The 46,081-nt window shown below is 73.9% G+C and carries 44 protein-coding genes, 2 pseudogenes and 1 riboswitch; of the genes and pseudogenes, 26 read left to right on the top strand and 20 right to left on the bottom strand.

Translation table 11 applies throughout. The annotated features are described in order from the left end of the window. On the bottom strand, positions 1–1,297 hold a 1,297-nt coding region (locus ACFF45_RS20385), incomplete at its 3' end, for a glycosyltransferase 87 family protein (RefSeq protein ID WP_381347843.1). A gap of 167 nt (positions 1,298–1,464) precedes the next feature. Between ACFF45_RS20385 and ACFF45_RS20390 the strand changes: the two genes are divergently transcribed. Continuing rightward, positions 1,465–2,607: a glycosyltransferase family 4 protein gene (locus ACFF45_RS20390; RefSeq protein ID WP_381347844.1), complete on the top strand. Its 1,143-nt coding sequence runs from the start codon at positions 1,465–1,467 to the stop codon at positions 2,605–2,607. A gap of 96 nt (positions 2,608–2,703) precedes the next feature. Here the strand turns inward: ACFF45_RS20390 and ACFF45_RS20395 are convergent, their stop codons facing one another. After that, the gene (locus ACFF45_RS20395; RefSeq protein ID WP_381347845.1) at positions 2,704–4,500 is read right to left on the bottom strand and encodes an AMP-dependent synthetase/ligase; all 1,797 of its coding nucleotides are present in this window, start codon (positions 4,498–4,500) and stop codon (positions 2,704–2,706) included. Positions 4,501–4,837: 337 nt separating this feature from the next. Here ACFF45_RS20395 and ACFF45_RS20400 point away from each other — a divergent pair, with 337 nt between their 5' ends. From ACFF45_RS20400 to ACFF45_RS20425, 6 genes are all read left to right on the top strand, one after another. Further along, positions 4,838–5,635, top strand: coding sequence for a metallophosphoesterase family protein (locus tag ACFF45_RS20400; RefSeq protein WP_381347846.1), 798 nt, complete (start codon positions 4,838–4,840; stop codon positions 5,633–5,635). 134 nt (positions 5,636–5,769) lie between these two features. Further along, positions 5,770–6,210: an SRPBCC family protein gene (locus tag ACFF45_RS20405; protein WP_381347847.1), complete on the top strand. Its 441-nt coding sequence runs from the start codon at positions 5,770–5,772 to the stop codon at positions 6,208–6,210. A 67-nt stretch (positions 6,211–6,277) separates the two neighbouring features. Next, on the top strand, positions 6,278–7,447 hold the full coding sequence (locus ACFF45_RS20410; RefSeq protein ID WP_381347848.1) for an ArsA family ATPase: 1,170 nt from the start codon (positions 6,278–6,280) through the stop codon (positions 7,445–7,447). Between the two features lie 57 nt (positions 7,448–7,504). Next, positions 7,505–8,023, top strand: a complete 519-nt coding sequence (locus ACFF45_RS20415) for a DUF5304 domain-containing protein (RefSeq protein ID WP_381347849.1) — start codon at positions 7,505–7,507, stop codon at positions 8,021–8,023. Positions 8,024–8,077: 54 nt separating this feature from the next. Further along, a complete protein-coding gene (locus ACFF45_RS20420; protein ID WP_381347850.1) occupies positions 8,078–9,031 on the top strand; it encodes an ROK family glucokinase in 954 nt (317 codons plus the stop codon). Positions 9,032–9,136: 105 nt separating this feature from the next. After that, the gene (locus tag ACFF45_RS20425; RefSeq protein WP_381347851.1) at positions 9,137–9,889 is read left to right on the top strand and encodes an endonuclease/exonuclease/phosphatase family protein; all 753 of its coding nucleotides are present in this window, start codon (positions 9,137–9,139) and stop codon (positions 9,887–9,889) included. Between the two features lie 155 nt (positions 9,890–10,044). On the opposite strand, the gene ACFF45_RS20430 is transcribed toward ACFF45_RS20425, so the two are convergent. Together ACFF45_RS20430 and ACFF45_RS20435 are read right to left on the bottom strand one after the other, a co-directional pair. After that, positions 10,045–10,692 carry a hypothetical protein gene (locus ACFF45_RS20430; RefSeq protein WP_381347852.1) on the bottom strand — a complete coding sequence of 216 codons (648 nt, stop codon included), beginning with the start codon at positions 10,690–10,692 and terminating at the stop codon, positions 10,045–10,047. Next, entirely contained in the window at positions 10,685–11,464 is a 780-nt protein-coding gene (locus tag ACFF45_RS20435) for an alpha/beta hydrolase (protein WP_381347853.1), read from the bottom strand. Before ACFF45_RS20435 ends, ACFF45_RS20430 begins: the two co-directional genes overlap by 8 nt. A 248-nt stretch (positions 11,465–11,712) precedes the next feature. Here ACFF45_RS20435 and ACFF45_RS20440 point away from each other — a divergent pair, with 248 nt between their 5' ends. From ACFF45_RS20440 to ACFF45_RS20460, 5 genes are all read left to right on the top strand, one after another. Then, positions 11,713–12,531: a lysophospholipid acyltransferase family protein gene (locus ACFF45_RS20440; protein ID WP_381347854.1), complete on the top strand. Its 819-nt coding sequence runs from the start codon at positions 11,713–11,715 to the stop codon at positions 12,529–12,531. Positions 12,532–12,556: 25 nt separating this feature from the next. Continuing rightward, entirely contained in the window at positions 12,557–13,771 is a 1,215-nt protein-coding gene (macS, locus tag ACFF45_RS20445; RefSeq protein WP_381347855.1) for a MacS family sensor histidine kinase, read from the top strand. Next, entirely contained in the window at positions 13,768–14,451 is a 684-nt protein-coding gene (locus ACFF45_RS20450; RefSeq protein WP_381347856.1) for a response regulator, read from the top strand. Before macS ends, ACFF45_RS20450 begins: the two co-directional genes overlap by 4 nt. A 125-nt stretch (positions 14,452–14,576) precedes the next feature. Next, positions 14,577–15,605 carry a 6-phosphofructokinase gene (locus ACFF45_RS20455; RefSeq protein WP_381347857.1) on the top strand — a complete coding sequence of 343 codons (1,029 nt, stop codon included), beginning with the start codon at positions 14,577–14,579 and terminating at the stop codon, positions 15,603–15,605. 96 nt (positions 15,606–15,701) lie between these two features. Continuing rightward, positions 15,702–16,697: a 2-hydroxyacid dehydrogenase gene (locus ACFF45_RS20460; RefSeq protein ID WP_381347858.1), complete on the top strand. Its 996-nt coding sequence runs from the start codon at positions 15,702–15,704 to the stop codon at positions 16,695–16,697. Here the strand turns inward: ACFF45_RS20460 and ACFF45_RS20465 are convergent. Together ACFF45_RS20465 and ACFF45_RS20470 are read right to left on the bottom strand one after the other, a co-directional pair. Continuing rightward, the gene (locus ACFF45_RS20465) at positions 16,649–18,529 is read right to left on the bottom strand and encodes an anthranilate synthase family protein (protein WP_381347859.1); all 1,881 of its coding nucleotides are present in this window, start codon (positions 18,527–18,529) and stop codon (positions 16,649–16,651) included. The genes ACFF45_RS20460 and ACFF45_RS20465 overlap by 49 nt on opposite strands. Before the next feature lie 101 nt (positions 18,530–18,630). Continuing rightward, positions 18,631–18,783 (bottom strand): trp operon leader peptide, encoded by a 153-nt coding sequence (locus ACFF45_RS20470; protein WP_381347860.1) that lies wholly within the window; start codon positions 18,781–18,783, stop codon positions 18,631–18,633. A gap of 20 nt (positions 18,784–18,803) precedes the next feature. Here ACFF45_RS20470 and ACFF45_RS20475 point away from each other — a divergent pair, with 20 nt between their 5' ends. Together ACFF45_RS20475 and ACFF45_RS20480 are read left to right on the top strand one after the other, a co-directional pair. Continuing rightward, on the top strand, positions 18,804–20,156 hold the full coding sequence (locus tag ACFF45_RS20475) for a class II 3-deoxy-7-phosphoheptulonate synthase (protein ID WP_381347861.1): 1,353 nt from the start codon (positions 18,804–18,806) through the stop codon (positions 20,154–20,156). A gap of 158 nt (positions 20,157–20,314) precedes the next feature. Continuing rightward, on the top strand, positions 20,315–20,566 hold the full coding sequence (locus ACFF45_RS20480) for a (2Fe-2S)-binding protein (protein ID WP_381347862.1): 252 nt from the start codon (positions 20,315–20,317) through the stop codon (positions 20,564–20,566). A 5-nt stretch (positions 20,567–20,571) separates the two neighbouring features. Here the strand turns inward: ACFF45_RS20480 and bfr are convergent, their stop codons facing one another. Then, positions 20,572–21,081, bottom strand: a complete 510-nt coding sequence (gene bfr, locus ACFF45_RS20485) for a bacterioferritin (protein WP_381347863.1) — start codon at positions 21,079–21,081, stop codon at positions 20,572–20,574. Between the two features lie 179 nt (positions 21,082–21,260). On the opposite strand from bfr, the gene ACFF45_RS20490 reads away from it, so the two are divergent. After that, entirely contained in the window at positions 21,261–21,893 is a 633-nt protein-coding gene (locus tag ACFF45_RS20490; RefSeq protein WP_381347864.1) for a sulfite oxidase-like oxidoreductase, read from the top strand. 28 nt (positions 21,894–21,921) lie between these two features. On the opposite strand, the pseudogene ACFF45_RS20495 reads toward ACFF45_RS20490, so the two are convergent. The 6 genes and pseudogenes from ACFF45_RS20495 to thiO form a co-directional block, all read right to left on the bottom strand. Further along, positions 21,922–22,126: pseudogene (locus ACFF45_RS20495) on the bottom strand (DUF4396 domain-containing protein); the annotation flags it as partial. A 147-nt stretch (positions 22,127–22,273) separates the two neighbouring features. Then, on the bottom strand, positions 22,274–23,149 hold the full coding sequence (locus tag ACFF45_RS20500) for a deoxyribonuclease IV (RefSeq protein ID WP_381347865.1): 876 nt from the start codon (positions 23,147–23,149) through the stop codon (positions 22,274–22,276). Between the two features lie 34 nt (positions 23,150–23,183). Next, on the bottom strand, positions 23,184–25,112 hold the full coding sequence (gene pknB / locus ACFF45_RS20505) for a Stk1 family PASTA domain-containing Ser/Thr kinase (protein ID WP_381347866.1): 1,929 nt from the start codon (positions 25,110–25,112) through the stop codon (positions 23,184–23,186). 111 nt (positions 25,113–25,223) lie between these two features. Then, positions 25,224–26,018, bottom strand: coding sequence for a thiazole synthase (locus ACFF45_RS20510; RefSeq protein WP_381347867.1), 795 nt, complete (start codon positions 26,016–26,018; stop codon positions 25,224–25,226). 3 nt (positions 26,019–26,021) lie between these two features. After that, positions 26,022–26,222, bottom strand: a complete 201-nt coding sequence (gene thiS, locus ACFF45_RS20515) for a sulfur carrier protein ThiS (RefSeq protein WP_381347868.1) — start codon at positions 26,220–26,222, stop codon at positions 26,022–26,024. Further along, positions 26,219–27,385: a glycine oxidase ThiO gene (gene thiO, locus ACFF45_RS20520; protein WP_381347869.1), complete on the bottom strand. Its 1,167-nt coding sequence runs from the start codon at positions 27,383–27,385 to the stop codon at positions 26,219–26,221. The genes thiS and thiO overlap by 4 nt, the downstream gene beginning before the upstream one ends. Beyond that, positions 27,383–27,495, bottom strand: a riboswitch (TPP riboswitch). (Overlaps the previous gene by 3 nt.) A gap of 52 nt (positions 27,496–27,547) precedes the next feature. Between thiO and ACFF45_RS20525 the strand changes: the two genes are divergently transcribed. From ACFF45_RS20525 to ACFF45_RS20550, 6 genes are all read left to right on the top strand, one after another. Next, entirely contained in the window at positions 27,548–27,898 is a 351-nt protein-coding gene (locus tag ACFF45_RS20525; RefSeq protein ID WP_381347870.1) for an avidin-fold protein, read from the top strand. Positions 27,899–27,930: 32 nt separating this feature from the next. Continuing rightward, entirely contained in the window at positions 27,931–29,148 is a 1,218-nt protein-coding gene (locus tag ACFF45_RS20530; RefSeq protein ID WP_381347871.1) for an NAD(P)/FAD-dependent oxidoreductase, read from the top strand. Positions 29,149–29,225: 77 nt separating this feature from the next. Next, entirely contained in the window at positions 29,226–29,591 is a 366-nt protein-coding gene (locus tag ACFF45_RS20535) for an Rv2175c family DNA-binding protein (protein ID WP_381347872.1), read from the top strand. A 136-nt stretch (positions 29,592–29,727) separates the two neighbouring features. After that, positions 29,728–30,387, top strand: coding sequence for a thiamine phosphate synthase (gene thiE / locus ACFF45_RS20540; protein ID WP_381347873.1), 660 nt, complete (start codon positions 29,728–29,730; stop codon positions 30,385–30,387). Between the two features lie 98 nt (positions 30,388–30,485). Further along, the gene (gene metF / locus ACFF45_RS20545; protein WP_381347874.1) at positions 30,486–31,409 is read left to right on the top strand and encodes a methylenetetrahydrofolate reductase [NAD(P)H]; all 924 of its coding nucleotides are present in this window, start codon (positions 30,486–30,488) and stop codon (positions 31,407–31,409) included. A 56-nt stretch (positions 31,410–31,465) separates the two neighbouring features. Beyond that, positions 31,466–32,374, top strand: a complete 909-nt coding sequence (locus tag ACFF45_RS20550; RefSeq protein ID WP_381347875.1) for an SCO2102 family sporulation regulator — start codon at positions 31,466–31,468, stop codon at positions 32,372–32,374. Positions 32,375–32,420: 46 nt separating this feature from the next. Here the strand turns inward: ACFF45_RS20550 and ACFF45_RS20555 are convergent, their stop codons facing one another. The 3 genes and pseudogenes from ACFF45_RS20555 to ACFF45_RS20565 form a co-directional block, all read right to left on the bottom strand. Then, positions 32,421–33,914, bottom strand: coding sequence for a phytoene desaturase family protein (locus ACFF45_RS20555; protein WP_381347876.1), 1,494 nt, complete (start codon positions 33,912–33,914; stop codon positions 32,421–32,423). Positions 33,915–34,475: 561 nt separating this feature from the next. Beyond that, positions 34,476–35,105, bottom strand: coding sequence for a TetR/AcrR family transcriptional regulator (locus ACFF45_RS20560; protein ID WP_381347877.1), 630 nt, complete (start codon positions 35,103–35,105; stop codon positions 34,476–34,478). A gap of 119 nt (positions 35,106–35,224) precedes the next feature. After that, positions 35,225–35,428, bottom strand: a pseudogene (locus tag ACFF45_RS20565) (hypothetical protein); the annotation flags it as partial. A gap of 154 nt (positions 35,429–35,582) precedes the next feature. Here ACFF45_RS20565 and ACFF45_RS20570 point away from each other — a divergent pair. The 3 genes from ACFF45_RS20570 to ACFF45_RS20580 all read left to right on the top strand — a co-directional run bounded on the left by ACFF45_RS20570 (position 35,583) and on the right by ACFF45_RS20580 (position 37,964). Continuing rightward, positions 35,583–36,200 (top strand): SAV_6107 family HEPN domain-containing protein, encoded by a 618-nt coding sequence (locus ACFF45_RS20570; RefSeq protein WP_381347878.1) that lies wholly within the window; start codon positions 35,583–35,585, stop codon positions 36,198–36,200. Between the two features lie 194 nt (positions 36,201–36,394). Continuing rightward, positions 36,395–37,222, top strand: a complete 828-nt coding sequence (locus tag ACFF45_RS20575; protein WP_381347879.1) for a methyltransferase — start codon at positions 36,395–36,397, stop codon at positions 37,220–37,222. A gap of 346 nt (positions 37,223–37,568) precedes the next feature. Next, a complete protein-coding gene (locus ACFF45_RS20580; RefSeq protein WP_381347880.1) occupies positions 37,569–37,964 on the top strand; it encodes an SCO2097 family morphological protein in 396 nt (131 codons plus the stop codon). A 135-nt stretch (positions 37,965–38,099) separates the two neighbouring features. On the opposite strand, the gene ACFF45_RS20585 is transcribed toward ACFF45_RS20580, so the two are convergent. From ACFF45_RS20585 to ACFF45_RS20600, 4 genes are all read right to left on the bottom strand, one after another. Continuing rightward, positions 38,100–40,595 carry a transglutaminase TgpA family protein gene (locus tag ACFF45_RS20585; protein WP_381347881.1) on the bottom strand — a complete coding sequence of 832 codons (2,496 nt, stop codon included), beginning with the start codon at positions 40,593–40,595 and terminating at the stop codon, positions 38,100–38,102. After that, positions 40,592–41,968 carry a DUF58 domain-containing protein gene (locus ACFF45_RS20590; RefSeq protein ID WP_381347882.1) on the bottom strand — a complete coding sequence of 459 codons (1,377 nt, stop codon included), beginning with the start codon at positions 41,966–41,968 and terminating at the stop codon, positions 40,592–40,594. Before ACFF45_RS20590 ends, ACFF45_RS20585 begins: the two co-directional genes overlap by 4 nt. After that, positions 41,968–43,005, bottom strand: a complete 1,038-nt coding sequence (locus ACFF45_RS20595; protein WP_381347883.1) for an AAA family ATPase — start codon at positions 43,003–43,005, stop codon at positions 41,968–41,970. Before ACFF45_RS20595 ends, ACFF45_RS20590 begins: the two co-directional genes overlap by 1 nt. A gap of 241 nt (positions 43,006–43,246) precedes the next feature. Then, entirely contained in the window at positions 43,247–43,795 is a 549-nt protein-coding gene (locus ACFF45_RS20600) for a beta-class carbonic anhydrase (RefSeq protein ID WP_381347884.1), read from the bottom strand. A gap of 442 nt (positions 43,796–44,237) precedes the next feature. Between ACFF45_RS20600 and rsmH the strand changes: the two genes are divergently transcribed. Both rsmH and ftsL read left to right on the top strand, forming a co-directional pair. Next, positions 44,238–45,194 (top strand): 16S rRNA (cytosine(1402)-N(4))-methyltransferase RsmH, encoded by a 957-nt coding sequence (gene rsmH, locus ACFF45_RS20605; RefSeq protein ID WP_381347885.1) that lies wholly within the window; start codon positions 44,238–44,240, stop codon positions 45,192–45,194. 384 nt (positions 45,195–45,578) lie between these two features. Then, positions 45,579–46,081 (top strand): cell division protein FtsL (gene ftsL, locus ACFF45_RS20610; protein ID WP_381347886.1); only part of this gene is annotated, 503 nt, incomplete at its 3' end.

Genomic DNA, 46,081 nt, shown 5'->3' on the forward strand with positions numbered 1-46,081 from the left:
GCGCCGCCTCCTCGGCCGGTGTCTCGCCGTCGGCCGGGTCTCCGTGCGCCGCCTCCCCGGCCGGTGTCTCCCCGTCCGCCGGGTCCCCGCCGGGGGCCGGGCGCCGGCCGGGCGGGTCCGGCCGCCGGGGGACCGACGTGTGCCACAGCTCGCGGGCCGCGGCGAGCGCGGCCAGGACCAGCAGGCCGTTGCGGACGAACAGCAGGGTGACGCCGAGGGCGTCACCGGCGACCACGTGCGAGAACCACAGCGGGAACTCCAGCGTCGTCACCAGCGACGCCGTCAGGACCAGGGCGGCCGGCACCCGCATGCCGGTACGGCGGAAGCCGAGGCAGACCGCCGCCAGCCCGACCAGCCACACCATGTACTGAGGGCTGATCACCCGGCTCGTGGCCGTGAACATCAGCACCGCCACGAAGGCGGCGTCCGCGAGCGTGCGCGGCAGGAACCGGGTGGCCGACAGCCGCCACAGCAGCAGCCAGCCGAAGGCGATCCCGCTCAGCGCCAGGGCGGCGGTGCTCACCACGCCCACGTACGGGCCGAGGAACTCCACCGAGCCGTAGTTGAGCAGCACCTGCCCGTCCCAGCCGAAGTGCCGCGCCACGTGGAAGACCAGCGCGCCCAGCGACTCGATCTCGGTGCCCCGGTCCCGCTGGAAGGTCAGGAACGCGAAGGCGCCCGGCATGGCCAGCGCGAACAGCGCCCCCAGGGCCCCGGCCGTCACCGCCGCCGCGGCCCACGCCCGGCGGCGCACGGCGCCGATCAGCAGCAGCACCGGCCACACCTTCAGCATCGCCCCGAGACCCGCCAGCGCCCCCATCAGCCGCGGACGGCGGGCACCCGCGAGCAGCGCGGCCACCGCGACGGCCGTGACCAGCATGTCGTAGCGGGCGTAGACCGTCGGCCCGAGCAGCGGCACGCCCGCCACCCACACCCAGGCGCCGCGCACCGTCCGGCCGGGCCGCCGGCCCGCGCCGCACAGCAGGGCCAGGACCGCGAGGTCGGCGAGGAGGACGAGGACGAAGAAGGCGTGCGCGTAGTCCAGGAAGGACAGCAGCGCCGGGGAGACGATCGCCAGGGCGGCCGCGGGCGGGTACTGCCAGGTGACGTCGTCCAGCGGGAACGTCCCGGTGCGCAGCACCTCGTACCAGCCCTGGTAGATCACCGAGACGTCGCTGGTGACGTCCGGGCCGGGGAAGACGTACACCTTGAACGCGAACAGGAGCAGCAGCAGCCGGGTCAGGCCCCACAGGGCGAGCGGCCCGGTCAGGGATCGCGTTCCGTCCGTCCTGTCCACCTGCGCCCCTGTTCGTCTCGCCGCGGCCTCCGGCGCGTGCCGGCTCGGTGCCGCCCGTCGTGCCGCCCGTCGTCCCGGGGAGCCATGATCCCCCGGCCGCCCGCGCGGGAGCGGTGCGGCACGGCCGTGCCGGGCTGTGAGTGTACGTTCGGTAGGGTCGGGTGCTGATGCGCAAGACCCTGATCGTCACGAACGACTTCCCGCCCCGGCCCGGCGGCATCCAGGCGTTTCTGCACAACATGGCGCTCCGGCTGGATCCCGACCGGCTCGTCGTCTACGCCTCCACCTGGAAGCGGAGCCGCGAGGGCCTCGAAGCCACCGCCGCCTTCGACGCCGAGCAGCCCTTCACCGTCGTGCGCGACCGCACGACCATGCTGCTGCCGACCCCCGCCGCGACCCGGCAGGCGGTCGCGCTGCTGCGCGCCCACGCGTGCACGTCGGTGTGGTTCGGGGCGGCGGCGCCGCTCGGGCTGATGGCGCCGGCGCTGCGCCGCGCGGGCGCCGAGCGGCTGGTGGCCACCACCCACGGGCACGAGGCCGGCTGGGCCCAACTGCCCGCCGCCCGGCAGCTGTTGCGGCGGATCGGCGAATCCACCGACACCCTCACCCACCTCGGCGAGTACACGCGCTCGCGGATCGCCGGGGCGCTCACCCCGCAGGCCGCCGCGCGGATGACGCGGCTGCCGCCCGGCGTGGACGAGAAGACCTTCCACCCCGGGTCCGGCGGCGACCGGGTGCGGGCCCGGCTCGGGCTCACCGACCGGCCCGTCGTCGTGTGCGTCTCCCGGCTCGTGCCGCGCAAGGGGCAGGACACGCTGATCCTCGCCATGCCGCGGATCCTGGCGAAGGAGCCGGACGCGGTGCTGCTGATCGTCGGCGGCGGGCCGTACGAGGGCGAGCTGCGCAGACTGGCGCGCGAGACCCGGGTCGAGGACTCCGTCGTTTTCACCGGGGCCGTGCCCTGGCCGGAGCTGCCCGCCCACTACGGCGCCGGTGACGTCTTCGCCATGCCGTGCCGCACCCGGCGCGGCGGGCTCGACGTCGAGGGGCTCGGCATCGTCTACCTGGAGGCGTCCGCGACCGGGCTGCCGGTCGTCGCCGGGGACTCCGGAGGCGCGCCCGACGCCGTGCTCGACGGCGAGACCGGGTGGGTGGTGCGCGGCGGCTCCGCCGAGGACACCGCCGACCGGATCGTCACCCTCCTCGGGGACGCCCAGCTGCGCCGCCGGATGGGGGAGCGGGGACGCGCCTGGGTCGAGGAGAAGTGGCGCTGGGACCTGCTCGCGGAGCGGCTGAAGGACCTGCTGTAGACGGACGCCGGCGCGGACCCCGCCGACCGGGACCCGCGCCGTGACGTCATGTCAGGCGTCCGTCTGTCGCCCGTCAGGCGCCCGCCGGACGAGCGGCTACTTCTGGTAGATCGCCTCGATCTCGGTCGCGAAGTCCTTCGCCACCACGTTCCGCTTCAGCTTCAGCGAGGGCGTGAGGTGCCCCGAGTCCTCGGTGAACTGCGTCGCCAGGACGCGGAACCTGCGGACCGACTCCGCCTGGGAGACCGCCGTGTTGCCGTCGTCCACCGCGGACTGGACCGCCGCCAGCAGGTCGGGGTCCTCGCGCAGGGACGCCGCCGTGGAACCGGCCGGTTTGCCGTGCTCGGCCGCCCAGCGGCCCAGGAACTCCTCGTCGAGGGTGATGAGCGCGCCCACGAACGGCCGCGCGTCCCCGACCACCATGCACTCCGCGACCAGCGCGTGCGCCCGGATGCGGTCCTCGATCACGGCCGGCGCCACGTTCTTGCCGCCCGCGGTGACGATGATCTCCTTCTTGCGGCCGGTGATCCACAGGTACCCGTCCTCGTCGAGGGTGCCGAGGTCGCCGGTGTGGAACCAGCCGTCGGCGAGGGCCTCCTCGGTGGCGCCGGGGTTGTTCCAGTACTCCTTGAACAGGTGCTCGCCGTGCAGCAGCACCTCGCCGTCGTCCGCGATCCGCACCACCGAGCCCGGCAGCGGCTGCCCGACCGTGCCGATCTTCTGCCGGTCCCAGGGGTTGAAGGCGGTGGCGGCACAGGACTCGGTCAGGCCGTAGCCCTCCAGGACCGTGAAGCCGATGCCGCGGAAGAAGTGGCCGAGCCGCTCGCCGAGCGGGGCGCCGCCGGAGATGGCGTACTCGCCGCGGCCGCCGAGGACCGCGCGCAGCTTGCCGTAGACGAGCTTGTCGAAGACCGTGTGCCTGATCCGCAGGCCCAGCGAGGGGCCGGAGGGCGTGTCCAGGGCCTTGCTGTAGGCGATGGCCGTGTCGGCGGCCCGGTCGAAGATCCTGCCCTTGCCGTCCGCCTGGGCCTTGGCGCGGGCCGAGTTGTACACCTTCTCGAAGACGCGCGGCACGCCGAGGATCAACGTCGGCCGGAAGGCGGCCAGTTCGTCGGTGAGGTTCTTGACGTCCGGGACGCAGCCCAGCTTGATCGGCGCCATCATCGGCGCCACCTGGACCAGCCGGCCGAAGACGTGGGCGAGCGGCAGGAAGAGCAGCACGCTGCACTCGCCGGTGCGGAACAGCGGACGCAGGCGCTCCACGACGTTGCCGCACTCCGCGAAGAAGCTGCGGTGGGTGAGGACGCAGCCCTTGGGGCGGCCGGTGGTGCCGGAGGTGTAGACGATGGTCGCGGGGTCGTCGGCCTTCGCCAGCGAACTGCGCTCCTCGACCGCCGCGTCGCTGACGTCCTGGCCCAGGCGGCCCAGTTCGGCGACGCCGCCGCCGTCGATCTGCCAGACGTGCTTCAGTCCGGGCAGCCGGTCGCGCACCGACTCGACGGCGGCCGCGTGGGCGTCCGTCTCCACCAGGCAGGCCGTCGCGCCCGAGTCGCTGAGGATCCACTGCACCTGCTCCGGCGAGCTGGTCTCGTAGACCGGCACGGTGACCGCGCCCGCGCTCCAGATCGCGAAGTCCAGCAGCGTCCACTCGTAGCGGGTACGGGACATCAGGCCGACCCGGTCGCCCGGCTGCACGCCGGAGGCGATGAGTCCCCTGGCGGCGGCCCGGACCTCGTCGAGGAAGGCGGTGGCCGTCACGTCCTGCCAGGCGGCGCCGGCCTTGCGGGCGATCACGGCGACATCGGGATGCTGCGCGGCGTTTCTGCGGACGATGTCCGTCAGGTTGCCGTCCGAGGGGACCTCGTACAAAGCCGGAAGGCTGAACTCGCGCAAGACTGCTGCTCCTCATAGGGCGCCGGCGCCACGACGTTGTGTGATGCGACGGTCCGGTCCACGGCTCGGGCAGGGTGCTCAGGCTCGGCGGGAGCCGGCGGATCCCACGGGTTGACGACCTGAGCACGACGTGACTGCCCGGACGTTACCCGCCGGTATGGCGACTACGACAGGGGGGTCCGTCGAGATGTTCGCTGCGTCACACGGATGGTGCTGCGTTGGTGTTTCTCCTGATGTTCCTGCGCGCACAGTAGTCGACTCGTTTCCCGACTGGCGAGTAAGCGCAGGCTGGGCCGCCCCTGGTCACGTCAGTCGCCCACGCTTACCCTTGATCGCCATGGCACCCACACCGGCCGGCGACCGCGGGACGCGGATCCACGTGGTCAGCGACGTGCACGGCAACGCGCGTGACCTCGCACGCGCCGGGGACGGCGCGGACGCCCTGCTCTGCCTCGGGGACCTGGTCCTCTTCCTCGACTACGCCGACCACTCGCGCGGCATCTTCCCCGACCTGTTCGGCGCGGAGAACGCCGACCGCATCGTCGAACTGCGCACCGCCCGCCGCTTCGAGGAGGCGCGCGAGCTGGGTACGCGGCTGTGGGCCGGGGTGGGGGAGGACCGGGCCGCGGTGATCGAGCGGGCGGTGCGCAAGCAGTACGCCGAGCTGTTCGCCGCCTTCCCGACGCCGACGTACGCCACGTACGGCAATGTCGACATGCCGCCGCTGTGGCGGGAGTACGCCGGGCCGGGCACGACGGTGCTGGACGGCGAGCGGGTGGAGATCGGCGGCTGGGTCTTCGGCTTCGTGGGCGGCGGCCTGCGCACGCCCATGCGCACGCCGTACGAGATCAGTGACGAGGAGTACGCGGCGAAGGTGGAGGCGGTGGGCGAGGTGGACGTGCTGTGCACGCACATCCCGCCGGAGGTGCCGGAGCTGGTCTACGACACGGTGGCCCGGCGCTTCGAGCGGGGCAGCCGGGCGCTGCTCGACGCCATCCGCCGCACGCGGCCCCGCTACTCCCTCTTCGGCCACGTCCACCAGCCGCTGGTGAGCCGGATGCGGGTCGGCGCCACCGAGTGCGTGAACGTGGGGCACTTCGCCGGGACGGGCCGGCCGTGGGTACTGCGGTGGTGAGGCGGTCCGGTCCACGAGGGCCGGTATCCGCAGGTGGGGGTGGTGGGAGGCGGGGCGCCGCGCGGTAGCCTTCACGCGGCACACACGTGCGCACGACCACCTCTTGCCGGACCGCATCTGGAGGAGCCACGGCGATGGCGGAACACACCAGCTCGAGCATCGAGATCGAGGCGGCCCCGGCCGACGTCATGGCGGTGATCGCCGACTTCGCGCGCTACCCGGACTGGACCGGTGAGGTGAAGGAGGCGGAGATCCTCGCGACCGACCCGGAGGGCCGCGCCGAGCAGGTGCGGCTGGTCATGGACGCCGGCGCGATCAAGGACGACCAGACGCTGGCGTACACCTGGAACGGCGAGCACGAGGTCTCCTGGACGCTGGTGCGGTCGCAGATGCTGCGGTCCCTGGACGGTTCCTACCTGCTGAAGCCGGCGGGCGCGGGCGGCACCGAGGTCACCTACCGGCTGACGGTGGACGTCAAGATCCCGATGCTCGGGATGATCAAGCGCAAGGCCGAGAAGGTGATCATCGACCGGGCGCTGGCGGGCCTGAAGCAGCGGGTCGAGTCCGCCCGGTAGCGCGCCCACCACGCCGTCGGGCCACAGGGGGCCGTCCCGCCGCGGCCCCGGGGTACGGTTCACCCTCATGCGCACCATCCTGATCACCGGTCCCGGCGGCAGCGGCCGTACCACCGTCGCCGCGGCCACCGCGCTCGCCGCCGCCCGGGAGGGCGTCCGCACGCTCGTCCTGGGCACCGACCGCGGCGACAGCCTCGGGGCCGCGCTCGGGACGCCGACCGGCCCGGCCCCCGTGGCGGTCGCGCCCGGCCTCACCGCGTGGCGTCCCGACGCCGCCGCCGGTTTCCGGGACGACCTCGCGGGCCTCCAGGAACGTGCGTCCGGGGTGCTGGACCTGCTGGGCGCCGGCCCGCTCGACCCCGAGGAACTCACCCCGCCCCCCGGCGCCGAGGAACGCGCCGTCCTGCGCGCCCTGCGCGACGCCGCCCTCGCCGAGGAGCACGACCTGCTCGTCGTCGACCTGCCGCCGGCCCCGCGGGCCCTGGCCCTGCTCGCCCTCCCCGAGGAACTCCGCCGCTATCTGCGCCGGCTGCTGCCGCCCGAGCGGCAGGCCGCCCGCGCCCTGCGCCCGGTCCTCGGCCGGCTGGCCGGCGTGCCCATGCCCGCCGAGTGGCTGTACGAGACCGCGGCCCGCTGGGACCTCGAACTCGCCGCCGTGCAGGCCGTCCTGGCGGACCGGGCCACCACCGTGCGGCTGGTCGCCGAACCCTCCCCGGCCGGCACCGACGCCGTGCGGAGCGCCGCCCTCGGCCTCGCCCTGCGCGGCCTGCGCCCGGACGCGCTGATCGCCAACCGGGTGCTCCCCGAGGAGGCCGGCGGCGGCTGGCTCGCCGGGCCGCTCGCCCAGCAGCGCAAGGCCGTCGACGACTGGGGCGCCACGTACGGCGTGCACCGCGTCCCGCACCTCGGGCGCGACCCGCGCGGCACCGACGACCTCGCCGCCCTCGGCGTCCCCGGGGCGGGGGCGGCCCCCGCCCCCGTCGACTGGCCCGTCGAGGACCGGCTCGCCGAGGACGGCGTGCTGGTCTGGCGCATCCCGCTGCCCGGTGCCGCCCGCGAGGACCTCGACCTCGTCCGGCGCGGCGACGACCTCGTCGTCACGGCCGCCGGGTTCCGCCGGGTCGTGCCGCTGCCCTCCGCACTGCGCCGCTGCCGTGTCGCCGGGGCGGGCCTGCGCGAGGGCGAGCTGCGCGTCCGGTTCGCGCCGGACCCCGGACTGTGGCCGCGGACGCCGTGAAACCGCCGCCCCCGTTCGGGTAACGTCGCAGGGACGACACGTAGTCAGGAGCCCGCCATGAGCGAAGAGCGCCCCCTCTCCGACGCCGCTCAGGAGCAGCCTGCCGGCGAGCCGCGCCCCACGGGTGACGCCGACGCGTGGGCGACCGCGTGCGCCGAGGACCTGGAGACGGAGCAGGCCCGCCGCCGGGAGCGGCACGGGCCGCCGCCCGGCTCCGCCGCCGAGGAACTGCGCCGGCTCGTCGACACCGTCGCGGACAAGCTGTCCGGCCTGCCGTCACCGCTGCTCGGCGCGGTCGCCGGGCCGGCCGCCCAGCAGATGGTGCAGCAGGTCGTCCAGCAGGCCAGGGCGGCCGTGGAACCCGTGCTCGAGCGGAACCCGGACGTCTTCGACCACCTCGCCGCGGCCGGCCACGAACTGCTCGCCGCCTACCGCTCCGCGGTGCAGGCCCAGGAGCGCCGCTGGACGGCCGGTGCGGACGCGGGCAGCGCCGCGGACGAGTTGAAGAACCTCGGCGAGTCCCGCCGCGACCCCGGTGAGGGCACGGGTCAGGGTCAGCGTATCGACTTGGACTGACCGCTGCTCGGGTACGGTTGGCCGTAGCGGGGCTCGACCGAAACTGAGGGATTCATGGGACTCACCATCGGCGTCGACATCGGCGGCACGAAGATCGCGGCCGGCGTGGTCGACGAAGAAGGCAACATCCTCTCGACCTTCAAGGTGCCGACGCCCACCACCCCCGAGGCCATCGTGGACGCCATCGCCTCGGCGGTGGAGGGCGCGCGCGCGGGGCACGACATCGTCGGCGTGGGCATCGGGGCCGCCGGATACGTCAACCGGCAGCGCTCGACGGTCTACTTCGCGCCCAACATCGACTGGCGCAACGAGCCGCTCAAGGAGAAGGTCGAGGAGCGCACCGGCCTGCCCGTCGTGGTGGAGAACGACGCCAACGCCGCGGCATGGGGCGAGTACAAGTTCGGCGCGGGCAAGGGTCACCGCAACGTCATCTGCATCACGCTCGGCACCGGCCTCGGCGGCGGCATCATCATCGGCAACAAGCTGCGCCGCGGGCACTTCGGCGTGGCCGCCGAGTTCGGCCACATCCGGATGGTGCCGGACGGGCTGATGTGCGGCTGCGGCTCGCAGGGGTGCTGGGAGCAGTACGCCTCCGGCCGCGCCCTGGTGCGGTACGCCAAGCAGCGCGCCAACGCCACCCCCGAGAACGCCGAGGTGCTGCTCAGCCTCGGTGACGGCACCCCCGACGGCATCGAGGGCAAGCACATCTCGATGGCCGCCCGCCAGGGCGACCTCGTCGCCGTCGACTCCTACCGCGAGCTGGCCCGCTGGGCCGGCGCCGGTCTGGCCGACCTGGCCTCGCTCTTCGACCCGTCCGCGTTCATCGTCGGCGGCGGGCTGTCCGAGGAGGGCGAGCTGGTCCTGGGGCCGATCCGCAAGTCGTACAAGCGCTGGCTGGTGGGCGGCAACTGGCGGCCGGTCGCCGACGTGATCGCCGCGCGGCTGGGCAACAAGGCCGGCCTGGTCGGCGCCGCCGACCTGGCCCGGGAGCCCGACCCGATCATGTGACGTCCGGCCGTGGGGGTGCTGCGCGATGCGGGCCGCGGGTCCGTCGTGGCCGGTCGCGCAGTTCCCCGCGCCGTCGGGGCCGGCGTGGTCCCGTATCTTGACCGCATGGCGACCCTGTTGCTGCCCGGTTCCCGTACCGAACCCGACGGTTCCGCCGTCCTGCGCGTCCTCAGTTACAACATCCGCTCGATGCGCGACGACACCGCCGCGCTCGCCCGCGTGATCAGCGCCTGTGCCCCCGACCTGGTCCTGGTGCAGGAGGCCCCCCGCTTCTTCCGCTGGCGCAAGAAGCTGGCCCGGCTCGCGGCCGCGTCGGGGCAGACGGTCCTCTCGGGCGGCGCCACGGCCGCGGGGCCCGCGCTGCTGTGCTCGCTGCGGGCCACCGTCGAGCGGACCGAGGACGTGCTGCTGCCGCTCACGCCGGGACTGCACCGGCGGGGCTTCGCGACCGCGGTGGTCCGCTTCGGCGGCGCTCGCCTGGGGGTGCTGAGCTGCCACCTCTCGCTCCAGCAGGACGAGCGGTACGAGCAGGGCGGCATGCTCCTGGACCGGCTCGCCGGCCTCGGCACGGAGCAGGTGATCGCGGGCGGCGACCTCAACGAACGCCCCGGCGGACGCACCTTCCGGCGCCTGGCCGGAGAACTCCAGGACTGCTGGGCCACCGCTCCCTGGGGCGGCGAGTACACCTCGACCCCGGCCGACCCGCACCAGCGCATCGACGCGATCTTCGCGACCCCGGGGATCGAGGTCCTCGGCTGCGGGGTGCCGCACGGCCACCCCGGTGTGACGGAGCAGGACCTGAGGGCGGCCACGGACCACCTTCCGGTCCTGGCCGCCCTCAGAGTCCCGGCGAGCTGAGCGGGGCGGCCCGGCGGCGGGGCCGGCCGGGGCGACTCGGCCGGGCGGGGTGGGTCGAGCGGGCTGGGCGAGCCGACCGGCCGGGGTGAGCCGACCGGCCGGCGTCGACCGGCCGGGGTGAGCCGGCCGGCCGGGACAGCCGGCTGGGCGGGGTGTCAGACCACCGCGCCCCGCCCCGGATCGTCGTCGCCCTCCTCGTCCGTGCGCATCCGTACCACCAGCGTCGCGAAGCCGCCCAGGAAGCCGCCGATGCCCAGCGTGGTCAGCCACCAGGTCATGTCCCAGCCGAGCAGCACCGCCAGCAGCAGCAGCACCGGGCCGCCCAGCACGCCCAGCCACGCGAACTTGGCCGTGGCGTCGGCGGCGGGCAGCGGCGGCGGCTCCGGCGGTACGAAGTGGCCCTCGTCGTCCTCGCCGAGGTCGTCGTCGGACGGCTCGGGCGCCGTGTAGTCCCGGGGCCCGCCGCCCACGCCCGGCGCGAAGGTCACCGAGCTGCCGAGCGGCTCGGGGGTGCCCTTCGCCGGCTCGGGCTTCGGCTCGGGCTTCGGCTCGGCCGCCTCGCCTCCGCCGTCGTTCGGCTCGGCCTCCAGCAGCGCCAGATCCTCGACCGACTTGAACGGCTTGGCCCCCGGCGGGTCCGGCGGCTCCTCGCCGAACCCGGCCACGATCGCCGCCCAGGCGGCCTCCTCGTCGAACGGCACCTGCTGCTCACCGGGCTCGCGCCGCTGCCCGCCGCGGGCCTGCGGGTGCTCCCGGTCCTCCCGCTCCTCGCGGTCCTCGCGCTCCGAGTCGTGCTCAGCCACCTGCGGCCGTCCCTTCCTTGCCGACACTGGGTGCGAGCCGGCCGATGAACGCGAGACTCTCCTCGAAGATCCGGTCCGCGTCGTAGTCCAACGTTGCGACGTGGTAGCTCTGTTCCAGGGGCACCTCGCGGACGTCCGTGGAGGACACCCGGCTGAGGACGCGGGCCGGGTCGGCCGGCGGGACCACATGGTCCTGCGGGCTGTGCAGCACCAGCAGCGGCTGCGTGACCTGGGGCAACTCGCCGTCGACGAGCCGGAAGAAGGTCCGCAGGGAGTGCGCGGCGTGCAGCGGGACCCGGTCGTAGCCGATCTCCGTCACGCCGGGCCTGGCGATGTCGCTGGTGATGCCCCGGGTGGTGCGCACCAGGTGCCGGGCGACCGGCAGGGCGTACGCCGACAGTCCGTGCACCTTGTTCGCCGGGTTGACGACCGCGACGCCGCTGACCGCGTCCCCGTGCCGGGCCGCGAGCCGCAGCGCGAGGGCGCCGCCCATGGACAGGCCGAACACGAACACCTGCGCGCACCGCCGGCTGAGCGCGCGCAGCTCGCGGTCCACCTCGGCGTACCAGTCCTGCCAGCCGGTGAGCGCCAGGTCCTCCCAGCGGGTGCCGTGCCCGGGCAGCAGCGGCAGCGTCACGGACAGACCGTGCTCGGCCAGGTACTCCGCCCAGGGGCGCAGCGACTGCGGGGAACCGGTGAAGCCGTGGCACAGCAGGACGCCGACCTCCCCGCCGTCATGGCGGTACGGCTCGGCTCCAGGAAGGACCGGCACCTTCGGTCTCCTGTTCATGTCAGAGGGGCGTTCATGTCAGAGGGGCGTTCGTGTCGGGGGAGCGTTGATGTGCGAGGAGCGGTGACGTGCGAGGGGCGGTCAAGGGCGAGAGGCGTGCGAAGAGTCCAGGTGTGCTTCACCGTACGCGACCGCACTGACACCGACCAGGGTCGTCGGCTCCTTTGCCCGGCCGCCGGGTTATGGTCTGATCGACAGACACAGGAGGCACTCGGTTGTTGTACGGCGCGATGAAGGTTTCCGTCGGGGGGCCGCTGAAGCTCGTCTTCCGGCCCTGGGTGGAGGGCCTGGAGAACGTTCCCGCCGAGGGCCCCGCGATCCTGGCGAGCAACCACCTGTCCTTCTCCGACTCGTTCTTCCTGCCCGCGGTGCTCGACCGGAAGGTCACCTTCATCGCGAAGGCCGAGTACTTCACCACCCCCGGCCTCAAGGGCCGCCTGACCGCCGCGTTCTTCAAGGGCGTCGGCCAGCTCCCGGTGGACCGCTCCGGCGCCCGCGGCGCGGGCGAGGCCGCGATCCGGAGCGGGACGGAGGTCATCGAGCGCGGTGAGCTGTTCGGCATCTACCCCGAGGGCACCCGCTCGCCCGACGGCCGCCTCTACCGCGGCAAGCCCGGCGGCCTCGCGCGCGTGGCGCTCGCCACCGGCGCGCCCGTCATCCCGGTCGCGATGATCGACACGGAGAAGATCCAGCCGCCCGGCAAGGTGATGCCGAAGCTGATGCGGCCCGGCATCCGGATCGGCCGGCCGCTCGACTTCAGCCGCTACCAGGGCATGGAGCACGACCGCTTCGTGCTGCGCGCGGTGACCGACGAGGTCATGTACGAGATCATGAAGCTCTCCGGCCAGGAGTACGTCGACGTGTACGCGACCGCCGCCAAGCGGCAGATAGCGGAGGCGGCCAAGGCGGAGAAGGAAGCGGCCAAGGCGGCCAGGGCCGCGCTCGCGCAGGCCGAGAAGGAACAGGCGCAGAAGGAAGCCCAGCGGCTGGAGGAAGAGCAGCGCCGGGACGGGCAGCGGGAGCAGCGGGAACGGCGGGCCGGCCCGTAGCGGCGGGCGGACGGGGGCGGGGGGCATGGCCAGGCGCGAGAGAGTCATGAGGATGTCGGTCGAGCAGCCGCTGTGGCATGCGCTCACCGGCTACCGCGTCCTGACGATGGTGTACGCGATCGGGCTCTTCGCCAGCGCATACGACGAGGTCGCCCGCCCGCGGGTCGCCCTCGCCTACTTCGCCGTGCTGGCCGTGTGGACCCTGGCCACCCTGCCCAAGGTCGCCAACGCCGCGAGCTGCACCCGGCCCTTCCTCGCCGTCGACCTCGCCGTCGCCCTGGCGGGAATCCTGCTCACCCGGGTCGCCGAGACACCCGAGCGGATCGACGCCGGCGCCCCGACCCTGCCGTCGATATGGACGGCCGGCGCCGTGCTGGCCTTCGCCGTCAAGGGCGGCTGGCGGTGGGCGGCGTTCGCCTCCACCCTGGTCGCCGCCGCCAACCTGGTGCACCGCTCCGGCGTCCCCACCCGCGACACGGTCCACATGGTGCTGCTGGTCTGGATCGCCTCCATCGCCATCGGGTACGTCGTCGAGGTCGCCCGCGCCTCCGAACGCACCCTGGCCCGGGCGCTGGAGATCGAGGCCGCGACCCGTGAGCGCGAACGGCTCGCCCGGGACATCCACGACGGCGTGCTCCAGGTGCTGGCGATGGTGCAGCGGCGCGGCGCGGTCCTCGGCGGTGAGGCGGCCGAACTGGGCCGCATGGCCGGAGAGCAGGAGGTCGCCCTGCGCACCCTGGTCTCCGGCGGCCTGGTGCCCGTCGCCCGGGTGCGCGAGGACACCGCCGAGGGAGCGGTGGTCCGCGCCGTGGAGGAGCCGGACGACGACGCCGGCCCCGTCGACGTGCGCGCGCTGCTCGCCCCGTACGCGGCTGCCCGGGTCAGCCTCGCCGAGCCGGGCGCGCCCGTCCTGCTGCCGCCGTCCGCCGGGCGGGAGCTGGCGGCCGCCGTGTCGGCGGCCCTGGACAACGTCCGCCGGCACGCCGGCGCGGACGCCCGGGCCTGGATCCTGGTCGAGGACGAGCCCGACGCGGTGATCGTGTCCGTCCGCGACGACGGCCCGGGCATCCCGGAGGGCCGCCTCGCGCAGGCCGAGGGCGAGGGACGGCTCGGCGTGGCGCTGTCGATCCGGGGCCGGCTGCGGGACCTGGGCGGCACGGCCGAGCTGATATCGACGCCCGGACAGGGCACGGAAGTCGAGCTGAAGGTACCCAAACGGATGGCACGGGGGCGGCGATGAGCGAGCGGCAGGGCCGGATCACGGTGATGGTGGTCGACGACCACCCCATGTGGCGCGACGCGGTCGCCCGCGACCTGGCCGAGTCCGGTTTCGAGGTGGTCGCCACGGCGGGCGACGGCGACCAGGCGGTGCGCCGGGCCAAGGCGGCCGCCCCCGACGTGCTGGTGCTCGACCTCAACCTGCCCGCCAAGCCCGGCGTCCAGGTGTGCAAGGAGCTCGTCGCCCACCGGCCGGCCCTGCGTGTCCTGGTGCTGTCGGCGAGCGGCGAGCACGCCGACGTGCTGGAGGCGGTGAAGTCCGGCGCGACCGGCTATCTGCTGAAGTCGGCGTCCACGCAGGAGCTGCTGGACGCGGTCCGCCGTACCGCCGCCGGCGACCCGGTCTTCACGCCCGGCCTGGCCGGTCTGGTGCTCGGCGAGTACCGGCGGCTGGCCTCCGAACCGGTGCCCGGCGCCGCGCCGGACGCCGACGAGGCCAAGGCGCCCCGGCTGACCGACCGCGAGACCGAGGTGCTGCGGCTGGTCGCCAAGGGCCTGAGCTACAAGCAGATCGCCGAGCGGCTGGTCATCTCCCACCGCACGGTCCAGAACCACGTGCAGAACACCCTGGGCAAGCTCCAGTTGCACAACCGGGTGGAACTGGTGAGGTACGCGATAGAGCGCGGCCTCGACGACGCGTAGGGACCGGCCCGAAGCAACCATTGGCCGACTCACCGGAATTGCCCTTACGGGCCATGCCGTAGTGACGTGAGTCACCATTAGCGTGCTCGTACGGCACACGGCAACCGCGGCGAAGGGACATTTCCATGCGGGTCGGAGTACTGACCGGAGGCGGCGACTGCCCCGGGCTCAACGCCGTCATCCGGGGCATCGTCCGCAAGGGCGTGCAGGAGTACGGCTACGACTTCACCGGCTTCCGGGACGGCTGGCGCGGCCCGCTCGACGGTGACGTCACGCGCCTCGACATCCCGGCCGTGCGCGGCATCCTGCCCCGCGGCGGCACCATCCTCGGCTCCTCGCGCACCAACCCGTTCCAGCGCGACGGCGGCGTCGCCCGGATCAAGGAGAACCTCGCCAAGCAGGAGGTCGACGCGCTCATCGTGATCGGCGGCGAGGACACCCTGGGCGTCGCGGCACGCCTGTCCGACGAGTACGGCGTGCCCTGCGTCGGCGTCCCGAAGACCATAGACAACGACCTGTCCGCCACGGACTACACCTTCGGCTTCGACACCGCCGTCGGCATCGCGACCGAGGCGATCGACCGCCTGCACACCACCGCCGAGTCCCACATGCGCGTGCTGGTCGTCGAGGTGATGGGCCGCCACACCGGCTGGATCGCCCTGCACTCCGGCCTGGCCGGCGGCGCCAACGTCATCCTCATCCCCGAGCAGCGTTTCGACGTCGACCAGGTGTGCGCCTGGGTGACGTCCCGGTTCGGGGCGTCGTACGCCCCGATCGTCGTGGTCGCCGAGGGGGCCGTGCCCAAGGACGGCGCCATGGTCCTCAAGGACGGCTCCCTCGACTCCTTCGGGCACGTCCGGCTGTCCGGGGTCGGCGAGTGGCTGGCCAAGGAGATCGAGCAGCGGACCGGCAAGGAGGCGCGCACGACCGTCCTCGGGCACGTCCAGCGCGGCGGCACGCCCAGCGCCTTCGACCGCTGGCTCGCCACCCGCTTCGGCCTGCACGCCATCGACTGCGTCCGCGACGGCGACTTCGGCACGATGGTCGCGCTGCGCGGCACCGGCATCGTCCGGGTCCCGATCACCGAGGCCACGGCCCGGCTGAAGACGGTCGATCCGGCGCTGTACGAGGAGGTCGGGGTGTTCTTCGGCTGAACCGGCGTTCGGTGCGGGTGGGGGCCGTATAGTCGACCCGTACCCGCACCCGTATCCATACGGAACGGCCGACGCCCGTACAGAACGGGAGACATCGTGGAGATCCTGGCCTTCGGTGTGCAGGCCGACGAGAGGCCCCTGATCGAACGGGCCTTCCGCGGCCACCACGAGGTCCGCTGCCTGGACGTCTTCCTCACCGAGGACACCGCCCCCATCGCCGCCGGCCACGAGATCGTCTCCACCAGCGTCAACGCCGACCTCGGCGCGCCGGTCCTGGCCACCCTGGCGTCCGGCGGGACCCGGATGGTCGCCCAGCGCTCGACCGGCTTCAACAACATCGACCTCGGCGTGGCCGAGCGGCTCGGCATCACGGTGGCCCGGGTCTCCTCCTACTCGCCGTACGCGGTCGCCGAGTTCGCCTGGGCGCTCGCCCTGGCCGTCAACCGCCGCGTCGTCCGCGCCTCCACCCGCACCCGCGACTTCGACTTCCGGCTCGACGGACTGATGGGCCGCGACCTGAACGGCCGCACCGCCGGCGTCCTCGGCACCGGCAGGATCGGCGAGGCGTTCGCCCGGATCGCGCACGGTTTCGGCATGCGGCTGCTCGGCTGGGACGTCGCCGAGAATTCCGTGTGCCGGCAGCTCGGCATGGCGTACGTCCCCAAGGAGCAGCTGCTCGCCGAGTCCGACCTGGTCACCCTGCACGTCCCGCTGATGCCGGAGACCCGGCACCTGATCGACGCGGACGCCCTGAAGACGATGAAGGACGACGCGATCCTGGTCAACTCCAGCCGCGGCGGCCTCGTCGACACCGCCGCCCTGGTGCGGGAGCTGCGCGCCGGCCGCTTCACGGGCGTCGGCCTCGACGTGTACGAGGCGGAGGCCGGGCTGTTCTTCCTCGACAAGTCCCTCCAGCCCGTCGAGGACGACACCCTCGCCCGCCTCGTCCCCTTCCCGAACGTCCTGGTCACCTCCCACCAGGCGTACTACACCGAGGACGCGGTCGGCCAGATCGTCGACACCACGGTGCGCAACGTCCTCGACTACACCGCCGGCCGCCGCTCGGAGAACGTGCTGGTGCCGCGCAGCTGACCGACCAGCTCCCGGACGACGCCGGCGCCGTTCAGCGACAGCACCGACTCCGGGTGGAACTGGACGCCGGCGAAGCCCGGACCGCGCAGCGCGTGCACCTCACCGGTGCCGCTCCGGCTGACCTCGATGCCGTGCGCGGCCAGCTCCGCCGCCGTCCCGTCGTCGCAGCGCGCCACGAAGCTGTTGTAGAAGCCGACGGTCTCGGCCCGCCCGAACAGGTCGATCGTCGTCTGCGCCCCCTGGTAGGGCACCTCCTTGCGCACCAGGTCCAGCCCCAGTTCGGCGGCGATCAGCTCGTGGCCCAGGCAGACGCCCAGCACCCCGTGCCGGTGCCCGCGGAGCGCTTCGGCGGTGAGCTCGCGCAGCAGGCGCATCTTGGCATCGCCCGGGTCGGACGGGTCGCCCGGGCCGGGTCCGACGACGAGCGGACCCTCGTGCGCGAGCACGGCCCCGCGCAGGCCGGGCTCGTCGTACCGGCGGACGGTGACGGTGAGGCCCGAGGAGCGCAGCACGTGCGCCAGCATCACCGTGAAGGTGTCCTCGCCGTCGACGACCAGGGCGTGCCCGGTGAGTTCTCCGGTCCGCTCCTGCATCCGCAGCCAGAAGGGGGCCAGGGCGGCCCGGCGCCCGTCCAGCGCGGCCCGCACCCGGGGGTCGTCGGCCAGCCGCGGCCGGCCGGCCTCCTCGCGCGGCCGCCGCTCCCGCACGCCCAGCGCCGCCAGCACGCCCGCCGCCTTCGCGTGCGTCTCGGCGACCTCGCCCGCCGGGTCCGAGCCGCGGACGAGCGTGGCACCCACCGGCACCCGCAGCCGGCCGGCCGCGTCGATGTCGGCGGTGCGGATCAGGATGGGGGAGTCCAGCGTCTGCGCCCCGCCGGCGTCCCGGCCGAGCAGGGCGAGGGCCCCGCCGTAGTAGCCCCGACCGCCCCTCTCGTGCCGCTCGATGACCCGGCAGGCGTTCTGCAGCGGCGAGCCGGTGACGGTCGCCGCGAACATGGTCTCCTTCAGCACCTCGCGCGCGTCCAGCGAGGAGCGGCCGCGCAGCTCGTACTCGGTGTGCGCCAGGTGCGCCATCTCCTTGAGCCGCGGCCCGACCACCACCCCGCCCATGTCGCCGACCGCGCACATCATCTTGAGCTCCTCGTCGACGACCATCGACAGCTCCTCGATCTCCTTGCCCTCGGCCAGGAAGCCGAGCAGGTGCTCGGGGGTGGGCCCGCCGGCCGGGTAGCGGTACGTCCCGCTGATCGGGTTCATCACGACCGTGCCGCCGGACATCCGCACGTGCACCTCGGGGCTGGCCCCGACCAGCGTGCGCTCCCCGGTGTGCACCACGAAGGTCCAGTACGCCCCGCGCTCCCCGAGCAGCAGCCGCCGGAACAGCGCCAGCGCGTCGGACCGGCCGAACCCCTCGATCCGCCCCCGGTACGTCCGCCGGATGACGAAGTTGGCACCCTCGCCCCGCCCGATCTCCTCGTCCAGCACCCGCCCGACGATCCCGGCGTACTCCTCGTCCCCGACGTCGAAGCCACCGCCCTCGACCCGCACCTCGTGCGCCGGGAGCTGCCGCAGCGCCTCGGCGAGCGGGACGGCGTACGACTCCTCCGGGACCAGCGCCAGCAGCGGGGTGCCGTCGTCGTGGACGTCGAAGCCGCGCTCCCGGATCTGGCGGTGCGGGACGACCGCCAGGCCCTCGTCGGGCAGGTCGGCGAGGCGGTCGTACGCCGTCACCGGGCCGAGCAGCAGCTCCACGGTGTCGTGGTCGTGGCCGGGGGCGCGGCGGCGCAGCAGGGCGAAGGGGCGGGGGTCGTCGAGCAGGCCGAGCAGGTTCATGGGGCGGGTTCCTTCCCTGGGGGTCTGTGGAGAGGAACGGCCCCGGAAAACACCGAAGGCCGCCCCTCGGGCGGCCTTCGCGAAGTCTTGCGTACGCGCAGTCAGTGGGCCGCCGGAGAAGCGGTCCACCACCAGTTCTGGGTCGAGTGCGCGAACATGCCCCGCACCCTACCCCATGTCCGCGGGGCGGGTCCGGTGTCCGCGGGGCGTATCCGGCGTCTCATTTTCTGGGCACGGGAAGGAGGCCGCCACATCACCCCGTACTGTTGAGAAGGTGACCGTGAACGCTAAGACCAGCGCGAGCGCTGGCAACACCTGGCGAGACCTGCCCGCGGCGCAGCAGCCCGAGTACCCCGACCTTGAGGCTCTGCGCGCAGTGATCGCGGACCTCGAGTCGTATCCGCCGCTCGTCTTCGCGGGCGAGTGCGACCAGCTGCGCGCCCGGATGGCGGCCGTCGCCAAGGGAGAGGCGTTCCTCCTCCAGGGCGGCGACTGCGCCGAGGCCTTCGACGCGGTGTCCGCGGACCAGATCCGCAACAAGCTCAAGACGCTGCTCCAGATGGGCGCCGTGCTGACGTACGCCGCCTCCGTGCCCGTGGTGAAGGTGGGCCGGATCGCCGGCCAGTACTCCAAGCCGCGCTCCAAGCCGACCGAGACCCGCGACGGCGTGACCCTGCCGACCTACCGCGGCGACTCCGTCAACGGCTTCGACTTCACCGAGGCCGCCCGGGTCCCGGACCCCGAGCGGCTGAAGCGGATGTACCACGCGTCCGCCTCCACGCTGAACCTGGTGCGCGCCTTCACCACCGGCGGCTACGCCGACCTGCGCCAGGTGCACGCCTGGAACCAGGACTTCGTGAAGTCGTCCCCGTCCGGTCAGCGCTACGAGCAGCTCGCCCGCGAGATCGACAACGCGCTGAACTTCATGCACGCCTGCGGGGCCGACCCGGAGGAGTTCAAGACGGTCGAGTTCTACTCCTCGCACGAGGCGCTGCTGCTCGACTACGAGTCGGCGCTGACCCGCGTCGACTCGCGCACGGGGCAGCTGTACGACGTCTCGGCGCACATGGTGTGGATCGGTGAGCGCACCCGGCAGCTGGACCACGCGCACGTCGAGTTCGCGTCGAAGATCCGCAACGCGATCGGCATCAAGCTCGGCCCGACGACCACCGCGGAGGAGGCGCTGCAGTACATCGAGCGCCTCGACCCCGAGCGGGAGCCCGGCCGGCTGACCTTCATCGTCCGGATGGGCGCCGACAAGGTCCGCGACAAGCTGCCCGAGCTGGTCGAGAAGGTCACCGCGTCCGGTGCGACGGTGGCCTGGGTGACCGACCCGATGCACGGCAACACGTTCGAGGCGGCCTCCGGGCACAAGACCCGCCGCTTCGACGACGTGCTCGACGAGGTCAAGGGCTTCTTCGAGGTGCACAAGGCGCTCGGCACCCACCCGGGCGGCATCCACGTCGAGCTGACCGGCGACGACGTCACCGAGTGCGTGGGCGGCGGCGACGAGATCTTCGTCGACGACCTGCACCAGCGGTACGAGACGGCCTGCGACCCGCGGCTGAACCGCAGCCAGTCGCTGGACCTGGCGTTCCTGGTCGCGGAGATGTACAGGGACCAGTAGCGGGTCCGGCCGTTACCGAAGCGTGCGATGGGGCGCGGATCACAGACGATCCGCGCCCCTGCACTGTTGCGCCCCGGACGAGCCGGGTAAGGTTAGGTTTGCCTCACCGATCAACGGGGACGGCACCATCAATCGACCCCGGCGGGAGGTGGGACCGCGTGTACGTCTGCAGTTGCTTCGGCGTCACCGAGCAGCAGGTCAAGCAGCACGCGGCGAACGGTGCCTGCACCCCTCGCCAGATAGCCTCCGCATGCAAGGCGGGGACGGACTGCGGCGGCTGTGTGCGCCGGATCCAGGCGCTCCTGGGCCGCGGCAACTGCCCGCGCCGGGAGCCGGCCGAGCAGGGCGAGTCGCCCCTGGCCGACGTGGTGCGGCCGTCCGCCGGGCCGGTGTCCGCAGAAGCCGTCTGAGCGCCTCAGCCGCCGTACTTGCCCGCATCGCCGGAGTCCGGCTGGCTCTGCTCGATCACCGTCGACAGGTAGAGCGACTCGCCCAGCTTCTCGATCAGCTCCAGCTGCGTGTCCAGGTAGTCGATGTGGTGCTCCTCGTCGGCGAGGATCGCCTCGAAGACGTTGGCCGAGGTCGCGTCGCCCTTGGCGCGCATGATCTCCACGCCGCGCCGCAGCCGGTCGATGGCCTCGATCTCGATCTGCCGGTCCGCCTCGAACATCTCGGTCACGGTCTGGCCGACGCGGACGTGGAACAGCCGCTGGTAGTTGGGCAGGCCGTCCAGCAGCAGGATGCGGTCGGTGAGCACCTCCGCGTGCCGCATCTCGTCGAACGACTCGTCCCGGGTGTACTTGGCGAGTTTCGTCCAGCCCTTGTGGTCCTGCAGCTTGGAGTGCAGGAAGTACTGGTTGATCGCGGTGAGCTCTGCGGTCAGCTGCTCGTTGAGCAGTTCGAGCACCTCGGGGTCGCCCTGCATGAGTGGGCTCCTTCCACGTCGGGAGATCGAAACGGGAGGTTGCCGCCGCATGATTGCACCGGTGTCGAAGATCGTCCAGTAAGTGGGGGCTTAGTAAGTTAGCGCATGCTTAGTGCTAGTTGCCCTATTCCGTACGGAGCGGGTCCTGTGCACCGTCCGCCGTCTGTCAGGATGGAGTCATGGGTCACCCGGTGGAGCGCGAATCTGGAGCAGCGGCATCGTTCGAGCTTCCGCCGGGGCAGCGAGTGCAGCGCGGCTGGCCCGTCACGCACTACGGCCCGGTGCCCAAGTTCCGGCCGGAGCGCTGGGAATTCAGGGTGTTCGGCGCCACCGCCGACGGGGAGAAGCGCTGCTGGACCCATGAGGAGTTCACGGCCCTGCCCTACACCACCGTCGTGGCCGATCTGCACTGCGTCACGAAGTTCAGCATGCTCGGGGCGGAATGGGGCGGCATCCCCGCCCGGACCGTCCTGGAACTGGCGCCGCCCGCCCCGAACGTCACCCATGTGATGGTGTGGGCGGAGTACGGCTTCAGCTCCAATCTGCGGCTGTCGGACTTCGCCGCCACGGGCACGATCTTCGCCACCCACAAGGACGGCGAACTCCTCACCGCCGAGCACGGCTTCCCGCTCCGCCTGGTCGTTCCGCACCTGTACGCCTGGAAGGGCCCGAAGTGGGTGCGCGGCGTCGAGTACATGACCGCCGACCGCCGGGGCTTCTGGGAGGAGCGCGGCTACCACAACATCGGCGATCCGTGGAAGGAACAGCGCTACTCGTACCAGGAGGAGCCCGGGGACGGCCCCGAGCTCTGACTCCTGCCCCGCGCGCCCTCCGCGCGCGTCAGTGGTGGTACTGGTGCACGACCGCGTGTCCCCTGCCGCGGCCGGTCATCCACGGGTTGACCGGGACGGTGACCCCGAAGACGACGGCCGGGGCGATCGCCAGGACGATCCGGGACGATCCAGAAGAGCGCGCTGTCGAGCCCCGCGTCCGTCGCGCCCGGCCAGAAGGCGATCACGCCGTTGCCGGCCGGTTCCCTCACGGCCGGCCGGGCGGGAAGGTGCCCGTGCGGGTCGCCGCCGTGTGCGCGGCCGCTGTGCGCGGGCCGCGTCCGCGCCCCGTGTCGGGTGATTTTCCCGCATCGAGCAGGAACCACATACCCCCGGGGGTACTCCGGGTCGGGCGGGGCCCGTCAGGAATCGCGCAGCTTCTTCAGCCGGGCCACGTCCGCCGCGTGCCCCTCCCTGCCGCCGGGCGTCTCGATGACCAGGGGGACGCCCTCGGTGGCGGGGTGGGACATCAGGGCGCGGAACGGGTCCTCGCCGATGTGGCCGGCGCCGATGTTCTCGTGGCGGTCCTTGTGGGCGCCGGCCACGTCCTTGGAGTCGTTGGCGTGGATCAGCTTCAGCCGCCCCTCGCCGACCGTGTCCACCAGCAGGTCCAGCGTCCGGCGCATGCCGTCCGGGCCGGTCAGGTCGTGCCCGGCGGCGAAGACGTGGCAGGTGTCGAGGCAGACGCCCAGCTTCGGATGGGCGTCCAGGGCCGCGAAGTACGGCCCGAAGTCCCAGGTGCGCGAGCACAGTGAGGCCCCCTGGCCCGCCGTGGACTCCAGCAGGAGGAACGGGTCGTCGTCGGTGAGCTCGTCCAGCAGCGGCAGCAGGTACTCCCGGACCTGCTTGAGCGCCACCGACCACTCCCGCCCGCCGGTCGCGCTCCCGGTGTGCACCACCACGCCGAGCGCGCCGATCGCCCGCCCGCGCCGCAGCGAGTGCCGCAGCGACTCCACCGACCGCTGGACGGTGGCCTCCGTGTGCGAGCCGAAGTTGATCAGGTACGGCGCGTGCACGTACGCCGGGATCGACTCCTCGGCGCACGCCGCCCGGAACGCCTCGTCCTGCCGTGGATCGCCGGCCGGCGTGGCCCAGCCGCGCGGGTTGGCGACGAAGACCTGCACGGTCTCGGCCTTGAGGTCGTGGGCGTAGGCGAGGCCCACGGAGTGCAGGCCGCCGGCCACGGGGACGTGACCGCCGACGGGGTTGCGGGAGGGACCGGGGCGCTGACTGTTCACCTGTTCAGGGTGTCATGGGGTCCGGGGTGCCCCGTCAGCGGATCTCGATGGTGATCGTCGAGCCCTCGGGAGCGGTCTCCCCGCCCTCCACGGACTGCTCCCGCACGGTGTCGCCGAACAGGCCGAGCAGCCCGCGGTCCTCCTCGACCGCGAAACCGGCGTCCTCCAGCCGCTGCCCGGCCTCGTCCGCGCTGTCGCCCACCACGTCCGGGACCTCGACCATCCTCGGCCCCTGGGACAGCGTCAGCGTCACCGTGTCCCCCTCGGCGGCCCGGCCGTCGGGACCGGGGCTCTGCCGGGCCACCTGGCCCGCGTCGAGCTCCGAGTTGATCCGCTGCGCGGCGATCCGCACCGTCAGGCCCGCCTCCTGCAACCGCTGCCTGGCCTCGTCCGGGCCGCGCCCGGTGACGTCCGGGACGTCCACCGGGGCGCCCTTGCTGACGGTGAGCGCGATCGCCGTGCCCGCGCGCGTGGTCGTGCCCGTGCCCGGGTCCGTGCCGATCACGGAGCCCCGGGAGATGTCCTCGCTGAACGCCCGGGTCACCATGCCCGGCTCCAGCCCGCTGTCCTCGAGCACGCTGCGCGCCTTGTCCAGCCGGTAGCCCGCGAGATCCGGCACCTGCACCGTCTCGGGGCCGTCCGAGACGGTCAGGGACACGGAGTCGTTGTGCCGGATCCGCGCGCCCGGTGCCGGGTCGGTGCTGATGATCGTGCCGCGCTTCACCGTGTCGCTGTGGGCGTGCTCGACCTGCCCGACCTCCAGCCCGGCGTCCGCGAGCCGGTCCTCGGCCTGGGACTCGGTCTTCGCCAGCAGCGGCGGGACCTCGGTGAACTGGCCGGAGTTGATGTACCAGACGCCCACCCCGAGGCCCAGCGCCAGCAGCACGGCGGCGACGACCGTCCCGACCGTGCGCGGCTGCCGGGACCGGCGGCGCGGGGCGGCCGGGGGCGGCGGCGACTCCAGCCGGCTGGTGCGCTCGTAGCGGGACGCGTCGCCGTCCTCGCCGACGGGCGGCCGCCGCAGCGCGGTCAACGCGCGCGGGATGACGCTCGTACGGTCCTCGGCGTTGTCGTGCGCCTCGGCCGTCGCCTGCGGGGGCACCGTGTCGAGCTGGCTCTCGCTCAGCGCGGCGCGCGCCTCGCGGGCCCGCGCGAGCAGCGCCACGGCGTCGTGCGGGCGGGTCTCCGGGCGACGGGCGGTCGCCGCGGCGACCAGCTCGTCCAGCGCGTACGGCAGGCCGGGGACGGTGGCCGAGGGCGGCGGGACGTCCTCGTGGACGTGCCGGTAGAGCACCTGGGCCGGGGAGTCCCCGGTGTGCGGCTTGGCGCCGGTCAGCATCTCGTACAGCACCACCCCGCACGCGTACACGTCGACGCGGGGGTCGGCGCTGCCGTGCTCGATCTGCTCCGGGGCGAGGTAGGAGACCGTGCCGAGGACGGACCCCGTGGTGTGGGTGACCGTGTCGACGGCCCGGACCAGCCCGAAGTCGGCGACCTTGACCCGGCCGTCGTCCCCTATGAGGACGTTCTCCGGCTTCATGTCCCGGTGCACGAACCCGGCGCGGTGCGCGGCGCCCAGCGCGGCCAGGACCGGCTCCAGGATGTCCAGCGCGGCCCGCGGCTGGAGCGCCCCGCGCTCGCGCAGCACGTCGCGCAGGGTGCACCCGGAGACGTACTCCATGGCCAGGTAGACGTACGACCCGTCGGCGCCTTGGTCGAACACCTGGACGACGTTGGGGTGGGCGAGCCGGGCCACCGACTTGGCCTCGCGGATGAACCGCTCGACGAACGAGGCGTCGGCGGCCAGGGGCGGGTGCATCACCTTGAGCGCGAGGACGCGGTCGAGGCGGGTGTCCACGGCCCGGTAGACCGTGGCCATCCCGCCGACCGCGATCCGCGCGTCGACGTGGTAGCGGCCGTCGAGCAACCGCCCGGCCAGAGGGTCCTGAAGGGTCGTGTCCACGCAGGTGAGTGTACGAGCCGGCGCCGACAGCCCTCCCCGGTTCGCGCGGCCCCGGGGCCGGAATGCAGCAGACCTGTGACGCAGGCCGCGGGGCTGCCCGGCGGCCGGGTCCTAGAACGCGGGGCGCTCCGGGTCCAGGCGGGCGCGCCCCTCGGTGGGGGAGGAGGCCTCGGCGAAGTGGCGGCGGGGGATCCGCCCCGCCCGCCGGGCCAGCCGGCCCGCCTCGACGGCGTGCTTCATGGCCTCCGCCATCAGCACGGGCTCCTGCGCCCGGGTCACGGCCGAGGCGAGCATCACACCCGCGCACCCCAGTTCCATCGCGAACGCCGCGTCCGACGCCGTGCCCGCCCCCGCGTCCAGGATCACCGGCACGCGCGCGTGCTCGACGATCAGCTGGAAGTTGTGCGGGTTGCGGATGCCGAGCCCGGAGCCGATCGGCGACCCGAGCGGCATGATCGCGGCGCAGCCCACGTCCTGGAGCCGGCGCGCCAGCACGGGGTCGTCGTTGGTGTACGGCAGCACGGTGAACCCGTCGTCCACCAGCGTCTCCGCCGCCTCCAGCAGCTCGATCGGGTCCGGCAGCAGGGTGCGCTCGTCGGCGATGACCTCCAGCTTGACCAGGTCGGTGCCGAGCGCCTCGCGCGCGAGGCGGGCGGTCAGCACCGCCTCGCCGGCCGTGAAGCAGCCGGCCGTGTTGGGCAGCACCCGGATGCCCAGCCGGTCCAGCACGGACAGCACCGAGCCGTGCACGTCGGGGTTGACCCGCCGCATCGCGACCGTGGTCAGCTCGGTACCGGACGCGACCAGCGCCCGCTCCAGCACGTCGAGGCTGGGGGCGCCGCCGGTGCCCATGATCAGCCGGGAGGTGAAGGTCGTACCCCCGAGGACGAAGGGATCGTCGGCCATGGGTCAGCCTCCTTGGACAGCGGTGAGGACTTCGACGCGGTCCCCCTCGGACAGGGGCGTGACCGGCCACTGCGCGCGCGGGACGACGGTTTCGTTGAGGGCGGCGGCCACCCCGGAGGGCGCCGCGGTGAGGGTGCGTACCAGGGCGTCGAGGGCGGTGCCGTCGGCGATCCGGCGGGGCTCCCCGTTGACGGAGATGATCATGCGGGCTGCTCCGTGAGTGCGGCGCTGAAGCGCTTCGGCGTGAAGGGGCGGGCCTCGTCCGGGAGCTCCCCGGTGGTCAGCACGTGCGCCATGGCGTCGCCGGTGACCGGGGTGAGCAGGACGCCGTTGCGGTAGTGGCCGGTGGCCAGCAACAGGCCGTCCAGTGCGGTCGGGCCCAGCAGGGGCGCGTTGTCGGGCGAGCCGGGGCGCAACCCCGCGCGGGTCTCCGTCAGGGGCAGCTCGGTGATGCCGGGGACCAGCTCGTGCGCGTCGCGCAGCAGCTCGTACACGCCCCCGGCGGTGACCGTGGTGTCCCAGCCCAGCTCCTCGCTGGTGGCGCCGACGACCAGCTCGCCGCTGACCCGCGGCACCAGGTAGACATGGCTGCCGCGCACCACCGCGCGCACGGTGCGGCTCAGGAACGGCGCGAGCGGCGGCGGCACGGTCAGCCGCAGCACCTGCCCCTTCACCGGCCGCACGGGCGGCAGCACGGCCTCCGGGACGCCCGCCAGCCGCCCGCTCAGGCTCCCGGCGGCCAGCACCACCTGCCCGGCGGCCAGCTCGGCCCCCGCGCGCGTGACGACCCCCGTCGCGCGGTCCCGGCCGACCAGCAGGCGCTCGGCCCACTCCCGGTGGAAGACCACGCCCGCCCGCTCGCACGCGGCGACCAGCGCGGCCGCCAGCCGCCGCGGGTCGATCTGGTGGTCCCCGTCGACCCGCAGCCCGCCGCGCACCCCCGGCGCCAGCATCGGCTCCAGGCGGCGGCAGTCCCGGCCCGACAGCCACTCGGAGTCCAGTCCCGACTGTCGTTGCAGAGCGTGCAGATCGCGCAGGTGAGCGCGGTCGTCGGCGTCCAGCGCGACGGCGAGCGTGCCGCACCGGCGGTAGCCGAGGCCGTGGCCGGTGAGCTCGGTGAGCTCGGCCGCGAAGTCCGGATAGCGGCGGGCCGAGGCGAGGTTCAGACCGAGCAGGGTCTCCTCGCCGTAGTGCAGTTCGGTGACGGCGGCCAGCATGCCGGCCGCCACCTGGGCGGCCCCGCCGCCCGGTTCGGGGTCCACGACGGCGGTGGCCAGCCCGCGCTGCGCGGCCCGCCAGGCCGTGACCAGGCCGATGATCCCGCCCCCGATGACGAGGACGTCCGACGTTCGTGCGGAAGACGACACAGGCGCTCAGCCCCTCCCTTCGCCGGCATGACCCGGATCAGGTTCGTACGGTCGGAGGCCGCCCAGCCTCCCTCTCAGCCCGGTGCGTCCGGGCTCCCGCGAGTGCTCTACGGTGGCCACCCTAGCTCTTGCCGCCCCGCCTCTGTAAGGGAGCCTCCCCGCGTGCCTCGCTCACTCGACGGCCTCGTCCTCGCCCCGGTCGCCGATCAGGCCCCGGGTCAGGTGGGGACGCGCACCCGGTTCACCTACCACGAGCAGGACGACGAGATCTGGGCCGAGTACGCGGGTGGGGACGTCGTCCGCGGGTACCTGGTGGGAACCCGCGAGGGCGACCTGCTCGACTTCCGGTACGTGCAGCTGAGGCGGGACGGGACGACGTCCTCGGGGCACTGCGCGTCGGCCGTCGTGGAACTGCCGGACGGGCGGCTGCGCCTGGAGGAGAGCTGGGAGTGGGAGTCGCAGGCGGGCGGCGGGACCAGCGTGGTGGAGCAGATCGCGCGGTCGGCCCCCTGACTGACGTCCCGTCAGGTGTCTATGGTGATCAGGTGAGCGAGCAGACGAGCGCGAAGGCGCGGCGCGTGGTCGTCGCGGGTGCGGGCATGGCCGGGGTGCAGACCGCGGTCGCCCTGCGGGAACAGGGCTTCACGGGGACGGTGACGCTGATCGGCGCCGAACCCCATCAGCCGTACGACCGGCCGCCGCTCTCCAAGGCCGTCCTGCTGGGCACCGCCGAGGGCTCCGCCTTCGACGTCGACTTCGAGGCGCTCGGCATCGACCTGCACCTCGGGCGCGAGGTGACCGGCGTACGCGTCGGCGACCACGCGCTGGACACCGAGGCCGGGCCGGTGCCGTACGACGTCCTGGTCGTCGCCACCGGCGCCGAACCCGTCTCCCTGCCGGGCGCGGAGGGCGTCCCCGGGGTGCATCTGCTGCGCACCCTGGACGACGCCGAGCGGCTGCGGCCGGTACTCGCCCGGCAGCACGACATCGTGGTCGTCGGCGCGGGCTGGATCGGCGCGGAGTTCGCCACCGCCGCCCGGGAGGCGGGCTGCACGGTGACCGTCGTGGAGGCCGCGGACCGCCCCCTCGCCGAGGCGCTGCCCGCCGAGGTGACCGCGCCGATGGCCGCCTGGTACGCCGACAGCGGGGCCGAACTGCGCACTCGCGCGCGCGTGCGGCGCGTCGAGCCCGGCGCGGTCGTCCTGGACGACGGCACGCGGGTGCCCGCCGGCGCCGTCGTGGTCGGCATCGGCGCCCGGCCCGCCACCCGCTGGCTCACCGGCTCCGGGATCGGGCTCGGCGCGCACGGCGAGGTGGTGGCCGACGACCACCTGCGCACCTCGGCGCCGGACGTCTACGCGGTCGGCGACTGCGCGTCCTTCCCGTCCCGGCGGTACGGCGAGCGGCTGCTGGTGCACCACTGGGACAACGCCCTGCAGGGCCCCCGCACGGTCGCGGCGAACATCGTCGGCGAGGCGCCCGCGCCCTACGACCCGGTGCCGTACTTCTGGTCCGAGCAGTTCGGCCGGTTCGTCCAGTACGCCGGGCACCACACGGGTGCCGACGCCGTCGTCCGGCGCGGCGACCCGGCCGGGCCCGCCTGGTCGGTCTGCTGGCTGCGCGAGGGCCGGCTGGCCGCCCTGCTGGCCGTGGGCCGCCCGCGCGACCTGGCGCAGGGGCGGCGGCTGATCGAGGCCGGTACCCTGCTGGACCCCGAGCTGCTGGCCGACCCGGCACGCCCGCTCAAGGCAGCCGTGGCCTAGCGTGTCGTCGCAGGTGAGCGCGGTCGGCGGGCGGGGCTGGCTTCCGACTGTCAGTGGGGGATGGCAGGCTTGTTCCCGTGACCGAGAATGACGCAAAGATCGATGCTCTCGTCCCCGCCTGGCTCACCCTGCCCGACATCGCCGAGATGCTCGGTGTCGAGGTGACGCGGGTGCGGCAGCTGGTGAAGGAGGGCCAGCTCATCGCCGTACGCCGCGGGGAGAACCGCGCGCTGCACGTCCCCGCCGCCTTCATCGACGAGGACAAGGTCGTCAAGGGCCTGGCCGGGACCCTGACGCTCCTGCGGGACGACGGCTTCACGGTCGAAGAGATGCTGGAGTGGCTCTTCACCCCCGACCCGACCCTGCCCGGCACGCCCGCGCAGGCGCTCAGCGAGAATCGCGGCACGGAGGTGAAGCGGCGGGCCCAGGCGCTCGCCGTCTGACCACGGCCCGACCGGACGACCGCCCGGCGTACGGGCCGCGGCCCGCGGGCCGCGGCGCCCGGCCGACCGCGCCCGACGCGGCCCGTACGCCGCCCACCGCCACACCCAGAGGCACCTAACCCGGGGGGACCCACCCATGTCCGACACCGCTGCCACCGCCGCCCGCGCCCGGCTCGCCGACGCCCGTGTGTACCTGTGCACGGACGCCCGCACGCGCCAGGGCGACCTGCCCGAGTTCCTCGACGCGGTCCTGGCCGGCGGGGTCGACATCGTGCAGCTGCGCGACAAGGGCATGGAGGCCGCCGAGGAACTGGAGCACCTGGAGGTCTTCGCCGACGCCTGTGCCCGGCACGGCCGGCTGCTCGCCGTCAACGACCGGGCGGACGTCGCCCACGCCGCCCGGGCCGGCGTGCTCCACCTCGGACAGGGCGACCTCCCGGTCCCCGCGGCCCGGGCGATCCTCGGCGACGACGTCCTCATAGGCCGCTCCACCCACGCGGAGTCCGAGGCCGAGGCGGCCGCCGTCCAGCAGGGCGTGGACTACTTCTGCACCGGCCCCTGCTGGCCGACCCCCACCAAGCCCGGCCGCCACGCCCCCGGCCTCGGCCTGGTCCGGCACACGGCCGCGCTGGGCACCGGCCGCCCCTGGTTCGCCATCGGCGGCATCGACCTGGGCAACCTCGACGAGGTGCTGGACGCGGGCGCCCGCCGGGTGGTCGTGGTCCGCGCGATCACCGAGGCGGAGGACCCGGGCGCCGCGGCGGCGGAGTTCGCGAAGCGGCTGCGCGGGGCGTGAGGGCACCGGCTGTCCAAGGGATGGACAACAAACCGATAAATCGGGCGAATCTCATGCATCCGGTTGGGGGACGCGCAGCCCCTGGCTAACCTGCCCGTATGGCCCTCGGAACCGCATCCACCAGGACTGACCGCGCACGGACCGTGCGTGACATGCTCGCCGCCGGCAAGACGACGTACTCGTTCGAGTTCTACGCGCCGAAGACCGCCAAGGGCGAGCGCAGTCTGTGGAACGCGTTGCGCAGGGTCGAGGCGGTGGCGCCCGACTTCGTCTCCGTGACCTACGGCGCCGGCGGCTCCACCCGTGCGAGCACGGTGAAGGAGACGCAGCAGATCGTCGCCGACACCACGCTCACCCCGGTCGCCCACCTCACGGCCGTCGACCACTCCATCGGTGAGCTGCGCAACGTGATCGGCCAGTTCGCCGACGCCGGAATCCGCAACATGCTCGCGCTGCGCGGCGACCCGCCCGGCGACCCCATGGGCGCGTGGGTGCCGCACCCCAAGGGCCTGACCTACGCGGCCGAGCTCGTCCGGCTCATCAAGGAGTCGGGCGACTTCTGCGTCGGCGTCGCGGCGTTCCCGGAGATGCACCCGCGCTCCGCCGACTGGGACACGGACGTCGAGCACTTCGTCGACAAGTGCCGGGCGGGCGCGGACTACGCGATCACACAGATGTTCTTCCAGCCGGAGTCCTACCTCCGCCTGCGCGACCGGGTCGCCGCCGCCGGCTGCGAGACGCCGGTCATCCCCGAGATCATGCCCGTGACCAGCGTCCGGATGCTGGAGCGGCTGCCGCAGCTCAGCAATGCTCATCTCCCGTCCACCTTGAAAGAGCGGATCCTCACAGCGAAAGACAATCCGTCCGCTGTACGCTCCTTGGGGATCGAGTTCGCCACGGAGTTCTGCGCACGGCTGCTGGCCGAGGGAGTGCCGGGTCTGCACTTCATCACGCTCAACAACTCCACGGCGACCCTGGAAATCTACGAGAACCTGGGCCTGCACCACCCACCGCGGGCCTAGACCGGTCGCACGCTCATACGACACACTGCGTAGCGGCCACTGGGAGAGGGGCGTACATGGGCTGGACGGTCCTCTACATCGCGTTCGGCGTCGTCGCGCTGTGGCTGCTCGGTGAGGTCCTGCTGCAGTACAAGGCGCGGCTGCGCTGGCGGCTGCTGGCGTTCGGCGGGTTCCTCGGTGTCGTCGTCGGTGTAGTGATCCCGTCCGTCATCGTGATCGGACTGGGCGCGGCCGCCTTCGCGGTCGGGCAGACGTACGTCACGCTGTCGTTCCGCCGGGGCTTCGCCGCCGGCTGGGCGGTCACCGGCCGGCCGAGCCTGGGCGGCAGCAAGCGCCGCCGCGGGGAGCCGGACCGCTCCGGCCTGGAGGCGGCCGACTACGGCGACGGCGGCACCGCACCCGGTCCGGACGGCTACGGCCAGGACGACCACGACCGCGACGACGTCTTCACCCCCGCCCGCCCCGCCCCCTCGGCCGCCGCGACCACCGCCGTCCACGCGCCGCAGCCGCTGCCCGACGACACCGGCTCCTACGGCGTGTACGGCGACACCGGCGCCTTCCCCGCGCAGGGCCAGGACCAGTACGCGACGGCCGCCCGGGCCGCCGACCAGTCCCCCGCCCACGACGGCTACTCCGGCCACGGCCAGCAGCACTACGGCTACGACGCCGCGGGCCAGCAGCAGTACGCCGCCTACTCCGACCCGTACATCGGCACCCAGACCTACAGCGGCGGGTCGTACGACCCCGGCTACGGCCAGTCGTACGGCCAGCAGGGCTACGGCCAGGACCCGTACGGCACCGGGGGCTACGGGGGCGAGACCCCGGCCGGGGGCGTGTGGGTGCCGCAGCAGCGCAGCACCGACGACCCGTACGGCGCCGAGCTGCCGCCGGAGCAGCCGTACCCCTACCAGGGCGACGGTCAGGCGCAGCAGGGCAACGGCTACGACGAGCGGTACCGCTTCTGAGCCGGGGCGGCCCGCGCCCGCTCACCGGGTGAGCCCGCGCCCCTGTTCACCGGGAGCCGCGGAAGTCCGGACCCTCCACGATCAGTCCCGCCACCAGCGCGCCCGACATCCCGGCGTGCGGCAGACCGCCGCCCGGATGGGACCAGCCACCGGCGGTGAACAGGCCGGGCAGCGCGGTGCTGTTGGCCGGGTGCAGCAGTGCGCCGCCGGCCGCCGCCAGGGCCGGGGCCGGGACGGCTCCGCCCGGCGCGCCGGTCGCCCCGGCGACGTCCGCCGGGGTGCGCGACTCGTGCCACAGGAGACGGTCGCGGAGGTCCGGCAGCGCGCGCTCGGCGGCGGTGATCATCGCTTCGGTGCGGTCGGCGCAGGCCTGCGCCGACGCCGCGGCGGGCACGGTGGCCGTGAGCGTGACCGCCTCGTGGCCGGCGTCCGGCACCAGCCGCGGGTCGTCGGGGCGCAGCACGGTGACCGTGGGGCGCGGGGCCGTGGCCCCTTGGCCGCCGGAGCCGAAGAGGGACTCCAGCTCGCCGTCCCGGTCGGGGGTGTGCACCACCGTGCGGTGCGCCGTCCCGGCCGGCCGGGGGCCGCGCAGCGCCAGCAGGACCGTCAGACGGCTGGGCAGTCCGCGCTGGGGCGGGACCTCGCCGACGGCCGGCGGCGGCACGTCCGGCAGGGCGCCGGGCGCGACACCGGCGACCACGAAGTCGGCCTCCGCCACCGTGCCGTCGGCGAGCCGCACGCCCGCCGCGCGGCCGTCCTTCTCCCGCACCCCGGTGACCTCGGCGCCGAAGCCGAACTCGACCCGGCGGGCCAGGCACCGCTCGTACACCGCGCGGGCCAGCTCCCGGATGCCGCCGCGTACGTACCAGGTGCCGAAAGCGTGCTCCAGGTACGGCAGCACGGCCGCGCTCGCCGGGGCGACGCGCGGGTCCAGGCCGTACGCCAGCGCGTGGCCCTCCAGCAGGGCGGTCAGCCGCGGGTCGCGCAGCTCCCAGGCGCCGACCTCGGCGAGGGTGCCGGCCCGGCGGGTGCGCAGCAGCCGCTTGTGCGGGACCGCGGGATAGGGCTCGCGCTCGGCCAGCACCGGCCAGTTGGGCCACAGCGGCTCCTCCAGAAGCGGCCGGCGCGTCCGGTCCCAGGCTTCCCGGGCCCGCACCAGGAAGTCGCCCCAGCGGTCGCCCGCGCCCGGGCCCAGCGCCGCGTCCAGGGCGGCGACCACGCCCGCGCGTGAGGCGTTCGGCAGGGAGACCTCGGTGCCGTCCGCGAAGACGTGCCGCGCCGCCGGATCGACCTGGGTCAGCTCGACGCACGCCTCCAGCGGCTCCTTGCCGGTCTTGAGGAACAGGTCCCGCCAGACCGCCGGCAGCGGCAGCACGCCGGGACCGGTGTCGAAGGCGAACCCGTCCCGCTCCAGCCGCCGCACCGCTCCGCCGTACGTCTCCGTACGCTCGTACACCGTCACCCGGTGGCCCGCCACGGCCAGCCGTGCGGCGCCCGCCATGGCGCCCATCCCGGCGCCGATCACCGCAATCCGTGCCATGCGTGCGACTTTATCGGCTGCCACCGACACTCCGTCCCCCGGCCCGTGACCAGCGGCGGGACGCACGGCGGCCCGACCGCCGCCGACGCCGGCGAGCACGTCGCCGAAGGGCTTCGGCGCGTGCGCCTCGGGGCGTTGCGGGCGAGGGGGAGTACGCACACGGACGCGATCGTCACCAGCGGGCGGCGGCGCGCCCTGGGGGCTGGTGCGCACGGTTGAGTACGCGTACCTAGGCGGGGAGATGAGTACGCGCGCGGATGGGGCTCGACCTGCGCTGACGAGAGAGTGGAGGCACGGAAAGGGGCCCCGCGCCGGCACCGCCGGCACGGGGCGGCGGAACGGCGCGGCCCTGGACCGCTCCTTCCGCCGGCCCAGGCCGGCGGGAGCGAGGCACGGGGGAGCCCTGGGGGAGGGACGACCGAACGGGGGAGCAACGGGGGAACGGGGGGAGCGACGGGGGATCGGGGGAGCACAAAGAGGCGCCGGTCCGGTGTGGCCCGCGGGGGACGCGGCCGCTGTCCGGACCGGCGTTTCCCGTCTGCTCGGGGGCGTTCCGTCCGCTCAGGGGCGTCCGCTCACCCGGCCTTGCAGCAGCCGCGACAACGCCGCGTGGACGTCGTCCAGGGAGCGTTCCGGCTGGAACGCCTGCCAGTCCAGCGCGGCCACCAGCACCATGCCGACCAGCGCCGCCGCCGTCAGCGGAACGTCGATCTCCCCGCTGAACTCATCGTGGTCGATGCCCGCGCGCAGCACGTCCTCCACGACCGCGACCGCCTCCTGCCGGACCACCAGCAGCGTCGACTGCCAGGCCCGGTTGGTGCGCCACAGCTCGGCCACGTACAGCTGGGTGAAGGCCGGGTAGCGGTCGATGAACACGAGCCCGGCCCGGATCATCGCGTCCAGCGCGGCCACCCTGGTGCCGCCGTCCTTCGCCGTCCGCTCGGCCGCCTCCCTCAGGGAGGCGGCGAGCAGGCCCACGCCGTGCCGCAGCAGCTCCTCGAAAAGGACGGACTTGCTGGCGAAGTTGTAGTACACCGTGCCCTTGGCGACCCCCGCGCGCTCGGCGATCTCGTCCACCGTGGTGGCGGAGAAGCCCTGCTCCGCGATGAGCGTGACCGCCGCCTCGTAGAGCTTCTGCCGGGTCGCCTCGCGGCGCGTGCTCGCCCCCGACGTGACGCTGCTGCTTTCCATGGCCCTGATTGTCACAGGAAGCGCCTCCGCGCGGACGCCGTAGGGGAGGTCACAGGCTCTCTCAGCTCCGGATGCAGCCGGTCCGGCGTCCACACCTGGCGGCGGCGGGCCGGCAGCGCGGTCGGCGCGAGGGCGCCCGGGAGGAGGCTCGTACCGCCCGGGCCGGACGGGCCCGCGGCCGCGATCAGCGAGCCGGGCTCCGCGGCGCAGGCGATGCCGCGGAAGGCCCAGCCGCGGGGTCCCCTCAGCCCGGGGCCGCGGGCGGTGACGGCGAGGCCCGCAACGGTCTCCCCCGGGGTGCCCCCGAGTGTTTCTCCGTTCAACTATTCGGACCGACTGGTCAGTGCAGAAACTGGCCCGAACCTTCGATCGAGGCAAAGCCCCTGGTCAGAACGGATTGTCAGTGCCATACCTCACGATGGGCACATACGGCACACCTGTGAGGGCGTGCCGTCAACAGACGACAGGAGGTTCGTCATGGCCAACTCGTCCGCAGCCGCCGCCCGCCGGCGCCGCGCCAACGGCCCTGCCCCCTCACTGACCGGCCCGGCGAGCGACGTGCACCCCGTGCTCCGCCGGGCCACGGCCCCGCCCGCCGCCCTCGACCTGCTCGCCCAGGCCCGCGCCGGCCTCGACGAGGCAGCAGTCCTCGAGACACCGAACGAGCGCTACGCCACCGCCCACCTCGCCGCCCTGCGCACCGCCGCCGCCGTGCTGGCCGCGCGGGGCCGCCCCGAACCCAGTCCCCGGCGCCGGGCCCGCATCCGCAGCGCCTGGGAGGTGCTTCCCGAGATCGCGCCCGAGCTCACCGAGTGGAGCGCGCTGTTCGCCTCGGGGGCCCGGCGCCGTGCCCGGGCCGAGGCGGGCATCCAGGGCGCGGCCAGCCGCCGGGACGCCGACGACCTGATACGCGACGTGGCGATGTTCGTCCGCCTCGTCGAGCGGATGCTGGTGCTCCAGCCGGCCCTGCCCCAGCCCCGCCCGGACGCGGACGCGGACGAGGCCCGGGACCGTGGAAACGGCCACGGCCACGGCCACAGTTCCGGACGCGGCTCCGGCGCGGACCGCGACCGGGACATGCCGGACGCCGGCTGACGGACGGATGGCCGCGACATGAATCGGGCCCTGACATGGAGGGATGGGCGGTCACCGCGGTGACCGCCGGGCACGTCGGAGGCAATAGGGTGGAAGGCGCCTGAAGCCTTCCACCCGCTGCCCCGGGTCGGCAAGGCAGCCCGTTTCGCTCCGCCCCCGCACGAGGGCGGTGCCGCGCCGAGGAGTCAACTGCCGTGTCGGACCCGATGCGCCCGCCCGTCTCCCACCACCACCCTCGGACGACGTCGCTGCGCTCCGACAGCCCCCGTCCGCGCGCCGCCCTCCGTACCGCCGTGGTGTGGGAGGTCCTCCAGGACGTCCTGGACCGCCGGGTCAAGGCCACGGGGCGGGAGTCGCTGGACGTCCTCGACACCGGGGGCGGCAGCGGCAAGTTCGCCGTGCCCGTCGCCGGACTCGGTCACCGGGTCACCGTCGTCGACCCCAGCCCGAACGCGCTGTTCGCCCTGGAGCGCCGCGCCGCCGAGGCCGGCGTCGCCGACCGGGTGCGGGGCGTGCAGGGCGATGCCCATGGCCTGTTCGACGTGGTCGAGCGCGGCGGCTACGACGCCGTCCTGTGCCACGGCGTCCTGGAGTACGTGGACGACCCCGCCGAGGGCCTGCGCAACGCGGTGGCCGCCCTCCGCCCCGAGGGCGTCCTCAGCCTGCTCGCCGCCGGACTGGGCGGCGCCGTGCTCGCCCGCGCCCTCGCGGGCCACTTCACGGAGGCCAGGCACGCCCTCGACGACCCGGACGGGCGCTGGGGCTCCGGCGACCCGATGCCGCGCCGTTTCACCGCCGAGCAGCTCACCGGCCTGGTGCGGGACGCCGGCCTCGCCGTCGGCGCCGTGCACGGGGTCCGGGTCTTCGCCGACCTGGTGCCCGGAGTCCTGGTGGACACCGAGCCCGGCGCCATGGACGCCCTGCTCCAGCTGGAGGCCGCCGCGGCCGAACTGCCGGCGTTCCACGCGGTGGCCACGCAGATTCATGTGCTCGGTGAGACGCGGGTGACCGCTGGGGCCTGAGCCCCTGGAGCTCAGGTGGCTGCCGTGGCCTGAGTAACGACCGGTGGCCTGAGCGATCTCCGGAGCGTGAGTGGCTCGTGTGACAACGCGCTGATCAGCGCGTTGGTTGCGGATGGAGTACGCCACAGGCCCCCCGATCGGGGCCTTCCCACCGTATGATCGAGGGAGACCGCCCGGCATGACGGGTCGGCCGCCGGGGAATGTGAACTTCAGCCGGTCGGTCCACTCATGGCGGGTTCCGGTTGGCCAAATGGCGCAGAGGGGCGGGTTTCACGGGGGCGATTCCCTGCCTATCCTGAAGAGACCCCCCGGGTCGCCCCGGCGACTGCACGATGAGGAGGACTCCGTGCCGCTCTCAGAGCACGAGCAGCGCATGCTCGAGCAGATGGAGCGAGCGCTGTACGCCGAAGATCCCAAGTTCGCGACAGCGCTTGAGGGAAGCGGGCTGCGTACGTACACCCGGCGACGGGTCTACCAGGCGGTCGCGGGCTTCCTCGTAGGTATCGCGCTCCTCATGGCCGGAATGGTCGCCAAGCAGGTCTGGCTCAGCGTCGTGGGTTTCCTCGTCATGCTGGGCTGCGCGGTACTCGCCGTGACCGGTTGGCGCAAGGCACCCAAGCCGGGTGAACAGCCCGCCGCGGGTGATCCGCACGCCGGCCGCCAAGGACATCAGCGCCGCTCGATGATGGACCGTATCGAACAGCGCTGGCAACGACGCCGCGACGAGCAGCAGGGCCACTGACTCCCACCCCCGGCTCCCCCTGACCGACGTGAGGGGCCACCGCCCACCGGGCGGTGGCCCCTCACGCATGTCGTTCACGGCATCATGTGTTCCGGGCAGGGCGTGCGCCGCCCCCGGCCTGCGCGGTGCGGCCTCTCAGCCGCCGCGCTGGCCGGAGGGGCGGCGCACCAGGGCCGTCCAGCCGGCCGCCGTGCGGGCCCGCGCGGCCGTCCACCGGTCGCCGAGGTCCCACACCGCGCGGACGGCCGAGCGCGGTGCCACGACCGCCCGGACACGGGTCCGCCAGCCGGCCCGGGACCGCAGCGCCGACCGCAGCCGGCGCACGTCGGCGGCCAGCCCGGCCTCCGCCCGCGGCCGCGGGGCGAACAGCACCTGCTCCACCGCACCGGCCACCCGGTGCACCGACCGGGCCGTCGGCTCGTCCAGCTGCCCGAGCCGCACGATCCGCGCGGCCGCCTTGCGCGGCGTCAGCGCGTCGTCCGGCGCGATGCCGTAGTCCCAGGCGGTGTCGGTGAGTTCGCGCCAGAGGGCGAGCACATGCCCGGTCACCACCTCGGCGACCTGCCGCTCGTCCGGCTCCACGGCCAGGGCGGTCACCTCGACGCCGTCGCCGCTGCCCGTACCGCCGCGCCCCCGGGTGATCGCACCCGGTACCGCGGGGCCGGTGCGCCCGACCGAGGCCAGCCGCACCGACCGCCGTCGCAGCCGCCACAGCATGGGCAGCAGCGGCAGGACGATCACCGCGAGCGCCAGCAGCGCCCAGCCCGCCGTCCGGTACCAGGAGCGCCCCTCGTCCTCCGGGCCGCCCGGGTCCAGCGGCAGCGCCCCGCCGCACTCCTGCACCCGCCTGTCCTCCGCCGAGCAGCTCGCGCTCGTGGACGGCTCGGCCGAGGGCGCCGTGTCCGCCGGACGCGAGGCCTCCGGCAGGTCGGGGACGCTGCTGCCCGGCACCTCGGGCTGGGTGTACGGGGGTGTGTAGCCCCGGTTGGGCGTGGGTTCGAAACGGGTCCAGCCCACGCCCTCGAAGTACAGCTCGGGCCAGGCGTGCGCGTCCCGGAGCCCCACCGCCACCGAGCCGTCCCCCTGCGTCGTCCCGGGCGCGAAGCCCACCGCGACCCGGGCCGGTATGCCCAGCGTGCGGGCCATCGAGGCCATCGCGAACGAGAAGTGCACGCAGAAGCCCCGCTTGTCCCGCAGGAAGCGGGCGATGGCCTGGGAGCCGCTGCCGACCTCCACCTCGGTGTCGTACTGGAATCCGCCGGTCAGGGCGAAGTACTCCTGGAGCCTGACCGCCTGCTCGTACGGGCTGTCCGCGCCGGCCGTGATCTCCCGGGCCGTCCGCGCCACGACGCCGGGCAGGGAGTCCGGCACCTGGGTGAACTCGCGTCTGAGCGCGGCGGGCGGCTCGGGCGCCGAGGCCAGCTGCTCCGCCGTCGGCCGCACGTCGAGGCTGGTCACCTCGTAGGTGGCACCCCGGGTGGTCTGGCCGTGGTCGCCGACGAGCGCCATGCCGACCGGTTCGTAGCGCCAGTTGCCGTCGATCCGCACGTCGCTCGGCGGGTACGGCATGGGCAGCCAGTCCTGCGCGTACCAGTCGGCGGCGGCGATGCGGGTGCGGACCTCGGAGCGCCGGACGTCCGGGCTCAGACCGACGGGGGCCGGGAGCTCGTCCGGCACCGAGACGATGTTCCGCCGGGCGGGCTTCCAGGTGGTGCCGTCGAAGTCGTCCAGGGACACGATCCGCAGATAGGTGCCCGAGGCCTCGCCCGCGCTGGTGCGCAGGGTCAGGACCGTGCGGTCCTCGTCCATGTTCAGGCTGTCGCGCAGCGACACCAGCGGGTTCACCGCGGAGATCGTGCCGCCGCCTCCGCCGCCCGTGCCGACGCCCCTCCCGGCGGTGTCCAGCAGGCCGCCGTTCATCGCGGGCAGGGCCAGCGGCACGACCAGCGCCGTGCCCAGGGCGACCACGCCGATCCGCCGCCCGGTGCGCACCGGCGCCACCGGACCGCCCGGCTCCCCGCCCGGACCGCGCGGCGCCCCGCCGAACACCCGGCCCCACTGCGACAGCCGGTCCCGGCTCTCGGCGAGCAGCAGCATCAGATAGCCGACCGCGGCTATCAGGAACCACACCCAGCCCCCGGCGCCGTCGGACAGCCCCGCGGCGACCGAGTACAGCGCGAGCAGCGGCAGCCCGGCCGGGGCCGCGCTGCGGAAGGTCACCGCCAGCACGTCCACCGCCAGCCCGATCACCAGGACCCCGCCGACGAGCATCAGCCTGATGCCGTCGGACAGCGGCGCCGGGATCGCGTACCGCCCGACGTCCTCGGCGCCCAGCTGGAGCAGGTCGCCGAAGCGCAGGAACGCGTCCGGGCCGGGCAGCACGCCGACGAAGGCGTACTCCCGGGCGAAGACCAGGGTCAGCAGCATCAGCGTGACCAGGGCCTGCACGCCCACCGTCAGCGGGCGGGCCAGCGGCACCCGGCGGGCCGCCGCGCCCACGCCCATCTGCATCAGCAGCAGCACGGCCGCCTGAAGGAACCAGGTGACCGGATCGACCAGCGGCAGCAGGGCGCAGGAAGCCATCAGCGTCGCCGCCGTGGCCGACAGCGCCATCCGTGCCTGACCGCTCATGACCGCCCCTCCCCACCGGTCGTGCCGCCCGCCGTGACGACGCCCGTGCGCTCCCGCTCGGCCTGGCGCCACATGTCCTCCAGGGAGGCGCCCCGCGGCACGCGCACGGCCGTCCAGCCGGCCTCGCGCAGCACCCGCAGGCGTTCCTCCCTCCCGTCCAACGGCCCGGGCGGGTCGGCCGGTTCCCCCACCCAGTCGGCGCCGTCCAGGACGAAGGCGACCGCGCCGCCGGTACGCTGGCGCATCCGGGCGGCCACCGCGGCCTGCTCCTCGTCCAGGTCGCCGAAGAAGGCCACCAGCAGTCCCTCGTGCCCGCCGTGCAGCACGTCGCACGCCGGCGACAGGTCCGTGCCGTCGGAGTGGTCGATCACCGCGAGGGTGTCCATCAGCAGCCCGGCCGCGTCCGCGGACTCCTGGCTCACGCCGGTGAAGCCGTCCGCGCCCTCGCCCGGCACCGAGCTGCCGGTGTCCGTCAGGAACCGTACCGAGAAGCCCCGTTCGAGCATGTGCACCAGCACGGACGCGGTGCCCGCCACGGCCCACTCGAAGGCCGAGTCCGGGCCCGCGCCCGCGAAGGCGGTGCCCCGGGTGTCGAGCAGCACCGTGCAGCGCGAGCGCTGCGGCTGCTCCTCGCGGCGCACCATCAGCTCGCCGTAGCGGGCGGTGGACCGCCAGTGCACGCGGCGCAGGTCGTCGCCGTAGCGGTACCCGCGCGGGATCATGTCGTCCTCGCCGGCCAGCGCCAGGGAGCGCAGCCGCCCGTCGCCGTACCCCTTCGCCTCGCCGGTCAGCCGGACCGGCGGCAGGGGCTCCACGTGCGGGATCACCGTCAGGGTGTCGTGCGCCGAGAAGGACCGGGTCAGCTCGCACATCCCGAACGGGTCGGTCAGGCGCAGTTGCAATGGGCCCAGCGGATAGCGGCCGCGCAGGTCCGAGCGGACGCGGTAGGACACCTCGCGGCGGCCGCCCGGCTCGACGCGGTCGAGCACGAAGCGGGGGCGCGGGCCGAGCACGTACGGCACCCGGTCCTGGAGCATCAGCAGGCCGGTGGGCAGCCGCGAGACGTTGTCCATCCGCAGGTGGACCCGGGCCTCGGCACCGGCGGGCACGCGCGCGGGCGAGAGCCGGCGGCTGCCGGCGACGCGGTAGCGCGTGCGGTACAGCACGGCCGCGCACACCAGGGGCAGCACCGCCAGCAGCAGCCCGACCCGGAGCAGGTCGCTCTGGCCGAGGACGTAGGCGCAGACGGCGGCCGCGACCCCGGCGGCCAGGAAGGAGCGGCCGCGGGTGGTCAGACCGGCCAGGGCCGTGCGCACGCCGCCCTGGTCGCCCCGGTCGGCGTCGGCGGGCGCGGGGTCCGCCGGGGAGGTCATCACAGCCTCCGCGGCGGCTGCTGGCCGTACCCCGACGAGCCGTGGCCCAGACCGCCGAAGGCATTCTGCTGGGGCGTCGCGGGCACCGGCGTGTGCTGCAGGATCTCCTGGATCACCTGCTCCGCCGTACGGCGGTTGAGCTGGGCCTGGGCCGTAGGCAGCAGGCGGTGCGCCAGCACCGCCCCGGCGAGCGCCTGCACGTCGTCCGGCAGGGCGTACTCCCGGCCGCTGAGGGCCGCGGACGCCTTCGCCGCGCGCAGCAGGTGCAGCGTCGCGCGCGGGGAGGCGCCGAGTCTGAGGTCGGGATGGGTGCGGGTGGCGGCGACCAGGTCCACCGCGTACCGCCGGACGGTGTCGGCGACGTGGACACCGCGCACCGCCTCGATCAGCTTGACGATCTCGTGCGCGTGCGCCACCGGCTGGAGGTCGTCCAGCGGGCTCACCCCGCCGTGCACGTCGAGCATCTGCAGCTCGGCCTCCGGGCTCGGATAGCCGATGGAGACGCGGGCCATGAAGCGGTCGCGCTGGGCCTCGGGGAGCGGGTAGGTGCCCTCCATCTCGACCGGGTTCTGCGTGGCGACCACCATGAAGGGGCTGGGCAGTTCGTAGGACTGCCCGTCGGTGGTGACCTGGCGCTCCTCCATCGACTCCAGCAGCGCGGACTGGGTCTTGGGGGAGGCGCGGTTGATCTCGTCGCCGATCACGATCTGGGCGAAGATCGCGCCCGGCTTGAACTCGAAGTCCCGGCGCTGCTGGTCCCAGATCGACACCCCCGTGATGTCCGAGGGCAGCAGGTCGGGGGTGAACTGGATGCGCCGCACCGAACAGTCGATGGACCGCGCCAGCGTCTTGGCGAGCATCGTCTTGCCCACCCCGGGAACATCCTCGATCAGCAGGTGCCCCTCGGCGAGCAGCACGGTCAGCGAAAGCCGCACGACCTCGGGCTTGCCCTCGATCACTTCCTCCACCGAACTGCGGATCCGCTCCACGGTGGCAGTCAGATCAGTGAGGCTCGCTCGATCGTCATAGGTCGTCACCCGGCCCTCCTCGGCCCGCTCTTTCTCACGGGCCGCCGCTCTGCGATGCGTATCCGGCCCACCCCGAAACACGGACACCACGCGTGAAAAGTTCCGCGCGACGCCCCCACCCGCATTCTTGCTGCCGTTACCGATTCGTGTCACTCGCCTGTGGACAACTGGCCGTGATACGTCAGGTCTTACGGCAGTTCGTTCCGTCCTGTGCCCGGGAGTCCCGGTGAACGAGAGTCCCGGGCGGGGGTCACGCGGGGTCGACCTCGTGCAGCAGGCCCGTCCGCACGTCGAGCACGAAGCCGCGCACGTCGTCGGTGTGCAGCAGGAACGGCGAGGTGCGCACCCGGCGCATCGACTGCCGCACGTCCTGCTCGACGTCCTTGAAGGACTCCACCGCCCACGCCGGGCGCTGGCCGACCTCCGTCTCCAGTTCGGTGCGGAAGTCCTCGGTGAGGGTCTCCAGGCCGCAGGCGGTGTGGTGGACGAGAATCACGCTGCGGGTGCCGAGCTTGCGCTGGCTGATGGTGAGCGAGCGGATCACGTCGTCGGTGACCACGCCGCCCGCGTTGCGGATGGTGTGGCAGTCGCCGAGTTGCAGACCGAGGGCCGGGTAGAGGTCGAGCCGCGCGTCCATGCAGGCCACGACGGCGACCTGCTGGACCGGAGGGGCGCCCAGGCCGGGGTCGCCGAAGCCCGCCGCGTACTGCTTGTTCGCCTCGACCACACGGTCGGTGACGGTGCCGACGCGGGCTATGGCGTCCTCGGAGCCGACGGAAACCGATGCAGAAGTCGTCATGGTGATGACGTTACTGGTCACGAGCGATCGGGTCCTGTTGTGGGAGAGGACAAAGAACACCAACAGGCCTTGTTGTGACCTAACCCACAAGTGTGGCGCGCGTGCCCCCTTCAGGGTGAACCTCACCGGTCCGCCGGTTGCTTCCGTCCGCCGCCGCGACGCGCAGGCCGGTTGATTGACCGCGACAGAGGGTGGACTAAAGTGACGCGAAGCGGGAGGCGAGGCTCTCCCCGCTGCATCGAATCCCCCGAGGACTCCGGCCCAGCCGCCGGAGCTCCCCCACGTGCGCGGCGCGTACGTACGGCTCGGCCTCCACCCGCTCCCGGCCGGCTGACGCTTCCGGCGCCGGCAGGCCTCCCCTTCACCGGGGACGCACCCGGTTCGCCGGGAGAAGGGTGGGGACCCGGCGGTGCGTGCGGCCCGCCGGACCTGAGAGGGCCCCTTGAGCCAGAGTCGACACGTCCCGGTGATGCTCCAGAGGTGCCTGGACCTGCTGGCACCCGCTCTGGAACGGCCCGGAGCCGTGGTCGTCGACTGCACCCTCGGCCTCGGCGGGCACAGTGAGGCCCTGCTCGCCCGCTTCCCCGAGGCCCGCCTCGTCGCCCTCGACCGGGACAAGGAGGCGCTGCGCCTGTCCGGTGAGCGGCTCGCGCCCTACGGGGAGCGCGCCACCCTGGTGCACGCCGTGTACGACGAGCTGCCCGAGGTGCTGGACCGGCTCGGCATCGCGCGCGTGCAGGGCGTGCTGTTCGACCTCGGGGTCTCCTCCATGCAGCTGGACGAGGCGGGCCGCGGCTTCGCCTACGCGCAGGACGCCCCGCTCGACATGCGCATGGACCAGACGACCGGCATCGGCGCCGCCGAGGTCCTCAACACCTACCCGGCCGGTGAGCTGGTGCGCATCCTGCGCGCCTACGGCGAGGAGAAGCAGGCCAAGCGGATCGTCGCCGCCGTGGTGCGCGAGCGGGAGAAGGAGCCGTTCAGCAACAGCGCCCGGCTGGTGGAGGTGATCCGGGACGCGCTGCCGCAGGCCGCCAAGCGCACCGGCGGCAACCCGGCCAAGCGGACCTTCCAGGCCCTGCGCATCGAGGTCAACGGCGAGCTGTCCGTGCTGGAGCGGGCGATCCCGGCGGCGGTGAAGGCGCTGGACGTGGGCGGGCGGATCGCGGTCCTGTCGTACCACTCGCTGGAGGACCGGCTGGTCAAGCAGGTGTTCGCGGCGGGCGCGGCCAGTACGGCGCCCCCCGGGCTGCCGGTGGTGCCGGAGCAGTACCAGCCCCGGCTCAAGCTGCTCACCCGCGGTGCCGAACTTCCCACCGAGGAAGAGGTCGCCGAGAACCGCCGAGCGGCCCCGGCGCGCCTGCGCGGGGCCCAGCGGATCAGGGAGGACGTCGAGTGAGGCAGCCGACGGGGCGGGGGTCCGCAGCCGGCACCGCGATGCCCCACCAGGGTGCATGCGGGACCCCGGCCCACCGCACGGCCGGGTCCCGCACCGCGGCCCGCCGCACGGGCAGGCGAGGCGTCGTGCTCCACCGCACGGACGGGTCCGGCGCCGCGCTTCAGGGTGCGGACGGGTCCGGCGCCGCGCTCCACCGCACGGGCAGCTCCGCGAGTCCCCCGCACCGCCCGGGCGGGTCCGGATTTCCCCCGCACCGCCCGGGCAGGTCCGGTATCCCCTCGCACCGCCCGGGCAGGTCCGGCATCCCCCCGCACCGCACGGGCGGGTCCGGACTTTCCCTGCGCCGCGCGAGCGCGGCCGACGGCCGGAGGCAAGGGAGGGCGAGTGAGTAGGAAACCCGAACTGAAGGGGCGGGCCGCGCGGCTCGCGCAGCTGCTGCCGAGCGGGCGCAGGCAGCAGGCGGCCCGGACGCCCTTCGTCCTCCTCGTCGTCCTGCTCCTCGGCGGCGGCCTCATCGGCCTGCTCGTGCTGAACTCCGCGCTCAGCGAGGGGTCGTTCCAACTGGACGACCTGCAGAAGGAGACCAAGGACCTCACCGACGAGGAACAGGCCCTGCAGCGCGACATCGACGCCTACTCCGCCCCCGACGCCCTCCAGCGCCGCGCCCGCGAACTCGGCATGGTCCCCGGCTCGGACCCCGCCTTCCTCAACCCCGACGGCACCGTCAAGGGCGTCCCGTCCCCGGTGGCCGCCGAACCGGCCTCCGCCCGCCACCCCCTCGTCCTCGCACCCGAGGCGATGCTCACCGCGCCCGCGCCTCTGCCCGGCACGCCCGCGCCCGCCGCGCCGACCGCCTCCGCCCCGGCAGGCCCGGCCACCACGACCGC

It is taken from the genome of Streptomyces cinereospinus (assembly GCF_042430725.1).
Taxonomy (GTDB): Bacteria; Actinomycetota; Actinomycetes; order Streptomycetales; family Streptomycetaceae; genus Streptomyces; species Streptomyces cinereospinus.

What these genes read in the sequence shown, in the direction of transcription:
- ACFF45_RS20390 (WP_381347844.1), top strand. Translation starts at nt 1,465, where the DNA reads ATGCGCAAGACCCTGATCGTCACGAACGACTTCCCGCCCCGGCCCGGC.
- ACFF45_RS20400 (WP_381347846.1), top strand. Translation starts at nt 4,838, where the DNA reads ATGGCACCCACACCGGCCGGCGACCGCGGGACGCGGATCCACGTGGTC.
- ACFF45_RS20405 (WP_381347847.1), top strand. Translation starts at nt 5,770, where the DNA reads ATGGCGGAACACACCAGCTCGAGCATCGAGATCGAGGCGGCCCCGGCC.
- ACFF45_RS20410 (WP_381347848.1), top strand. Translation starts at nt 6,278, where the DNA reads ATGCGCACCATCCTGATCACCGGTCCCGGCGGCAGCGGCCGTACCACC.
- ACFF45_RS20415 (WP_381347849.1), top strand. Translation starts at nt 7,505, where the DNA reads ATGAGCGAAGAGCGCCCCCTCTCCGACGCCGCTCAGGAGCAGCCTGCC.
- ACFF45_RS20420 (WP_381347850.1), top strand. Translation starts at nt 8,078, where the DNA reads ATGGGACTCACCATCGGCGTCGACATCGGCGGCACGAAGATCGCGGCC.
- ACFF45_RS20425 (WP_381347851.1), top strand. Translation starts at nt 9,137, where the DNA reads ATGGCGACCCTGTTGCTGCCCGGTTCCCGTACCGAACCCGACGGTTCC.
- ACFF45_RS20440 (WP_381347854.1), top strand. Translation starts at nt 11,713, where the DNA reads ATGAAGGTTTCCGTCGGGGGGCCGCTGAAGCTCGTCTTCCGGCCCTGG.
- macS (WP_381347855.1), top strand. Translation starts at nt 12,557, where the DNA reads ATGGCCAGGCGCGAGAGAGTCATGAGGATGTCGGTCGAGCAGCCGCTG.
- ACFF45_RS20450 (WP_381347856.1), top strand. Translation starts at nt 13,768, where the DNA reads ATGAGCGAGCGGCAGGGCCGGATCACGGTGATGGTGGTCGACGACCAC.
- ACFF45_RS20455 (WP_381347857.1), top strand. Translation starts at nt 14,577, where the DNA reads ATGCGGGTCGGAGTACTGACCGGAGGCGGCGACTGCCCCGGGCTCAAC.
- ACFF45_RS20465 (WP_381347859.1), bottom strand. Translation starts at nt 18,529, where the DNA reads ATGAACCTGCTCGGCCTGCTCGACGACCCCCGCCCCTTCGCCCTGCTG.
- ACFF45_RS20470 (WP_381347860.1), bottom strand. Translation starts at nt 18,783, where the DNA reads ATGTGGCGGCCTCCTTCCCGTGCCCAGAAAATGAGACGCCGGATACGC.
- bfr (WP_381347863.1), bottom strand. Translation starts at nt 21,081, where the DNA reads ATGCAGGGCGACCCCGAGGTGCTCGAACTGCTCAACGAGCAGCTGACC.
- ACFF45_RS20490 (WP_381347864.1), top strand. Translation starts at nt 21,261, where the DNA reads ATGGGTCACCCGGTGGAGCGCGAATCTGGAGCAGCGGCATCGTTCGAG.
- ACFF45_RS20510 (WP_381347867.1), bottom strand. Translation starts at nt 26,018, where the DNA reads ATGGCCGACGATCCCTTCGTCCTCGGGGGTACGACCTTCACCTCCCGG.
- thiS (WP_381347868.1), bottom strand. Translation starts at nt 26,222, where the DNA reads ATGATCATCTCCGTCAACGGGGAGCCCCGCCGGATCGCCGACGGCACC.
- thiE (WP_381347873.1), top strand. Translation starts at nt 29,728, where the DNA reads ATGTCCGACACCGCTGCCACCGCCGCCCGCGCCCGGCTCGCCGACGCC.
- metF (WP_381347874.1), top strand. Translation starts at nt 30,486, where the DNA reads ATGGCCCTCGGAACCGCATCCACCAGGACTGACCGCGCACGGACCGTG.
- ACFF45_RS20550 (WP_381347875.1), top strand. Translation starts at nt 31,466, where the DNA reads ATGGGCTGGACGGTCCTCTACATCGCGTTCGGCGTCGTCGCGCTGTGG.
- ACFF45_RS20555 (WP_381347876.1), bottom strand. Translation starts at nt 33,914, where the DNA reads ATGGCACGGATTGCGGTGATCGGCGCCGGGATGGGCGCCATGGCGGGC.
- ACFF45_RS20560 (WP_381347877.1), bottom strand. Translation starts at nt 35,105, where the DNA reads ATGGAAAGCAGCAGCGTCACGTCGGGGGCGAGCACGCGCCGCGAGGCG.
- ACFF45_RS20570 (WP_381347878.1), top strand. Translation starts at nt 35,583, where the DNA reads ATGGCCAACTCGTCCGCAGCCGCCGCCCGCCGGCGCCGCGCCAACGGC.
- ACFF45_RS20585 (WP_381347881.1), bottom strand. Translation starts at nt 40,595, where the DNA reads ATGAGCGGTCAGGCACGGATGGCGCTGTCGGCCACGGCGGCGACGCTG.
- ACFF45_RS20590 (WP_381347882.1), bottom strand. Translation starts at nt 41,968, where the DNA reads ATGACCTCCCCGGCGGACCCCGCGCCCGCCGACGCCGACCGGGGCGAC.
- ACFF45_RS20600 (WP_381347884.1), bottom strand. Translation starts at nt 43,795, where the DNA reads ATGACGACTTCTGCATCGGTTTCCGTCGGCTCCGAGGACGCCATAGCC.